Raw genomic sequence first — 54706 nt, forward strand, 5'->3', positions numbered from 1 at the left:
AGTACGCGCCGCCGGCCGCCGGGAAGGTGCACTCCCGGTGAGCCCCGCGCGGCGGTCGATCGAGCTGCGGCTCAAGCGGCTCATCGACATCACGGTGGCGCTCGTCGTGCTCGTGGTGACCGCGCCGGTGGTGGCGGTCGCCGCGCTGCTCGTCCTGGCCCAGTTCGGCAGCCCGGTCTTCTTCCGCCAGGAACGCACCGGCCGGTACGAGCGCCGCATCCGGGTTCTCAAGCTCAGGACGATGTCCGACGACCGCGACGCGGAGGGCCGGCTGCTGCCCGACGGGGTCCGCTGCCGGGGCATCGGCCGGACCCTGCGGCGGTTGAGCATCGACGAGCTGCCGCAGATGGTCAACGTGCTCCGCGGCGACCTCAGCCTGGTCGGTCCCCGACCGCTGCTGCTGCGCTACGACCCGTGGTACACCGACCGGGAGCGCAAGCGTTTCGAGGTGCGGCCGGGCATCACCGGGCTCGCGCAGGTCAACGGCCGCAACGACCTGGCCTGGACCGACCGCTTGGAACTCGACGTCCGCTACGTTCTCGGCTGGTCTCTCTGGCTCGACCTGCGCATCCTCGCGCGGACCGCGGGCAAGGTCCTGCGCGCCTCCGGCGTGGCGGTAGACCCGTCGGCGCAGATGCTCGACCTCGACCAGGAACGACGCCTCACCGGCGTCCGCTGAGGCACCGCATCGACCCTCAGCCCTTCGCACGGCGGCACGGTCCACGTACCGGATCCCTTCTCTCGGCCGCGGCGGACGACGAGCACACGATCGATCCCCGCGCCGTGAGGGCACGGGGATCGATCGGTGGCGGGGTGGGCTCAGCGAGACCGCGGGCGGCGCGTGTGGTGCGCCCTCCCGGCGGCGTCGCGGAGGATGTCCAGGTAAGAGCCGAGCTGGTCCTCGCGGAACAGGCCGTCCATCGCGGCGGCCGGCACCGCCGGCAGTCGTCCGGTCCGCTCCTTCACGGCGAGCCACTCCCGCAGCCGTGCCGCGATCGCAGCGGGGTCGTTGCACACCACCCCGGCACCCCTGTCCCGCAGGAGTTTCGCCGCCACCCCGCCCTCGTACCCGAGGAGGAGGATGGGGCGCCGGGCCTGGAGGTAGTCGAATATCTTGCCGGTCACCGTGCCGGCGTCCCGCGGGTCGTTCCACATGAGCAGGACGAGCGCATCAGCGTCAGCCTGGATCCGCCATGACTTCTCCGGCGGGACGTAACCGAGGTTGGTGACCGACTCACGCACGCCGGCCCGTCCGGCCGCGACATCGACGATCCCGTGGTCCTCGCCGGCAAACGTCACGTGCACCCGGCTGGCGTCGTCGCCCAGCAGCGCGATCGCCTCCAGCAGAGGGCCAGGATCCCGACGTCCTGGGTAGACGTATCCGGTGTGTGCCAGTGTGAGAGTCGCCCGGCCGCCGCCGACAGGAGCGGCGTCGACCGATCCGGCAGGCGGGGGCCGCCGGTCGATGCCGTTCATGACCACATGCGTGTCCACCCCGAACGTACGGCGGACCGTCTCCGCCAACGGCTCCGACACTGTCACACAGGCCGTCACCGACCGCAGGAGGCGGCGCTCCAGCTTCTCGTCCACCGCCCGTCGCGGTGCCGAACGCACCCAGTACTCGTTACCCACGGACCAGAGGTCGCGGTAGTCCGCGACCCATGGCACCCGGAGCCGGTTGGCGATCGCGGCCGCCACCAGGAAACCGGAGAACGGCGGTGCCGACACCAGGACGACATCGGGACGCCAGTCTCCGGCCGATCGGCGGAACGCACGGATGGCCGGCCGGACCCAGTTGAGCTGTGGGTCGGGGACGAGCAACTCCAGGCCGGCACGGACGAGCGAACGGTTGGCCTTCGCCCTCAGCCTGGTCAGTCGCGGCACCGGCCGGGCGACTTCGCCGTCGGCCGGCACGGCCTCGATCCGCCTGACCCGGGGAAGCTGGGGCGACGGCTCGGCGCGGATCACGCGGTCCTCGGGCACCAGGGTGGGCTCGTCCCCCTGCCCGGCGGCGACGGTGGTCAGCACACGGACGTCCCAGCCCTGCTGGAGCGCGAAGGCGGCGAGGGCACCAGGCCGGCGGGCACCGACCGACTCCGCCGGCGGAAAGTAGTAGGAGACGATCAGCAAGCGCAACGCTGACTCCGATTTCCGTTCTCGATCGGTCATGGCCGGCACCCCGGCCGCCCGTGGTACGAGCCCTGCATCTGGGCACACTCCTTTTCCTGACCTGACACATGCATCAACGACGCCGCACAGAGTCGAGATGCGCAAAAGGTTCAAATAGGGCCGTCCCGCCCTCCATCAGCTCTGTGGAACGAGTCGGGGGGACGAGGCGGCACGTCTCGCGGCTCGGCTCGCCACCGTCACCACACGCAACGACATGAGCCAGCCGACGCCGTACGTGACAGCTCCGGAGAGACCGAACGCCCAGACGGCGATCAGCGCGGATCCGTCGGCCAGCGCCACGGCGGAGACAGCGCCCGCGATCACCAGGACACGGCCCGCGTCCCAGGCGAGTTGGAGACCTTGACGTTCGAACACGACCAGCGTCTGGGAGAGCGGTGACGCGACGAACTGAGCCGCCATGAAGACGGCCAGCGCCTGTGCGTAGTCGGCGCTGCTGTGCCACTGGGGCCCGAAGATCAGGGAGAACGCCGACGGCGCGGCGAGCACGACGGCAACCGCACCGGGCACAGCGATCAGTGCCAGTCTCCGCGTCGCGCCGATGAAGATCCGCCGCCCGTCCGCGGCACGCTCCCGGGCGGCCCTCGCGATCTCGGCCAGGTAGACCTGGGCGACGGCGGAGGACACCAGCGCGATCGGCATCGCGATCACCCGCTGGGTCAGGCCCAGCCAGCCGGCAACCGTGCTGCCGTACCAGGAGGCGATGAGCAGAACCGGCAGTTGAGTACCCAGGATGTTGAGAAGTCCGGACGGCGCCATGAGAAAGGGGAACCGGCGGTATCTCCGGGCCACGGCCGCAAGGCCCCGGAACCGCGCGCCGCCCGGCGCCGCGCCGCGCCGGCGCGCGCCCCGGAGCAGGACCCCGGCGGCAACCACCTGCCCGAACCCGAACCCGAGCGCCAAGCCGCCGGACGCCAGACCCGCCACGCCGGCCACGAGCTGCATGGCTACGACGCCCACGGCCTGGAACAGGTTGCGCCGACCAATCATGCCGTATCGGCGGTGTCGCACGGCGAACTGGTTGAGTACCAGAACCGTGCCCATCGCCGCGGCGGTGGGCGGAACCACCCACAGCCAGGGCGCAAGATCGGGCTGGTCGAACCACCGAGCCACCTCGTCACGCAGGAGCAGCACCAGCAGCGCCCCGACGGCGCCCGTCCCGCAGGCCGCAGCGAGGCCCAGGGTCACCAACGCACGGGCGTCACTCTCCCGCTCGGGAATCGGGATCGCCATCTCCCACCGGAGCGCGGCCACCGTGCCGATGGTCACCGCCAACGCGGAGACCACGGCGAAGAGACCGAAATCGGCCGGACGGTAGATCCTGGCCAGAAGCGGAGCGGCCGCCAGCGCCAGCACCTGGCCGCCCGCCGACCCGGCGGCGATGCTGAGCACGCCGCGCCGGGCCCCCGACATGGCGGGCAACCGGGAACGGCGCCAGGTCAACCGAGAGCCCGCGCCCGGCCGGCGTGTTCCCAGAGCCCGCGCCCGCTCGGGGGGCGGGACGGGGATGTCGGCCCCCATGCCTCGGCACGGGCCTGCCGCCGGGCACCGACCATGCCCGGCCGCCCCCCGGCGGCCCGTGCTCGCGCTCCGGCGAGCAGGAGCACGCCGAGAGCCAGCACGACGAAGAGCGGTCGATCCCCGTTGATGTCGCCGGAGGTCGACACCGCCACCGCGTAGAACGCGAGCAGGCCGAGGACGAGCCCTGCTGCGGGCTCACGTCGGCTGACGACCCAGAGTCCGAACGCCACGGCGAGGACGGCCAGGACGAAGACGCCTCCCACCAGCCACCCCGCCTCGGCCGGTAGTTCGAGCCAGAGGTTGTGCGGATACCTGTAGACGGCCATGCCGGAGTAGTCACCCCAGTTGCCGTAGCCGATTCCGCCCGGGTTCTCGGCGATGATCGGCGTGGTGGCCTCGCGCATGCCTGCGCGCGCGCTACCGAACAGCTCCTCGCTCGGGTCGACCACGAGTGCGTACACCCGAGGCGGCAGCAGTGAGGGCAAGGCGGCGACGACCAGCACCAGGGCACCCATCAGGGTCAGGCCGACCCACTCACGGCGAACCTGCCGGATCTTCAGCCGCAGTCCGGCCAGGACGAGGAAGAACATGGCTACGACGGTGGCCAGCAGCGGCCCCCGGGAGCCGGTCGCGATCAGACCGAGGAGGAGTATCACGGCCAGGAGAGCCGTCGGCCAGGCCGACAGACGCCTGCGCAGGTAGAGCCAGGTGAGGGCCACGAGCGCGGCCCCGACAGCTCGGGCCAGCCAGATCGGATTGGAGCCGAACCCACTCGCCCGCCCGCCCTCCGAGTCCCCCGTCAGGGCCGCGACCGCGAGCACCAGGCCCGACACGACGAACACTACGGCGAACATCTCGACGTCCCGCGGTCCGCGCAGCACCGCGACCGCCAGGGCGGCGGCCATCGTCAGGGTCACCAGCAGGAAGAACTTCTGCTGGCCGTACTCAGATTCCGGTGAGCGGGTGATCCCCGGCAACGCGAGCACTCCGAAGAGCACCAGAACCCAGAACACCACGACGCGGGCCCGGGAGGCCGGACGAAGGACCTCGTGGAGGATCAACGGCACCGCCAGCAGCACCGCGGTCACCACGAACCCGCGGGCGATCAGGCGCGGGAACTGGTCGAAGTTGAGCAACGCCACGACGATCGTGGCACGCACCACGGAGGATCCGACACCTGAGCCGGACCGCACCCGCGGGCCCGCTTCGAACGGCAGTCCGGGGCGGTTCATCACGCCGGCGGCCGACCGGCTCGTGCCGTGCGCCACCGTCACCTCCGGCTCCCCACCGCGCACCTCGGCGTCCGTCCGCGCAGGCTGCGCACCTCAAGGTCCGGCCGATGCCGCAGTCGGGCACCCGCCATGATCATGACTTGCATCGACGCTCCACTCGTCCCCGTTCCACCTCGCGTCCAACGAGCCGGAGCCGAGCACGGGTACGGAAGGTCGCCTGTTCGGATACACTTCGCCGCCCACGCGCCTTCCGGTACGCCGGGCGGCCCGCCCACCGGTGTGATGAGCTGTAGGGGTGGCGGGCTATGTGTTCGGGCTGGTGCTGCACCCCACCCGGGACGTCTCCGAGGTGGTGGAGACGATCGCACGGTGGGCGGCGCAGCACCACAAGACCCTGGCCGTCAGGTGCGAGGACCGGCACCGGGTGCCGGCCTCGGTGGAAGCGGTGCCCGTCGGCGACCTGGCCGCACACTGCGACGCGCTGATCAGCATCGGCGGCGACGGCACCATGCTGGGTGCGCTGCGGATGGCCGTCCGCGATCCGAAGCCGGTGCTCGGCGTACACCTGGGGCGGCTGGGCTTCCTGGTCGAGGTGGAACCGCCCGACCTGCCCCGGGCACTGGAACGGCTGGTGGGGCGGGATTTCACGATCGAGTCGCACGCATGCCTGGCCTGCGACGTCTGTGGTGACGACGTGGTGGCGTTCAATGACATCGCCCTGGTCCGGCAGCCCGGAGCGGGCTTCGTCACCGCCACCCTGGCGGTTGACGGTCAGCGCTACGGCTACTACCGGTGCGATGCGTTGGTGGTGAGCACACCCACCGGCTCGACCGCCTACAGCTACGCCGCCGGGGGCCCGTTGGTCTCGCCCTCGACCGAGGCGATGGTGGTGACGCCCTCCGCGCCGATGGCCGGGATCTCCCGTTCGGTTCTGCTCTCCGCCCACGAAAGTGTGCACCTGGAACTACGCCCGGACTCCGCGCCGGTGGCGGTGGAGATGGACGGGTTGCTGATCCGTCAGGCGGCGACGGAGGGCTCGGTGCACGTCCGGTACGTCCGCGACGCCGGTCGCGTCGTCCGCCTCGACCCGCGCCGCTACCAGGAGCGCAACCAGCTCAAACTGAGCCTGCTCGATCTGCCGTTGCTGCCCGACCAGCTACGCGAACTCCTGCCGGAGGGGCTACGGGAGCAATTCAACCGCCGGAAGCTGCCCCCGCCGCGGTGACGGCCGCGCCCTGCGCCCTCTCGTCACCCCCGAACCCGGGCGTCATCACGGTGCGGTGACCGGGAAGGGAGTTCAGAGCTCGGCGGAAGCCGGCGATCAGGGCGGGATAGTCGTCCGGCGCGATGTCCTGGTGCACCGGGAAGTTGATGATGTGCCGCGCGAGGCGCGCCGTCGTCGGGTGGTCACGCAGGTGCTCGATGAGCGTGTGGTAGAGGCTGACCATGCCGAATCCCTCGCGGTTCATTTCCGCGTAGACGTGGTCACGGTTCTCGCGTCCGGCCCCGAGGATCCGCACCGGCAAGGTCTGCGGCACGTCGTCCTCGTCGAGTTCGGGCCACATCAGCTCGAAGGCGTCACCCATCTCCGGCAGGGTGCCGAGCAGACCGGTGAGGGCGCTGAAGTTCTCCCGGCGCTGTCGGGCGATGCCCGGCGTGTCGTGGTCGATCACGTACCGCGCCAGCTCCGGCGCGGTCTCGCGCTGCCCGGTGAGCCGGTCGGGGTTGCGGTAGGTCACCATCCCGCCGCGCGCCCCAGGCATCGGCAGCATCTTGTGCAGGGAGTAGAGCGACACCTCCCCGGTGCGCCCGGCCGGACCACCGCGCGCATGGGTGAACCAGGCGTGCGCGAGGTCCTCCAGCAGCAGCGCACCGTGTCGATCGGTCAGGGTACGGATCCGCCCGATCGCCCGCTCGGTACGGCCGAAGTAGTGGATGACGACGACCACGTCGTACCGGCCCTCGGCGAGCCGGGTCTCCAGCGAGGACAGGTCCACCGCGAGGTCCGGGGTCAGGTCGTAGAAGCCGGGGTCGAGGCCGAGTTCGGTCACCGGATCGAAGACGCCACTGCCCTCGTGCGCCGACCAGCCGATGAACGACGGCAACAGGATGCCACGTTGCTCGCCTCGCCACACCTCGGGCTGCGCGAGCAGGTCCCGCATCCCCTCCCGGGCCGCGCTGTAGAACAGGCTCGGAGTGTGGAATGCACCCGGGTCGGTGGCGGTCTTGGCGATCGTCTTCGTCACGTGAGCTCCAGTCGGGTGCGGATCTCGGGTGTGGACATCCTCAACGAGTGGTTTACGGCGCGCAGGTCACCGAGGGCACAGGGCGGCGGGGCGTCGCCGGACGCCATGACCAGCACGCGATCGATCTCGGGGAACTCGCGCAGCACGGCGGCGACGACGGCCGGCTGCCGCAGGGTCGCGACGTCGAAGCAGCGCAGCACCCGGGTGCTCGGGCGACCGAACCGCACGTCGGAGTCCCCGACGACGGCCGTGAGCTCGCCGAAGCCGTAGGTTTCGAACCAGGCACGAGCGGCATGCAGACCGTCGAACCGCACACCGGCGGACGCAGCGGACCGGTCGGGTGCGACGTCGGTGACCCACCACGTGCTTGTGGACTCGATGGTGAAGCCGAGCCGGTCGTACAGGGCCCGGGCAGGAGCGTTGTCGGCGAAGACGTCCAGCCGCATTCCCCGGACGCCGGGATGGCGATCGAGGTACGCCCGCAACAGCGCACGGGCGACGCCACGGCCGCGCGCGGCTCGTACGACGCAGATGTAGGAGAGGTGGGCGAGTCCCGGGTCGACGAGTGTCAGGTCGGCGAAGCCCAGGCGCTCGCCCTCGTCGGTCTCGGCCACCAGGAAACAGCGGCCGGGGAACGACGCCGGATGCTCCAGCACGACCTCCCAGAACCGGCCGACGCCGGGCTGGGCCGAAGTCAGGTAGTCGTGCAGGTGGCGGACGAACGACGCCTGGCTGACCGAGGCCAGCCAAGCGGCGTCGGCGACCGCTGCCGGACGTACGTGAACGTTCGGCGAAGCAGCCGGGGCATGGCTGTCGGAGGCGGGCGACACGGAATCGGACAGAGGCGCGGGACGCGGGACGACCGACATGGCCACACCATAGGCCGCCGGAACCCCACTAAAGGTGGATTTCGGGCAGAAACCTGCCCGGGTTGAACGACGGACGCTCCGTGAACGGTCAGGCGGTGGCGAGCACGCCGTCGACCAGCGCCTTGGCCTCCTCCTGGATCCGGGCCAGGTGCTCCGGGCCCTGGAACGACTCGGCGTAGATCTTGTAGACGTCCTCGGTGCCGGACGGGCGGGCGGCGAACCAGCCCGACTCCGTGGTCACCTTGAGGCCGCCGATCGCGGCGCCGTTGCCGGGCGCGGTGGTGAGGATCGCGGCGATCGGCTCACCGGCCAGCTCGGTCGCGGTGACCTGCTCCGGCGAGAGCTTCGCCAGGACCGCCTTCTGTGCCCGGTCGGCCGGCGCGTCGATCCGGGCGTACGCGGGCGCCCCGAAGCGGTCGGCCAGCTCGGCCCAGTGCTCGCTCGGCGTACGGCCGGTGGTGGCGATGATCTCGGCGGCGAGCAGGCAGAGCAGGATGCCGTCCTTGTCGGTGGTCCAGGTGCCGCCGTCGCGGCGCAGGAACGACGCCCCGGCGCTCTCCTCGCCGCCGAAGCCGACGGTGCCGTCGAGCAGGCCGGGCACGAACCACTTGAACCCGACCGGCACCTCCAGCAGCGGGCGGCCGAGGTCGGCCGCGACCCGGTCGATCATCGAGGAGGAGACGAGCGTCTTGCCCACCGCCGCGGCCGGACCCCACTGCTCCCGGGTACGGAACAGGTGGCCGATCGCCACGGCCAGATAGTGGTTGGGGTTCATCAGGCCGCCGTCGGGCGTGACGATGCCGTGCCGGTCGGCGTCGGCGTCGTTGCCGGTGGAGACCGCGTAGTCGTCCCGGGCGGCGATCAGGGAGGCCATCGCGTTCGGCGACGAGCAGTCCATCCGGATCTTGCCGTCGCCGTCGAGCGTCATGAACCGCCAGGTCGGGTCCACGAGCGGGTTGATCACGGTGAGGTCGAGGCGGTGCCGGTCGGCGATCTCGCCCCAGTACGCCACGCTCGCCCCGCCCATCGGGTCCGCGCCGATGCGCACCCCGGCGTCGCGGATCGCGTCGATGTCCAGCGCGACGGGCAGGTCGTCGACGTACCGGGCGAGGAAGTCGTACTCCCCGGTGGTGGCGGCGGCGCGCGCCCGCGCGTACGGGATGCGTTTCACCTCCTTGAGCCCGGCGGCGAGGATCGCGTTCGCGCGGTCCTGGATCCACTTCGTGGCGTCGGTGTCGGCGGGCCCGCCGTGGGTGGGGTTGTACTTGAACCCGCCGTCGGACGGCGGGTTGTGCGACGGGGTGATCACGATGCCGTCGGCGAGGCCGCCGGTGCGCCCCCGGTTGTGGGTGAGGATGGCGTGCGAGACCGCGGGGGTCGGGGTGTAGCCGTCGCGGCTGTCGCGCAGCACTGTGACGTCGTTCGCGGCGAGAACCTCCAGCGCGTCGGCCTCGGCGGGCGCGGACAGCGCGTGGGTGTCCCGGCCGAGGAACAGCGGCCCGTCGAGGCCCTGTTCCCGCCGGTAGTCGCAGAGCGCCTGGGTGACGGCGAGGATGTGGTCGGAGTTGAAGGCGTTGCGCAGGCTGGAACCGCGGTGCCCTGAGGTGCCGAAGGAGACCTGCTGCGCCGGGTCGTCCGGGTCCGGGTGCTCGGCGTAGTAGGCGGTGACCAGCCGGGGCACGTCGACCAGGTCGGCGGGCTGCGCGGGCTGGCCGGCACGGGGGTGGGCCACTGCGGGATCCTCCTCGGGGATGTGGCGGGACTGCTCAGGGCTCGACGCGCTGGCCCTTGCCGATGACGACGATGCCGTTGTCGGACACGGTGTAGCGCTGGCGGTCCTTCTCCAGGTCGACGCCGATCTCGGCGCCCTCCGGGACGTGGACGTTCTTGTCCAGGATCGCGCGCCGGACGACCGCGTGGCGGCCGATCTGGACGCCCTCCATCAGCACGGCGCCGTCGACGTGCGCCCACGAGTGGACCTTCACCTTCGGCGCCACGATCGAGTTCTCCACCAGCGAGCCGGAGATCACCGAGCCGGGCGAGACCATGGAGCTGACCGCGCGGCCCACCCGCTCGCCCCAGGCGTGCACGAACTTGGCCGGCGGGTACGGCGGCTGCTCGGTGTAGATGGGCCACTCGAAGTTGTAGAGGTTGAACACCGGGTGCACGTTGATCAGGTCCATGTGCGCGTCGTAGAACGAGTCGAGCGTTCCCACGTCCCGCCAGTAGCCGCGGTCGCGGTCGGTGCTGCCGGGCACCTCGTTGTCCTTGAAGTCGTAGACGTTCGCCTCGCCGCGCTCGACGAGCATCGGGATGATGCTGCCGCCCATGTCGTGCTTGCTCGTCTTGTCCGCCGCGTCGCGCTCGACCGCCTCGCACAGCGCCCTGGTGGTGAACACGTAGTTGCCCATCGAGGCGTAGATCTCGTCCGGCGCGTCGGGCAGCCCGACCGCGTCGGTGGGCTTCTCGCGGAACGCGCGGATGCGCTTGCCGTCCTCGCCGACCTCGATCACGCCGAACTGGTCGGCCATCGCGAGCGGCTGCCGGATGCCGGCCACCGTGACCCCGGCGCCGGAGGCGATGTGGTCGTCGACCATCTGCCGGGGGTCCATCCGGTAGATGTGGTCGGCGCCGAAGACGATCACGTAGTCGGGCTGCTCGTCGTTGATCAGGTTGAAGCTCTGGTAGATCGCGTCGGCCGAGCCGGCGAACCACCACGGGCCGCGGCGCTGCTGCGCGGGCACCGGCGTGACGTAGTTGCCGAGCAGCGTCGACATCCGCCAGGTCTTGGTGATGTGGCGGTCCAGCGAGTGCGACTTGTACTGGGTCAGCACGACGATCTTGAGGAAGCCGGCGTTCGCCAGGTTGGACAGGACGAAGTCGACCATGCGGTACATCCCGCCGAAGGGGACGGCGGGCTTCGCCCGGTCGGTCGTCAGGGGCATCAGGCGCTTGCCCTCCCCGCCGGCCAGGACGATCGCGAGCACCTTGGCAGCCATGCTCAGACGCTAACCACCTGGAACCGACTTCACCACTCGGACGCCCACACTTGCGCACCGCGTGCGACGTGGCGCTCTGCACTAGGGTGCGGGCATGGCACCGATGCGCGTCGACCTGCTCACCCGCGAGTACCCGCCGGAGGTGTACGGCGGCGCCGGGGTGCACGTGGAATACCTCGCCCGCGAGCTGCGCCGGCTCGCCGACGTGCGGGTGCACTGCTTCGGCGCGCCCCGCGACGAACCGGGTGTCACCGCGTACGCCGAACCGCCCGCGCTCGCCGGCGCGAACGCCGCGCTGCGGGTCATGGGCGCCGACCTGGAGATGGCCGCCGGGACGGCCGGCACCGACGTGGTGCACAGCCACACCTGGTACGCCAACCTGGCCGGCCACACCGCGAAGCTGCTGCACGGGGTGCCGCACGTGGTGACCGCGCACAGCCTGGAACCGCTGCGCCCGTGGAAGGCCGAGCAGCTCGGCGGCGGATACGCGCTCTCCTCGTGGTGCGAGCGGACCGCCTTCGAGTCGGCCGACGCGATCATCGCGGTGAGCGAGGGCATGCGCCGCGACGTGCTCACCGCGTACCCGGCGGTGAACCCCGACCGGGTGCGCGTGGTCTACAACGGCATCGACACCGCGCAGTACGCCCCGGACCCGGGCACCGACGTGCTCGACCGGCTCGGCATCGACCCGGGGAGGCCCAGCGTGGTCTACGTCGGGCGGATCACCCGGCAGAAGGGCCTGCCGTACCTGCTGCGCGCGGCCCGGGAGCTGCCCGCCGACACCCAGCTCGTGCTGCTGGCCGGTGCGCCGGACACCCCGGAGATCGCCGCCGAGGTGGAGGGGCTCGTGGCGGAGCTGCGGGCCACCCGGTCCGGGGTGGTCTGGGTGGCGGCGATGCTGCCCAAGCACGAGGTGATCCAGGTGCTCACCCACGCCACGGTCTTCGCCTGCCCGTCCGTCTACGAGCCGATGGGCATCGTCAACCTGGAGGCGATGGCCTGCGAGACCGCAGTGGTGGCGACCGCCACGGGCGGCATCCCGGAGGTGGTGGCCGACGGCGAGACCGGGCTGCTGGTGCCGATCGAGCAGGCCGGTGACGGCTCCGGCACGCCGCTGGACCCGGAGCGTTTCGTCGCCGACCTGGCCGCGCGGATCAACGAGCTGCTGGCCGACCCGGACCGGATCGCGGCGTTCGGCGTGGCGGGGCGGCGGCGCGCGGTGGAGCACTTCTCGTGGGACGCGATCGCCCGCCAGACGATCGAGGTGTACCGCTCGGTGGGCGTGTAAGGAGGGGCCCCTTCTTAACAGCCCGGTCACGGGGCGCCGCACAGCGTCCGCCCGGCGCGGTGCACGGTGGGTAGGTTCGCGAGGTGCCCGATGCGATATTCGCCCACCCTCGCCTCGCTCCCCTCTACGACGCGTTCGACGGCGACCGGGACGACCTGGACGCGTACCTCGCGATCGCCGACGAGCTGGACGCGCGTGTGGTGCTCGACCTCGGGTGCGGCACCGGGAACCTGGCCCTGCTGCTCGCCCGGCACGGCCGTACCGTCGTGGGCGTCGACCCGGCCGGGTCGTCCCTCGCCGTCGCCCGGTCGAAGGATCCGGAAGGCCGCATCCGCTGGATCCACGGCGACGCCACGACGCTGCCGCCGCTGCGCGCCGACCTGGCCACGATGACCGCGAACGTGGCGCAGGTCTTCCGCACCGACGACGACTGGACCCGGGCGCTGCGGGGCGTGCACGCCGCGCAGCGCCCCGGGGGCCACCTCGTGTTCGAGACCCGCCGCCCGGAGCGCCGCGCGTGGGAGGAGTGGGCGGACACCGCGCCGGTCACCCGCGACGTGCCGGGCGTCGGACGGGTGGAACGGCGCCTCGAGGTCACCGCGGTCGATCTGCCGCTCGTGTCCTTCCGGTACACGTACCGGTTCCGGCGCGACGGCACGGTCCTCACCTCGGACTCCACGCTGCGGTTCAGCGACCGGGACGAGGTCGAGTCGAGCCTGGCCGCCGCCGGTTACCGGGTGGACGACGTGCGGGAGGCGCCCGACCGCCCCGGCCGGGAGTTCGTCTTCGTCGCCCAGCGGTCGACCTGAACGTCGCCGTCGGACGGGCCAGAGCGCCCGGAAGTCCGCCACCCGTTCGGTGGAACGCTATGGGTGCCTCAGCGCCCTTTTGACACCCATAGCGTTCCACTCACCGCAGCCCACGCTCGTCGGTGGAACGGCACGGGTGCCTCACCGGCACGGGCCTCGACGCCCTCGTGAGCGGGTTGAGGGCTGACGCGGAGTCGCCGAGCGCGAAAGGATCTCGCGCAGTAGGTTGAGCGGGTGACTGGACGGTTCCCGATCGAAGACGTCTCCCCCGTCGTCTCCTGCGGTCGCTACCCGGCCAAGGCGGTGGTAGGCGAGGTCGTGCCGGTGTCGGCGCGGGCCTATCGCGAGGGCCACGACGCGCTCGGGTGCAACGTGGTCTGGCTCGGCCCGGACGGCGCGGCCCGCCCGTTCACCCGGATGCGCCCGGGCGAGCCCGGCCAGGACCGCTGGCACGCCACCATCCGCCCGGACGCGGTGGGCCTGTGGCGCTTCGCCGTGGAGGCGTTCCAGGATCCGTACCTCACCTGGCAGAACGCGGTCACCAAGAAGATCGCCGCCGGCCAGGGCCCGGCCGAGCTGGCGAACGACCTGGCCGAGGGCGCCCGCGTGCTCACCGCCGCGCTCGACCTGGTGCCGAGAGCCGACCGTGATCGCGTACGCGAAGCCGTGCGGGCGCTGGCCGACGACGACCTGGACCTGCCGCGGCGGGTGAGCGCGGCGCTGGATCTGGCCGACCTGCTCTGGGAGCACCCGGTGCGCGAGCTGGTCACCACCGGCGAGGAGCGCACGCTGTGGGTGGACCGGCCGCGGGCGCTCTTCTCCGCCTGGTACGAGTTCTTCCCCCGCTCCGAGGGCGCGATCCCGGCCACCGTCGACGCGCCGGCCCGTTCCGGCACGTTCGCCACCGCGATCCAGCGGCTGCCGGGTGTCGCGGCGATGGGTTTCGACGTGCTCTACCTGCCGCCGATCCACCCGATCGGCCGGGTCGGCCGCAAGGGCCGCAACAACGCGCTCACCGCCGGGCCGGACGACGTGGGCTCGCCGTGGGCGATCGGCGCGGCCGAGGGCGGCCACGACGCCATCCACCCCGACCTGGGTACGCCGGAGGACTTCCGCGACTTCGTCGCCGCCGCCGCCGAGCAGGGGCTGGAGGTGGCGATGGACCTGGCGTTGCAGTGCGCGCCGGATCACCCGTGGGTCACCGAGCACCCGGAGTGGTTCACCACCCGGGCCGACGGCAGCATCGCGTACGCGGAGAACCCACCCAAGAAATACCAGGACATCTATCCGCTGAACTTCGACAACGACCCCGGGGGCATCCGGGCCGAGATGCTGCGGGTGGTGCTGCACTGGGTCGGCGAGGGCATCCGGATCTTCCGGGTCGACAACCCGCACACCAAGCCGTTCGACTTCTGGCACTGGCTGATCGCCGAGGTCAAGAAGGTCGACCCGGACGTGCTGTTCCTGGCCGAGGCGTTCACCCGGCCGGCGATCATGCACGGCCTCGGCAAGGTCGGCTTCACCCAGTCGTACACCTATTTCACCTGGCGCACGACGGCGGCCGAGATGCGGGAGTACTGCGAGGAACTGGTCGCCTCGGCCGACTGGATGCGGCCGAACTTCTGGCCCAACACGCCTGACATCCTGCACTCGTCGTTGCAGCACGGCGGCCCGCCGATGTTCAAGATCCGGGCGGTGCTGGCGGCGCTGCTGTCCCCCTCGTGGGGCATGTACGCGGGGTTCGAGCTGTTCGAGCACGTGGCCCGCCCCGGCGCGGAGGAGTACCTCGACAACGAGAAGTACGAGCTGCGGCCCCGGGACTGGGACGCCGCGCTGGCGCAGGGCCGGTCGCTGGCGCCGTTCATCACCACGCTGAACCGGGTACGCCGGGACAACCCCGCCCTGCACCAGCTGCGCAACCTGCGGTTCCACGACATCGACAACCCGGCGCTGCTGTGCTGGTCGAAGCACGACCCGGCGACCGGCAACACGGTGATCGTGGTCTGCTCGTTCGACTCCCGCGAGGTGCAGTGGGGCAACACCACACTCGACATGCCGGCGCTCGGCCTGGACTGGCACGAGCGGTTCACCGTGCGCGACGAGCTGACCGGCGCCGAGTACGACTGGGGGCAGCGCAACGCGGTACGCCTCGACCCGTACCTGCAACCGGCGCACGTGCTCACCGTCCGCCGCCCGGCCGCACCGGCCCTCGCCGAGCCGGAGCACCCGGCCGCGCCCGACCTCACAGTGGAAGACGTACCCGCCGACCTCTCCGGCGGCACCGCCCCGACCGCACCGGCCGACAAGGACGACGCCCGATGGACCAGCTGATCACCGGCGAGGTACACGACCCGCACGCCGTGCTCGGCGCACATCCGGCCGACGGGAGCACCACGATCCGGACGCTGCGCCGGGGCGCGGGCGAGGTGACGGTGCTCGCCGACGGCGAACGGCACCCGATGAAGCGGGTCCACGACGCCGGTGTCTTCGAGGCGGTGCTCCCCGGCGAGGTGCTCGACTACCGGGTCGAGGTGGACGGCACGACGCACGACGACCCGTACCGTTATCCGCCCACGCTCGGCGACCTCGACCTGCACCTGATCGGCGAGGGCCGGCACGAGCGGCTCTGGGCGGCCCTCGGCGCCCGCGTGTTCGACGAGGGCGTCGCGTTCACCGTCTGGGCGCCGAACGCCCGCGCCGTGCGGCTGATCGGCGACGTGACCGGCTGGGCGCCGGACGACGGGTGGCCGATGCGGTCGCTCGGCTCCAGCGGCGTGTGGGAGATCTTCGTGCCCGGTCTGCCGGTGGGCAGCCGCTACAAGTACCGCGTCCTCGGCGCCGACGGCCGGTGGCGGGACAAGGCCGACCCGATGGCCGCGCGCACCGAGGTGCCGCCGGCCACCGCGTCGGTGGTGCACGAGTCACGGTACGAGTGGGGCGACGCGGACTGGCTCGCGCGCCGGTCCCGGCAGGCGCCGCACCAGGAGCCGATGAGCGTGTACGAGGTGCACCTGGGCTCCTGGCGGCCCGGCCTCGGCTATCGGGAGCTGGCCGAGCAGCTCACCGCGTACGTGGTCGAGATGGGCTTCACCCACGTGGAGTTCCTGCCGGTGATGGAGCACCCGTTCGGCGGCTCGTGGGGCTACCAGGTCACCGGCTACTACGCGCCCACCGCCCGGTTCGGCGACCCGGACGACTTCCGCCACCTGGTGGACCGGCTGCACGCGGCGGGCATCGGCGTGCTCCTGGACTGGGTGCCGGCGCACTTCCCCAAGGACGAGTGGGCGCTTGCGCGTTTCGACGGCACCCCGCTGTACGAGCACCCCGATCCGCGTCGCGGCGAGCACCCCGACTGGGGCACGTACGTCTTCGACTTCGGCCGCAACGAGGTGCGCAACTTCCTGGTCGCCAACGCGCTGTACTGGCTGGACGAGTTCCACATCGACGGGCTGCGCGTGGACGCGGTCGCCTCGATGCTCTACCTGGACTACTCCCGGTCCGAGGGGCAGTGGGCGCCGAACGTGCACGGCGGCCGGGAGAACCTGGAGGCGATCGCGTTCCTCCAGGAGGTCAACGCCACCGTCTACCGGCACCACCCCGGCGTGCTGATGATCGCCGAGGAGTCGACCGCCTGGCCCGGCGTCACCAAGCCGACCTCCGACGGCGGGCTCGGGTTCGGGTTCAAGTGGAACATGGGCTGGATGCACGACACCCTGCTCTACACCTCGAAGGACCCGATCTACCGGCAGCACCACCACCATCAGCTCACGTTCTCCCTGGCGTACGCGTGGAGCGAGAACTACGTGCTGCCGATCAGCCACGACGAGGTGGTGCACGGCAAGGGCTCGCTCGCGGGCAAGATGCCCGGCGACACCTGGCAGCGGCTGGCCACCACACGGGCGCTGCTGGCGTACATGTGGGCGCACCCGGGCAAGCAGCTGCTCTTCATGGGCTGCGAGCTGGCCGACGACCGGGAGTGGAGCGAGGAGCGCGGCCTCGACTGGTACCTCACCCACGATCCGGCCCGCGCCGGTGTGCAACGGATGGTCGCGGACCTGAACCGGGTCTACCGGGAGACCCCGGCGCTCTGGGCGCAGGACACCGACCCGGCCGGCTTCCGCTGGATCGCCGGGGACGACGTCGCCAACAACACGGTGTCGTTCATCCGGATCGCCCCGGACGGGCAGACGCTGGTGTGCGTGGCGAACTTCTCCGCGGCCCCGCTGGAGGACTACCGGATCGGCCTGCCGGCGGCCGGTACGTGGGCCGAGGCGCTGAACACCGACGCCCACCACTACGGCGGTTCCGGCGTGGGCAACCTGGGCGAGGTGCACGCGGAAAACGTGCCGTGGCACGGCCTGCCGGCGTCGGTGTCCCTGCGCATCCCCCCGCTGGGCGTCCTCTGGCTCTCACCCCGTTGATCATGAGGTTGGCGGCACTTCTGGAGATCCACAAGGCCGTCAACTTCATGATCGACGGGGAGAGAAAGAGGGGGACGATCAGACCAGGTCGGCTTCTCGGAGGAGCTTCCAGAGGCCGGCTCCGTCGGGGGCGCTGAGCCACTTCTGGCCTATCGGGCCCGATGACGAACGGCCCGCCGGTGCCGGCAGGCTGCCTGCCAGCACCGACTGGGTCGGCGACAGCTGCCGGATCGCCACCCCGGCGACGTGGTCCGGGTGCGCGGCGGCGAACTCGCGGTAGATCTCCGGGTCGTGCTGCCCGTCGTCGCCGATCAGCAGCCACCGCACCTCGGGGAACTCCCGGGACAGCCGGGCCAGCGTGGCCCGCTTGTGTTCCCGGCCGCTGCGGAACCACCTGTCGGCGGTCGGCCCCCAGTCGGTGAGCAGCAGCGGCCCCGCCGGGTAGAGGTGCCGGGACAGGAACCGGGTGAGCGTCGGCGCGACGTTCCAGGCGCCGGTGGACAGGTAGAAGACCGGCGCGCCCGGGTGGGCGGTGGCCAGCCGCTCGTAGAGCACCGCCATGCCCGGCACGGCAGTACGGGCATGCTCGTCCAGCACGAACGTGTTCCACGCGGCGAGCAGCGGCCGGGGCAGCGCGGTCACCATGACCGTGTCGTCGATGTCGGAGAGGATGCCGAAGCGGACGGCCGGGTCGAGAACGCGTACCAGCGCCTCCACCGGCTCGGCGTCGGCGACGCTGAGGCGTACGCAACCCCAGCCCGGGGTGAAGTCGGCCTCGATCACGGTGTCGACGAAGCCGCTGCGGTCGGCGGTCACCTCCTGGCGCACGCCGTCGACCTCGATGGTCACCTTGACGTGCTTGGCGGGCAGCGTGGCGAAGCTGCGCCAGCCGCGCACCTTGTCCAGCCGGCCCCGCCGCCGCGTGTCCGGGCGGCCCAGCAGCACCCGGCAGAGCACGCGCGCCCATCCCGGGGCGCCGTAGCCCGCGTACGCGATGATGTTGGGCTGCCACCCGGTGCGCCGCAACCGGCGCTCCACCAGGCCGTGCACGGCGTCCTCGAAGCGCGCGGCGCGGTGCAGTTGCGGAACGGCCAGCTGGTCCGGTGGTGTGGGCGGCACACGGCAACAGTGCCACAACCGGAGCGGCCGGGCCACGCGAGTGATCCACGCCGATCCACCCCGGCGCCGGACGCCGCCGTGACAGACTGCGGTCGGGACGACGACGGGGGCGTTGGTCGTGTCGACGACGAAGCGGGACCGGGTACGGCCGCGTCCGGACGCGCCGGCGCTGGTGGCACTGCTGCTCGGTGTCGCGGGGGTCGGCTACCGGCTGGTGCTGACGCTGCTCACGGTGCCCGCGTCGAACAGCGACGAGGCCACGTTCGGCCTGGTCGCGCTGCACATCGCCGAGCGCGGTGAACGGCCGGTCTTCCTGTACGGCCAGCGCTACATGGGTGTGCTGGAGTCGTACCTGGCCGCGCCGCTGGTCGGCTGGGCCGGGCCGAGCTGGCCGATGCTGCGGCTGCCGCTGCTCGCGCTCTTCGCGGCCTTCCTGTGGCTGGCGTACCGGCTGACCCGCAGCCTGTTCTCCCCCTGGCTCGCAGTGGTCGTGGTGGGCCTGCTGGCGCTCGGCTCGGAGCGGGTGGTCCGCGACCAGCTCACGGTGGTCGGCGGCCGTCCGGAGGTCAAGCCGGCGGTGCTGGCGATGCTGCTGATCGCGGTGGCCCTCGGCGACCGGCGGGTCCGGCACCACTGGCTGGCCACCGGCGCGTTCGGGCTGCTCGCCGGGCTGTCGCTGTGGTCGGACTGGCTGATCGCGCCGTACCTGCTGGTGGCCGCCGTGGTGCTCGCGGTGGCGGTGCCCCGGGATCTGATCGGCTGGCCGGGTGTGCTGCTGGTGGTGGGCTTCCTGGCCGGGATCGCCCCGGTGGTCAAGGACAACCTCGTCGCGCCGCCCGGGCAGGACTCGCTGTCGGTGTTCCGGGAGATCAGCACCAAGGAGGGGGTCGCGCCGTCGCTCGCCGAACGGCTGCGCGGCGGACTGCTGGAGGGGGTGCCGCTGGCCTCCGGCATGTGCCCGATGGACGGCTGCGCGCGCTGGGCGCAGTGGTTCGGCGTGCTCTATCCGGTGCTGCTGGTGGCCGCCGCCGGGCTCGGGCTGCTCGCGTACCGCCGGGCCGCCGACCACGCCGCGCGGGTCCGGGCCGTGGCGATCCTCGCGCTCGTCGCGGGCGCGGCGTTGACACTTCTGGCGTACGTGCGCAGCCCGCTCGCCGCGACCGACCCGCTCGGCAACGCCCGCTACCTGTCGGTGCTGCAGATCTCGCTGCCGGCCGTGCTGTGGCCGCTCTGGTTGGCCGCCGCACATGCGCTGCGGGCCACGTCCGGCCGGGCGGCCCGGCTCGGCGGCGCCACGGCGGCGGTGGTGCTGGCCGCGCTGACCGCCGCCACGCTGGCCGGCACCGTGGCGTTCCTGGCCGGAGTGCCGGGCGTACGGAACGAGGAGCGAACCGCCCGCCGGCTGGCGGACGCGGTGCGGGGCGCCGGTCTGCACGAGGTGTACGGGGACTACTGGACGTGCAACCGGCTGATCTTCAACACGGGCGAGACGGTCGCCTGCGGTGTGCTCGACGGCGCGCTGACGCCCGGGCAGAACCGCTACCCGGCGTACTGGCAGCGGGTGGCGCGCGCTGCGCGGCCCGGATACGTGGTGGAGGCCGGCTCCCCGGCCGAGCGCACGCTGCGGCGGCTGCTGGGTGACCGCGCCGACGCGGCGGTGGTGGCCGAGGTGGGCGGCAGTCGCGTGTACCACCCCGAGCGTGCCGTCCGGCCGTGGCGCTGACCCCGGCCCGTACGCTGTGCCGGTGCTCATCCTGCTGCCCCCGTCGGAGGGGAAGGCCGAGGCCGGCACCGGCCGCCGGCTGGACCTGTCCCGGCTGTCCCTGACCGAGCTGAACCCGGCCCGGGAGGCGGTCCTGACCGCGCTGGCCGACCTGTGCGCCGGGCCGGACGAGACGGCGGCCCGGATCGCGCTGGGCCTCACCGAGGGGCAGCGCGGCGAACTGCGGCGCAACGCCCGGCTGCGGGAGGCGGCGACCGCGCCCGCCGGGCGGCTCTACACCGGCGTGCTCTACGAGGCGCTCGGCCTGGACACGCTGCCCCCCGACGCGCAGCGCGCCGCCCGCCGCCAGGTGCTGATCAGCTCCGGCCTATGGGGCGCGGTACGCCTCGCCGACCGGATCCCGCCGTACCGCTGCCCGATCGGGGCGCGGCTGCCGGGGCTCGGGGCGCTGTCGGCGTACTGGCGGGAGGCGCTCGGCCCGGTGCTGGAACCCGCCGCCGGGCGCGGCCCGGTGCTGGACCTGCGCTCCGGCGCGTACGCGGCCACCTGGACGCCGCGCGGGGCGCTCGCCGAACGCACCGTGACCGTGCGGGTGCTGCACGAGCGAATCGTGGACGGCACGCCGACCCGGTCGGTGGTGAGTCACTTCAACAAGGCGACGAAGGGCCGGCTGGTGCGAGACCTGCTGCTCGCCGACGCCCGGCCGCGCACCGCCGACGCGCTGGTGGGGGCGCTGCGGGAGCTGAAGTACACGGTCGAGGAGGCGCCCCGGGCGGCCGGGCGGCCCCGGCAGGTCGACCTGGTGGTCACCGAGCTCTGAGAGGCGGCCTTCCCGCAAATTTTGCTCAAGGCTCGGGCGCAGCGGTTCCGGGCCCGGCGCTCGGCGGCGACGGTAGAGGTACCCCGACTCTGACCGAGGAGCCGCGCCGATGCTCACCACGCTGCTCGACCGCCCGCGCCCGTCGCCGCCACTGGACTGGCTGACCCTGACCGACGCCTTCGAGATCGCCTGCATGGTGCGCTGCACGCCGCCTCCGGCCGCCGACGTACGCCGGCTCGACTCCGGACCGCACCGGGGCGGGATCGCCGAGTTCAACCGCGAGGACGCGGCGCAGCGGATGCGGCAGCTGCTGGGACGTCTCGACGTGCCGGTGGAGCACGAGCTGACCACCGGTGGCCTGCGGCGCCGCTACGAGCTGCACCGGCTGTCCGTGCCGCCGCAGCACCGGGCGGCGTACGCGAATCTGCTGGCCGCGGGCTGGCGGCAGGGCCGCCGGGAGCTGCTCGGCGGGCCGTTCCCCGGCACCTCGGCGCCGCGCCGGCTGTGGCGGCCCCGGCTGGCGGCGGCGGCCTGGCGGGCGGCGCTGCTCGCCGGCGGCCGGCACGTCCGCCGGCACTGCCTCGGCATCCGGCTCGCCGACCGGGACCTGGCGGCGGTGCTGGTACGCGGCGCGGCGCTGCTGGACGTGCCGGCGGCGCTGCGGCCGGGCTCGGGCTGTTTCCTGGTGGTGGTGCCCAACGGCGAGTACCGGAACCGGATCACCGAGAGCGCGGAGCTGGCCCCGGCGAGCTGACCGGCCCGGCGCGGGCTTGCGCCGCGGCGGGTGCACGGCGCAGAGTGCAGCCCGTGAGCCGACACTGGCCTGTGCGCGCCGCCGCCCCGCTCGTGCTGGTGCTCCTGGTCGTCGCCGGGCTGGCCGGCTGCCGGGACGAGCCGTCCGAGCCGACCCGCATCCGCATCGCCACCGGCAGCCCGACCGCGGTCTACCACGCCTTCGGCCAGTCGCTCGCCGCCCTGCTCAACCGAGAGGTGCCCGGCGTCCGGGCCGAGGTGGTGGTCACCGCCGCCTCGGCGCAGAACGTCCGGCTGGTCGGCGCCGGGGAGGCGGAGCTGGGCTTCACCCAGGCCGACGTGCTGCCGCCGCGCGAGCCCGAGCATCCGTCGGTGCTCGCGGTGGCCCGGGTCTACGACGACCTGCTGCACCTGGTCACCCGCGCGGGCGGGCCGATCCGCACGCTCGGTGACCTGCGCGGCCGGCGGGTGTCGGTGGGTGCCGACGGCTCCGGCACGGAGATCACCGTCACCCGTCTGCTGACGGTGGCCCAGCTCGGCGGCGACCGGGTACGCCAGGAGCACCTCGGGCTGGACGACTCGGTGGCGGCCCTGCGGGAGGGGCGGATCGACGCGTTCTTCTTCTCCGGCGGACTGCCCGTGCGCGGCGTCGCCGAACTGGCCCAGCGGACCTCGCTGCGGATCGTGGACCTGGGCGACTGGACCGAGCCGCTGCGCCGGGCGTACGGGCAGGTCTACGTGACCCGGGACGTGCCGCGCTCGGTGTACCGGGCCGACCCGGTGAGCACTGTGGCGAACCCGAACTACCTGATCGTCCGCGCCGGCCTGCCCGCCGCGCTGGTGCGGGAGGTGACCCGGCTGCTGATGGACCGCCGGGAGGAACTGGCCGCCGCGCATCCGGCGGCGGGACGGATGAGTCCCCGGTCGGCGATCGTCACCACCCCGCTGCCGCTGCACCCCGGCGCGGCGCAGTGGTATCGCGCCGCGAAGCCCTGACGCCGGGTCAGCGCCGGACCGGCTCGTCGTCGTGCGGCCGGGCTGCCGGCAGCGTCCCGGCATCCGGCTCGTCGTTCCCGCCCGGATCGCCGGTCTCGCTCCGGCCACCGACACCGGTCAGGCCGTCGATGCCGCCCGGTACGTCGGCGGGCGCCGGGAACCACAGTTCGGCGACCAGGCCCCGGGGCTCGCCCTGGCGCATGGTGAGCCGGCCGTCGGAGGCGTCCACGAGCACCGCCGCGATGGTCAGCCCGAGGCCCGCGCCGTCCACGTTCTGCGCGTCCGGCGCCCGCCAGAACCGCTCGGTGGCCTGGTCGAGCTGACTCGCCGTCATGCCCGGGCCGGTGTCGCCGACGGTCAGCACCGTCCCGCCGTCGGCGGCGCGTACGGTCACCGTCACCTCTCCCTGCGCGCCGCTGAACTTCACCGCGTTGTCGATCAGGGCGTCGAGCGCCTGGTCGATGGCGGTCGGCACGGTCCAGGCGTACACCGGCGCCTCTCCCGCGTCGAGGCGGAGCGTGACCTCACGGTGCCGGGCCAGCGGCAGCCAGGCCGTCACCCGGGACGCGGCGGTGGCGGTGGCGTCCACGGTGATCCGCTGGTTCTCCTCCCGCTCGGCGCGGGCCAGGGTGAGCAGCGCGTCGAGCACCGTGGCGAGCCGGTCGGTCTCCTCCAGCGCGAGCCGGTGCTCGGCGCGCCCGTCCGGGTCGGTGAGGCTGGGGCCCAGTTCCTCCACCCGCAGCCGCAGCGCGGTGAGCGGGTTGCGGAGCTGGTGGCTGGCGTGCGCGACGAAGGCGCGTTGCCGGTCCATCACGTCGGAGACCGCCTCGGCCATGTCGTTGAAGCTGGTCGCCAGCCGGCGCAGCTCGGGCGGGCCCAGCCCGGCGCGGACCCGCGCGGCGCGACGTCCCTCGGCGATCTCGTGGGTCACCGCGTCCAGCTCGGTGACCGGGCGCAGCACCCAGCCGGCCAGCCCGAACGCGGTCGAGACGCAGGCCAGCACCGCCAGCAGGCCGATGCCGGCGAGCAGCAGCCACCACACGGTGACCGTGCGGCGGACCCCGTCCGCCGGGCTGGTCGTGACCACGGCGCCGAGCACCTCGCCGCCGTCGTTGATCGGCACGGCCGTCACCACCGGCCCGCCGACCCACGGCCAGACCGACTCCGGGCCGCTGAACTGCTGCCCGGACAGCGCGGTGTCGAGCGCCGGGCCGGTGCCCGCGCCCGGCTCCCACCCGGACGAGGCGACGACGGTGCGGCGGTCCCGGTCCACGACCGCCGCGGCGATGCCGTAGAGCGCGTCGTAGGCGGCCAGTTCCCCGTCCAGCGGGCCCGGACTGCCACCCCGCAGCGCCGGCCCGGCCAGCGAGGCGAAGCGGGTGGCGTCGGCGAGGCGGTCGGCGCGTACCCGGTCGGTCTCCCGGGTCGCGAGCGTGGCCGCCAGCGGCGTCTCCAGGGCGAGCAGGACCAGCACCATCAGCAGCAGATAGCTGATCACCAGCCGGCGGCGCACGGGCCCCTCCTCACGCGTCGCGGAGCCGGTAGCCGACCCCGCGCACGGTCTCCACGAGCGTCGGGTCGCCGAGCTTGCCGCGCAGCGAACCGACGTGCACCTCGACGGTGTGGCGGTCGGCCCAGGTGGTGCCCCACACGTCGAGCAGGATCCGCTCGCGCGGCACCGCCACCCCCGGCTGGCGGGCCAGGGACAGCAGGATGTCGAACTCCTTGCGGGTGAGCGTGACGTCCCGGCCGGCCACGTTCACCGTCCGGCCGCCCACGTCGATGCGGACCGCGCCGGCCTCGATCAGGTTGCGCTGCGGCGCGGTGTGCGCGGCCCGGCGCAGCACCGCCTCGATCCGCGCCTGCAACTCCACCATCGAGAACGGTTTCACCACGTAGTCGTCGGCGCCCAGCCGCAGCCCCTGCACCCGGTCGCGTTCCTCGCCGCGCGCGGTCACCGCGATGATGCCGAGCCGGCTGCTGCGCCGCCGCAGCTCGCGGCACAGGTCGGTGCCGTCGCCGTCGGGCAGCCCCAGGTCGAGCAGCACCAGGTCGCAGGGGGCGGCGGAGAGCGCGGCGGCCACGGTCGCGGCGTGTTCCACCTGGTAGCCACGCCGGGTCAGCGCGGACGACAACGCCGCGGCGACCCGGCGGTCGTCCTCGACCAGGAGGATCCGCACCCGTGCCTCCCTCCGCTCGACGTGTTGCCCTGCGAATGGTGGCAGACGCGCCGCGCGGACGCGAGGCCGCTCTAGGCTGCTGCCGTGATCTACAAGATTCTCTCCGACGACGAGTGGGCGCAGGCGCGTGCGGACGGGCGGTTCGCCGGCACCGCGATGGACCGGCAGGACGGCTACGTCCACCTCTCCGCCGCCGACCAGGTGGTGGAGACCGCGCGGCGCTTCTTCGCCGGGGTCACCGGCCTGACGCTGCTCGCGGTGGACGAGTCCCGGCTCGGCGACGCGCTGCGCTGGGAGAGGTCACGCGGCGGCGTGCCGTTCCCGCACCTGTACGCGGCGCTGCCGGTGGACGCCGTGGTGGCCGCCCACGCGCTGCCGGCCGACCGGCCCGCCGCCGACGCGGTGGCCGAACTGCTCGCGTGAGCGCTCGTTATGCTGCGTCGAGCCCGCCCGACGGCGCGACGCGCCCTGGCATGATGCGAGTTGAGATGACTGACAGCAACGACCGGTCCGCCTCCGTCTTCGTCCACCCGACGGCCGACGTGGAGTCCGGCGCCCAGGTCGGCGACGGCACCAAGGTCTGGCACCTGGCGCACATCCGGTCCAGCGCCCAGGTCGGTGCCGGCTGTGTGATCGGCCGCAACGTCTACGTCGACGCGGGCGTCACCGTCGGCGACCTGGTGAAGATCCAGAACAACGTCTCGGTCTACCAGGGCGTGACCATCGAGGACGAGGTGTTCGTGGGCCCGTGCGCGGTGTTCACCAACGACTTCCGCCCGCGCGCCCAGAATCCGGACTGGACGATCACGCCGACGCTCGTCCGCCGGGGCGCGTCGATCGGCGCGAACGCCACGCTCGTGTGCGGCATCGAGGTCGGCGAGTACGCGATGATCGCCGCCGGCTCGGTGGTGACCCGCGACGTGAAGCCGTACCAGCTGGTGGCCGGCAACCCGGCCCGCCCGAAGGGCTGGGTCGACGCCAAGGGCGAGGTCATCTCCCGCGACGTCGACAACCCGCCGCACCAGGGCTGACCGGACGAGAAGGGGCGACGACCGCGCCGGTCGTCGCCCCTTTGCCGGTACGCCTCAGCCGCAGAGCCGGCCGATCTCGTCCCGGAACCGGTCCATCGGGTTCGACCCGGCCGGGCCGAGCAGGTACTCCTTCAACTCCTGCCGTGCCCCGGTCATCGGGTCGTCCCCGGCCCGGGTCACGTCGAGGATCTTCGTCAGCTCGCCGCAGTCCGCCGAGAGCAGGTACGCCGCCCGCGCGGTCGGGAACTGCCGCCGGAACTCGTCCTCGGGCAGGCCGGCCGGGTTGGCCACCACGTACGGCCGCTCGCTCTGCACGAAGTCGGAGACCACGCTGGACACGTCGCTGACCAGCAGGTCGGTGACGTTGAAGCAGTCGAACAGCCCGGGCGTACGGCCGGTGACCAGCAGGTGCGCGGCGCCGTCCAGCGAGGACGGATCGGTCTCGCCGCCGGCGGCCTTGATCCGGGCCACGATCCGCTCGTGCACGGCGCGGGCCTTGGGCGAGCGCGTCCCGGTCAGCGGGTGCGGCTTGTAGATCACCCGCACGTCCGCGGCGGTCAGCAGGCCGGACACGATCCGCTCCCCCATCAGCACGAGCGACGTGTGGTACGGGTCGTCGTCGAGCCAGCCCTCCCAGGTCGGCGCGTACAGCACTGTGAAACGGTGGTCGGCGGCGCCGGAGCCGAACGTGTGCACCCCGGCCAGCTGCGGCCGGCCGACCTCCACGATGTCGCGGTCCAGCACGCCGACGTCGGCCCGGGCGTACCGTTCCCGCCCGGCCGGCCCGGCCACCCAGACCTCGTCGTACACCTTGCTGTACGGGTTCACGCTCGCCTGCTTGTCGCTGTCGCCGTGGCCGACGAAGACGTGCTTCACGCCCGGCTCCCGCAGCAGGTGGATGTTGGCGCCGACGTTCGCGGCGTACAGCGCCACGCGCAGCGAGCCCAGGTCCAGGTTCATGAAGTCGACGCCGGCCGGCACGCAGATCACCGGCAGCCGGGTGTCGGCGAGCTGCTCGAACGCGTCCGCGGCGCGCAGCAGCACGACCGCGCGACGGCCGGTCGCCTCCACCGGCGCGAGCCACATGTTGGCCTGGTAGACGTCCTTGGCCGGGCCGGCGAAGTAGAGCGCCACCTCGGGCCGTTCCCGGGCCATCCAGTCGTGCACGGCGGGCAGCACCCCCGGGGCCTTGCCCCGGCCGCGCAGCGCGGTGAGCGCCAGCACCGCGGCGGTGAGAAGGCCGGCGGCGAGCGTGACCAGGCCGGTGACCACCACCGGGGCGACCCGGTCGAGCGCGGCGGCCACCACTGCGGCCGGCACCAGCAGCACGTTCAGCAGCGGCATGCGCAGCCCGGCCAGCTGCCGTGCCCAGGCCGGCGGCACCGGAACCCGCCGCAGCGCACCGAGGTCGATGTTGCGGGTGTACGCCGGGGGGTCGACCCGGCCGTCGATCACCTTGGTCACCGCGTTGGTGGCGACGGCCACCGTCCACAGCGCGGCGGGCAGCAGCAGGACGGCGACGGTGCCGGCCACCCCGGGTCGCACCGTGGCGACCACGAGCAGGACGACCGACAGGTCCCGCACCAGCCGCCGGAAGATCTCGCCGAGACCGGCCTTGTCGAGCAGCGTGGCGGTCCCGGTGTGCCGCCCGGCCAGGGCCACTTCACCGGCGACGGCGACCACCGCGGCCACCGCGTACGGGACCACCAGGCCGAGGACTCCGGCGAGGACCATGACCGCGTAGCCGAGGAGCGTCGCGCCGACCGCGGCGAGACCCTGCTGGCTGCGTACTCTGCTGAACAACGACACGCTCCCTGTCTGCCCGGCCGATGTCGGTCCGAGTCGATTTCCGACGGCTGCGACCCTAAACGGGTCACATGACACAAGTATTGCCGGGGTGTCCGGCAGGTGAACTCCGCACGGCGTCATCCCGGCGGCGGCACGCGACGGGCCCCGGCCGTTCGAGACGGCCGGGGCCCGTGAAGTCGGTGGGGTCAGCCCCCGATGACCACCCGGCGCACGCCGGTCCAGCGCGCCGGATCGGTGACGCGGCGGCCGTCGACGAGCACCGTCACGCCCGGCAGGTCGGCCGGGGCGAGAGTGCGGTACTCCGCGTGGTCGGCCTGGATCACCGCGGCGCCGACCGGCTCGCCGTCGTAGCCGGGCAGGCCGTGCGCGACCAGCTCCTCGTTGGTGTACATCGGGTCCGAGACGTACGGCACCGCGCCCCGCCGGCGCAGCGCCTCCACGGTCGGGAAGACGCCGGAGAACGCGGTCTCCTTGACGCCACCCCGGTAGGCGGCGCCCAGCACCAGCACGCCCACCCCGGTCAGGTCGCCGTACGCGGCGGCGAGCAGGTCGACCGCGTACTCCGGCATGGCCGCGTTCGCCTCGCGGGCCGAGCGGACCACCGTGGCGGCCGGGTCGTTCCACAGGTACATCCGCGGGTAGATCGGGATGCAGTGGCCGCCGACCGCGATGCCCGGCGAGTGGATGTGGCTGTACGGCTGTGTGTTGCACGCCTCGATGACCTTGGTGACGTCCACGCCGACGGTGTCGGCGAAGCGGGCGAACTGGTTCGCCAGGCCGATGTTCACGTCCCGGTAGGTCGTCTCGGCGAGCTTGGCCAGCTCGGACGCCTCGGCCGACCCGAGGTCCCACACGCCGTTGGGCCGGTCCAGGTCGGGCCGCTCGTCGAAGTCGAGCACCGCCTCGTAGAACCGCACGCCGCGCGCGGCCGACGCCTCGTCGATGCCGCCGACCAGCTTGGGGTAGCGGCGCAGGTCGGCGAAGACCCGGCCGGTGAGCACCCGCTCGGGGCTGAACACCAGGTGGAAGTCGGTGCCGGCGGTCAGGCCGGAACCCTCGGCGAGCATCGACGCCCACCGGTTGCGGGTGGTGCCGACCGGCAGCGTGGTCTCGTAGCTGACCAGCGTGCCCGGCTTCAGCCCACGGGCGATGGCCCGGGTGGCGTCGTCCATCCAGCCGAAGTCCGGCACGCCCTCGGCGTCCACGAACAGCGGCACGACCACGACGACCGCCTCCGACTCGGCGACCGCGGCGGCGGTGTCGGTGGTGGCCGACAGCAGGCCGGCGGCCACCGTCTCCTTGAGCTTGACGTCCAGGTCGGCCTCGCCCGGGAAGGGCACGGCACCGTCGTTGACCAGCTGGACGACCCGCTCGGAGACGTCGGCGCCGATCACCCGGTGCCCCTTGGACGCGAACTGCACGGCCAGCGGCAGACCGATCTTGCCGAGCGCGACGACGCAGATGTTCATGAACTACTTTCCTCCAGAGGGCCAGATTCGGCGCAGGCGGGCAAGGAACCGACCGGGGGTCACCGGCGTGATCGCGACGATCACCTGGCCCTTGTGGTTCGTGGTGGGTGTGACGAGGTGCCAGCGGACACCGCGCCGGGCCACCAGCCGGGGTGCGGCGACGGGGCGGTCGGTGCGCATCGGCGCCGAACCCGTCCCGCCCAGGGCGGAGACCTCGGCGCGTACGATACGACGCTCGCCCGTCCCCCCGACGACCGCCAGCAGCCGGTCCACCGCGAAGTCCGTTCGTACGACGGTACCGGGGCCGGAGGACTCGACCGACGTGACACCCGTCAGATCGCCCACGCTGACCCGCAGCGCCTCCGCGCTCAGCTCGGCCAGCTCGGCCCAGCGGCTGCGCGCGGTGACCACCAGGGCCCGCGCCCCGGCGGCGTCGCGTCCCCATGCCAGCCCGGTCGCGGTCAGCTTGGCCAGTATCGCGGCGGCCCGCGCGGTGACGTCGTACCAGTCGTCGGGGTAGCCGAACGCCGGGTCGCGGAAGCCGACGTGGTCGGCGTACCAGCGGTCACCGTCGACTACCACCTCGGGCAGCGACCGGTCGGACTGCTGGCCGATGAGCGTGCGCAGCGCGTCGAGATCGCCGTCGCGCGCCACCGCCACCCGCAGCCGCTCCTCGGACGCCATCCGGGCGGTCACCCCGTCGGTCAGGTACGCCTCGGCGAGCTTGCGGATCCGGTCGTGGACGTGCCGCTGCACGTCCGGGGTGAGGGCGAGGAACTCCGCGCGGAGCAGCTTCGCCACCTCCCAGGTGAAGTGGCGCACCAGCACCGCGTCCCGCCGCGGGCCGGGCTCGATCAGCCCGGCGACGAAACCGACCAGCTCCTCGGCGCAGCGCAGCCGCTCCTCGAACCTGCTGGCGTACGTGATGTTCTGGGCGTTGTCCCGCTTGACCGCGTAGTAGTACTCGTAGTCGCCGAGGACCGACACCTTCTTCGCCCGGAAGCACGCCTCCAGCGTGAACGGCTGGTCGCTGCCCATCGGCATGTCCGTGCGGAACCGCAGGCCGTACCGCTCGATCAGGTCCCGGCGGAACAGCTTGGTGTTCGACAACGACCAGGGCAGGTCGCTGTCGAACAGGTCGAGCCGCTCCTGGGTGGTGGCGTAGACGGCCTGGTGCACGTAGCGCTTGTTGGTGCCGACCATCCGGCCCAGCACCACGTCGGAGTCCCACCGGTCGGCGGCGTCGACGAGGCGCTCCAGCGCCTCCGGGCCGAGGTGGTCGTCCGAGCCGATGAAGAAGACGTACCGGCCGCGGGCGTGGTCGAGCGCCAGGTTGCTCGGCGCCGCCGGGCCGCCGGAGTTGGCCTGGTGCAGCACCCGGACCGTGTTCGGGTACCGCTCGGCGTAGCGGTCCAGTTCCGCGCCGCTGCCGTCGGTGGAGCCGTCGTCGACGGCGACGACCTCCAGCCGGTCCAGGCCGATGGTCTGCCCGACGAGCGAGTCGAGGCAGGCGGTCAGGTACGGCATGGTGTTGTAGACGGCGACCACCACCGTCACGTCCGGCCCCTTCACGCGCCCACCTCCACCTGTGCCGGCTCCACCGGGGCGTGCGCCGCCGGCGCCGGCCGGGGCGGCGCGTCGGGCAGCAGCCGGGAGTAGACCTCGTCGAGCACCCGCGCCTGCGCCTCCCAGGTCCAGCCGGCCAGCAGGCCCGGCCGGTCGTAGGCGGCGCGGTACCGCTGCGGGTCGGCCAGCACCGCGGTGACCGCGCGGACGAAATCGGCCACGTCCTCGGCGCGGAACACCTCGCCCTGGCCGGTCTCCCGGACAGTCTCCGCCATGGTGCGCACATCGGAGACGACCAGCGGCAGGCGGGCGTGTGAATACTCGAAGAACTTGGTGATCAGCGCGATCTCGTGGTTCGGCCAGTGCTGGATCGGGATGACGCCGACCTGCGCGCCGCTGAGGTACCGGACCACCTGGTGGTGCGGCACGTACGGCAGCACGTGCACCCGGTCCGCCACGCCCAGCTCGCCGGCCCGGGTGACCAGGCCCCGGACGTACGCCGAGTCGGGCTTGTTGACCACGAACGCGACGTGCGCGCCGGGCAGCCGGGGCAGCGCCTCGACCATCACCCCGAGACCGCGCTTGGCGGCGGCCACCCCGCTGTAGACCAGCAGCGGCTCGTCCGGCCCGAGCCCGCAGCGGGCGCGGATGTCCGGCGCCGGCTGCGCCGGATCCGCGGGCAGTTCGTCGACCGCCGGGGCGTTGAGCACGACCGCGGGCCGTTCGACCAGCCCGTGCTCGGCGCGCAGCAGGTCGGCCAGGCCGCCGGAGACGGTCATGGTGGCGTCGGCGTACGGCACGTACTCCCGCTCGTGCGCCACGTTGCCGGGCAGCCAGCGGGCGTTGTCGCGCCACGGCTGCACGCCGGGCAGGTATTCGTGGGCGTCCCAGAGCAGCGCGATCCGCCGCCCCTTCGCGGCGGCCCGGACCTTCGCGCGGGCGCCGACGCCGAGCATCCGGAAGTCGTTGGCGTGGATCAGGTCCGGCGCCAGCTCGTCGACCACCGGGCCGTAGGCCAGCTCGTAGTCCCACAGGCCCGGTTCCAGGCGCCGCCACGCGCCGTCGCCGCGAAGCCTGCGCCAGAACAGCGTGTACGCGCGGTCCCAGGGGCCGTCCAGTTTGCGGCCCTTGCGGGCCCGGGTGAGCTGACGGTTGCGGAAACCGACCCACTTGCGGGTCAGGCCGGACAGCTTCTCCTCGGCGCGCAGCGCGGCCCAGGGCAGCCCGCCCGGCCGGCCCGCGCCGGACTCACGGGCCGCGACGGTCAGCGCCGCGCGGCGCACCGTCAGGTCCGCGCGCCAGGCCTTCACCGCCTGGGTACGCTGCGCCGCGATGCCGCTGGGCGGGTAGGCGAGCGGGTGCCGCAGCCAGGCCCGGCGGAACTCGTGCCGGCGGCGGGCCAGCGGCTCGGGCATCGGCACGAGGCGCACCTCGGCGGCGCCGAGGCGCCAGCTCTGCGGGCTGCCGACCGGCGCCCGGCCGAGCAGCACGACGTCCCAGCCGGCGTCGGCGGCGGAGCGGGCCGCCTTCTGCACCCGGGAGTCCCCGATGACCCCGTTGTCCACCAGCATCACGACCCGTCCCCGGGTGCCCGCCGCTGCGGTCGTGCCGTCAGATCCCATTCCTGCCCGTTTCGTCGTCGCCAGCACCGCGCCCGCGGACCCGAGCGAGTCTACGACAGCGGATCGGGCCCGGACGTCCGCCGCCGCCGGTGCCCCACGACCTGGTGTGACTGTTGCTACCCTCCATCCTGTTCAACGACCGGCGCCCGCTCCGGGTCGTTCGCCGGGTCGCCGGCCGCGCCACGCGGGCCCTCCGGACAATCGCAGCTCAGCGCGAACGGGACCGCACAATGGACGTGGTGACCACCGAGGAACCCAGCCGGCCCGCACCAGCCCCGCAGACCGGGCCGGACACAGCCGGCCGCGCCCGGCCCGGCCCCGTCCGGCGGCTGCGCGACGCCGTCCGGGACGCGGCGCCCGCGCTGGCGTTGTACGCGGTGATCCGGCTGATCGGCGTGGCCGTCGTCTACCTGTGGGCCCGCAGCGTCGACGTGTCGCCCGTCGCGCAGCTCACCCGGGCCGACGGCAACTGGTACCTCGGGATCGTCCAGCACGGCTACGACGGGTACGAGAAAACCCAGAGCAACATGGCGTTCTTCCCGCTCTACCCGGGCCTGACCGCGGCCCTGGAGCGACTCTCCCCGTTCAGTCCGCGCCAGTCGGCGCTGGTCGTGGCGTGGCTGGCCGCGCTGGCCGCCGCCTGGGGCCTGTACGCCATCGGGAAGCACCTGCACGACAGGCGTACCGGCATCCTGCTCGCCGCGCTCTGGGGCGCCGTGCCGCACGCCGTCGTCGAGTCGATGGGCTACAGCGAGAGCCTGTTCACCGCGCTGGCCGCCTGGACGCTGTACGCGCTGCTGCGCCGGCACTGGGTCACCGCCGGTGTGGTGTGCCTGTTCGCCGGCCTGACCCGGCCCACCGCCTCGTCGCTGATCCCGGTGGTGGGGCTGGCCGCGCTGCTGGCGGTCGTCAAGCGGCGCGACGGCTGGCGGCCCTGGGCGGCGCTGCTGCTCGCCCCGGCCGGCTGGCTGGGCTACCTGGCCTGGGTGGGCACCCGGACCGGCCGGCCGGACGGCTGGTTCCACATCCAGTCCGCCGGGTGGGGCACCACGTTCGACTTCGGCGTCTACACCGTCGACCGGGGCCAGCAGGCGCTGGCCCAGGTGGCCGCGTTGCCGCTGCTGGTGGTCACAGTCGTGGCGCTGGTGGCGATCATGTTCTTCGTGTTGAGCGCGATCGACCGGCAGCCGTGGCAACTGCTGCTCTACAGCGGCCTGATGCTCGTCACCACGCTGGGCGCGGCCGGCTACTACCACTCCAAGGCGCGGTTCCTGCTGCCGGCGTTCCCGCTGCTGCTGCCGGCCGCCGTGGGCCTGGCCCGGGCCGGATGGGCCCGGGCCGGCACGGTGCTGGTCACGATCGTCGCGTTCTCCGCCTACTTCGGCGGCTACCTGCTCCTGATCTGGACGAAGTCGCCGTGACCGGTCAGCGGGTGAACGGCCGGACGTCCCACACCCAGACGTCCTCGACCCGCTCCCCCGGGCCGTACAGCGCGTCCAGCACGGTCTTCAGGTCGTCGTGGCGGCGGGCGCCGCGGTCGGGCAGCACCACGGCGTCGGCCTTCCAGTAGCGGACGTCCGCGCGCGCCCGGTCGACGTCGGCCTGGCCGACAGTGGTGTCCCGCTCGCCGAGCGAGACGGCGGTGAGCAGCTTCGCCGTGGGCTGCGGGTCGACGCCCCAGCGGCCGGTGTTGTCGGTGGCGGACACCGGCGCGAGGAAGTAGCCCTCGGGGACGGCGAAGCCGGCCACCGCTGCGGAACTCCAGTACAGCGACGTCATGCCGTTCACCGGCACGGGCACCAGCGTGCGGCCGGGCGCCACGTGGTCACGCCAGGTGCCGGCGGTGACGAAGTCCGGCACCGGGGTGCGGCCCTTCGCGTCCAGCGGCATCGGCAGGATCGGCAGGATCGCGGCGGCCACCGCGACGGCACCGACGCGGGCGGCCAGCCGGCCGGCCGGTTCGGTCCGGCGGGCGGCGAGCCGGTCACCGGCGACCGCCAGCAGCACACCGAGCGCCACCGTGGTGATCAGCGCGAACCGGGACACCACCACGGAGTCGAACACGGGCAGGTTCTGCACCAGGGCGAACGGCGCGGGGACGTCGGTGCGACGGGTGCCGACGGTCCAGGTGGTGCCGATGGAGAACAGCGCCGACACCAGGCCGACGGCCCCGAGCACCCGGACCGTGGTCTCCCGCCGCAGCCACCAGAGCACCCCGGCCGCGAGCACCACCAGGGACCAGCCGTAGAAGCTGGCCTGCTCGGTGGTGTTCGGCGCCCAGCCGATCGCGCTGGTCGGGCCACCGGCGATCGACTTGGTGGCGAACTGGACGAACGAGCCGAGCTTCAGGGCGTAGATGTCCGGCGTGCCGGGGTGGCCGACCCGGTGCTGCGGACCGGCGAACTGCATCCACAGCGGGTACGCCGCCGCTGCCGACACGAGTACGGCGGTGATCGCCAGACCGGACAGCAACGGGCGCAGCCGGCGTACCGCGTCGCGGGGCCGGAAGACGAGGTAGGCCAGGACCAGCATCAGGCAGCCGAGCGCGGTCAGGAAGAGGATCTCCAGGCTGATGAAGAACTGGGCCACCACCAGCCCGCCCAGGATCAGGCCGTCGCGGATCACCCGCTCGCCGCGGGACAGCGCGACCACCCGCCAGACGATGAACGGCACCAGCCACTGCGCGGTGATGTGCGGGTGGCCGTTGCTGTGCGAGATCAGCGCGGGGGCGAAGGCGCAGAACAGCCCGCCGACGAACGCGGCGGCCCGGGAGTCGACCACGTGGCGGGACAGCACGTGGTACCAGGCGTACCCGGTGCCGGCCAGGTTCAGCGTGATGAACAGCAGATAGGAGAAGGACGCGCCGAAGAGCAGGGTGACCGGCGTGAGCACCAGGCCGGGCAGCTGCATCCCGACGTTCGTCATCAGGTTCACGCCGGCCGGGGCGTTCTGGAGCGTGGTGAAGAACGGGTTCTCCAGGTTGGTGACCGCGTGCGCCGCGTACGCCAGCATCCACTCGTTGAAGCCCTGGTCGTTCGGGCGGCTGCCGAGCAACCGGCCGTCGTAGTCGCGCCAGCCGCGGGCGGTGACCCAGAACGCCCCGGCGAGGTAGATCAGCGCCACCAGCGCGTCGGCCCGCCGCCACCGGCCGCCGCGCCGCTTTTCGGCCGCGGTGTCCGGCTCCGGCTGCTCCGGCTGCTCCTGAACCCCGGTCGTCGCCGGGCTCGGGGCGGACGGCCCCGGATCGGACGAGTCGTCGGCCGCGGGCCCGTCTCCGCCGGTGGGGGCGGGCTCACGGTCGCGGGTGTCGGGCGCAGGCGCGGTCATGGCGTAGGAGTCTACGAAAGCGGAGGCCGCGGTCGAGGACCGGCCGAGACGGCGTGTCCGGCGGCCGGGACCTCCGGCGACGGCGCCGTGGTGATCCGGGGCACGGCACACCCGCCGGCCGGCCGGCGGCGGCAGGTCCGGCGCGCGGAACGGCGTTATTGTAGTGTCCGCACGCGCTCCGGCGGTCGTTACGCGGCCACCGGCACAGCAGGTACCGGGTCCGGCCGAGCCGTCCAGGCCGCGACACGGCATCTCCCCACCTCCCCAGGATCGGAATCGATGAACAACGGGCGAACTCTCTGGGACTCGTTGAAACTCCCCCGGCCGCGACGGTCCGGGTCCCGGCCGCACATGGTCTACCTCGCGATCGGCTTCCCACCGGCGGCCAAGAGCTGCGCCTACCGCATGCGGGAGACCGCCAACCAGTTCGCCGCCGCGGGCTGGGACGTGACCGCGGTCACCATTGCCGACGAGGCCTGGGAACGGGAGTACGGGCTCGACCACACCCTCTCCCAGGGGGTGGATCCCAGCGTCCGCGTGGTGAAGCTGCCGCTGTTCCGGGACGACCTCGAGACCGACATCCGCACGTTCACCGAGCAGCGTGCCCTGGCGCACAAGGACTACCTGGCCGACCTGCGCAAGCAGAACCTCAAGGTCTTCCCCGAGCCGGTCTTCGGCGGCTGGCGTCCGGCGCTGGAGAAGGCCCTGCTCCGGATCCACCGGGAGCGGCACGTCGACCTGCTGGTGACCACCTGCGCGCCGTACGTCAACCTGTCCGCGACCTGGAAGCTGTGGGAGACGCACCGGGTGCCGTACGTGGTGGACTTCCGCGACGGCTGGTCGGTCGACGTGATCAACAACGGTGAGGCGTTCACCCGGGAGTCGGTCTCCGGGCAGTGGGAGATCAAGCTCCTCACCAACGCCGTCGCCATCTGGAACGTGAACGAGCCGATCTCCCGCTGGTACCGCGAGCGCTATCCGGAGCTGGCGCACAAGATGCGGGTCGTGCGCAACGGCTACGACGCGGCGAGCATCCCGGCCCAGGTCCGCCCCGCCCCGCCGGACCGGCCGCTGACCTTCGGCTACCTCGGCGCGCTGAACCTCCCCGTACCGCTGCTGAGCGCCGTGCTCGAGGGCTGGCGCACGGCACGCGCCCAGGACCCGGCGCTGGCCGACGCCCGCTTCGAGGTGCGGGGCCACATCGGCGCCGCCTGGGCGCGCGGCGACAACGCGCACGCCGAGCTGCTCAAGGCCGCCGCCGTCGACGGCGTGCTGGTCGGCGGCTCGGTGCCCAAGGCCGAGGTGGTCGACCTCTACTCCCGCTGGGACGCGGTGGTGCTGATGGTGACCGGTGGCCGGTACATGACCTCCGGCAAGGTCTACGAGTACATGGCGACCGGCCTGCCGGTGGTCTCCGCTCACGAGGCCGACCACGACGCCTCCACTGTGCTGTCCACCTATCCCCTCTGGACCGGCGCGGTCGGGCTGGACCCGGCCGAGCTGACCGGCGCCTTCCGGCGGGCCGCCGCGATGGCCCGTACCGCCGACGCGGCCGAGCGGGAGAAGGCCCGCGCCGAGGCACGGCAGTACGCCCGCGAGGAGCAGCTCATCCCCGCCGTCCGGGAGGTGACCGAGCTGGTGCTGGGCGCCGGCGGTCCGGCCGGCACCCCACAGCCCTCCCCCGCCGGCGCGCGCGTCCTGGCCCGAGAAGGTAGGTCATGATCGAGGTCCTGATGGTTATGGGCACCGTCCCCGGGCGGGTGGCGGTCCTGACCGACGCGCTCCAGCAGTTCCACGACCGGGGCGTCACCGTACGGGTGGCCACCACCTTCGATCCGGTGGAGAAGATCCCGGCGGCGACCGAGCTGGCCGAGGTGCACCTGCTGCCCACCGCCACCGAGCTGGGCCCCCGCTTCGGCCGGGCGGTCAAGCGGGCGGCCCCGGCCCGGCGCCCGTGGCTGCGCGCCCAGCGCGACCCGTGGGTACGCCGGCACGCCAAGCGGGCCGACGTCCTGGTCGCGCTCGACGCGCAGGCCCTGCACACCGTCTGGCAGCTCGCGCAGCGCTACCGGCGGGCCGACGCCGTCTACGGCATCGCCCCGGCGCTGCGGGCGGTGGAGAAGCGGTCCGCCGACCCGGCGCGCTACCGCCGGCCCCGGCTGAACACCGTCGGCCCGGCCCCGACCGTGCTGGCGAGCGCCACCCGCAACCAGACCGTCGACCTGGCGAAGCGGGTGTTCGAGATGAGCACCGGCAAGCGGGCCATGAAGCTCGGCCCGGTGCGCTGGTTCTGGCAGGGCGCCGTCACGGCGCCCGGCCTGCCGGAGCGGCACCGCGGCAAGATCGCCCGGCGGGTCACCGGCAACATGCTCAAGACCGGGCACGGCGCCAGCGCGAAGCGGCTGGCGCTGGCGGCGCAGGGCCGGCTGAAGAGCCCGGCGACCAAGGGGCAGCTCCTCGGCCCGATCGTGGACGCGGAGCTGGGCCAGGGCAAGGTGCCCGAGCACCTGATGACAGTGGTGCGGGGTCAGCTCAAGCTGGCCGACGGTTTCCTCAAGAAGCGCAACCCGGGCAAGGCCGCTCCGCACGTGCTGCGCGCGTTCAACCTGATGTTCCACCGGATCGTGCAGTTCGACGGAACCACCTCGCCGCTGGCCGAAGACCCGGAGAAGTTCCTCGCGCCGCTGCACAACAGCGAGGCCGGCCGGGCGATGGCGACGCCGCGCGGGCGGCAGAGCCCGGCGGCGTTCCCGCCCGCCGGCCGGCCGCACCGGATGCTCTTCTTCACCGGGCTGAACGACAACTTCCTCGGGCCGATCCTGGAGCGCTACGAGGCGATGCCCGGGGTGGAGGTCCGCCGGCTGAACCTGATGGAGGAGTCGATCCTCCCGGTGCTCAGCAACGGCCGCACCAACGTGGCGCTCCACATGCTCGCCGGGGCCTCCAAGCGGGCCGGGGAGGTCCAGGAGGCCTGGGGCCCTCACCTGGAGTGGGCGGACACGGTCTTCGTGGACTGGTGCAACCTCGGGGCCGCGATGCTGACGATGATCGACCCGGGCACCACCCGGGTGATCGTCCGCCTGCACAGCTTCGAGGCGTTCAGCTGGTGGCCGCACCTGACCGACTGGTCGCGTGTGGACGACGTGGTCTTCGTCTCCGAGCACCTGCGCGACCTGGCGCTGGCCGCGGTTCCGCGGCTGCGCGCGCCGCAGGGGCCCCGGACCCACATGATCAGCAACGCGATGGACCTGCACCGGTACGTGGCGCCGAAGGTCTCCGCCGACAGCCGGTTCACGCTCGGGCTGGTCGGGTTGAGTTCGCTGGCGAAGGACCCGCGCTGGGCCCTGGCGGTGCTGCGGGAGCTGCGCCGGCACGACGAGAGGTACCGCCTCAAGCTGGTCGGCGACGACCTCAACCCGGAGCTCAGCCCGGCCGTCGCGGCCTACGTCCGGGAACTCGACGCCGAGCTGGCCGAGCTGGAGCCGTCCGGCGCGGTGGTGCGGACCGGCCGTACCGACGACGTGCCCGGTGCGCTCACCGACGTCGGGGTCATCCTCAGCACCTCGCTGCGGGAGAGCTTCCACTGTGCGCTCGTCGAGGGTGCGGCCAGCGGCGCGGTGCCCGTCGTGCGCGACTGGCCGTTCTTCGCCGGCCGCCCGCACAGCGCCCGGAGCCTGTTCCCGAGCGACTGGGTGGTGGGTACGCCGCAGGAGGCCGCCGAGCGGATCCTGGCCCTCACCGCCGCCGAGGAGGTCTGGCGTGAGGCGGGCCGGGCCGCGGCATCGCACGTGCTGAGCACCTGGGACTGGTCGGTGACGCAGAAGGACTTCGACCGGCTGCTGCTGGAGCCGCCGGCCACGTCCGCCTGACCGCCGTACACGTGATCGGCCGGCTCCCCCGCACGGGGAGCCGGCCGAACCGTTTCGTGCCGGCGGTCAGCGCGAGGTGGCCGCGTACTCCCGCTCGTCGCCGGGGCGCCGGGACGCCGGCGGACGCGCCCCGCTCGCGGCGGAAGTGCCCAGCAGCGAGCCGTACAACTCGTCGAGGATCCGGGCCTGGGCCTCCCAGGTCCAGCCCTCCAGCAGGCCGGGCTTGTCGTAGGCGGCCCGGTAGCGCTCCGGGTCGGCGAGCACGGCCCGGACGGCCCGGACGTAGTCGGCCAGATCCTCGGCGGTGAACACCTCGCCCTGCCCGGTGGCCCGCGCGGTCTGCGCCATGGTCTTCACGTCGCTGACCACGATGGGCAGCCGGGCGTGCGAGTACTCCAGGAACTTCGTGATCAGCGCCAGCTCGTGGTTGGGCTTGTGGTGGATCGGGATGACCCCGGCGTCCGCGCCGGACAGGAACGGCACCACCTGCCAGTGCGCCACGTACGGCAGCAGGTGCACGCGGTCCGCGACGCCGAGTTCGGCGGCGCGCTCCCGCAGCGCCTCGGAGAACTGGTTGTCGCCGTTCGGGTTCATGGTCACGAACGCGACGTGCACCTCGGGCAGCTCCGGCAGCGCCTCCACCATGATCTGGCAGCCGCGGCTCGGGTTCACCGCGCCGGAGTAGACGAGCACCGGCGTACCGTCGTCCACGCCGCACAGCGCCCGCAGGTCCGGCACGTCGCCGTCGGCCTCGGCCGGCGGCGCCATCGGCGCGTTGAGCACCACGGCCGGCCGGTCGGGCAGGCCGTGGGTCTCCTGGAGCAGGTCGGCGAGCGTGTCGGAGACGGTCACCACGGCGTCCGGGTAGGCGGCGTACTCGGCCGTGTAGGCGATCTGGGCCGGCAGCCAGCGCGGGTTGTCGGCCCGGCCGGTGATGCCGCCGACGAACTCGTGGGCGTCCCAGACCAGCTTGGTCCGACGGCCGGCGGCCCGGGCCCGCAGCGTCGCCCGCGCCCCGATGCCGAGCATCCGGAAGTCGTTGGCGTGGATGATGTCCGGCTTGAGTTCGTCGAGCGTCCTGCGGAAGGCCAGTTCGAAGTCCCACAGGCCCGGGTCCAGCCGGCGCCAGGCGCGGTCGCCCAGCAGCCCTTGCCAGAACCGCACGGGCAGGCGGCTGAACAGCGCCTCCGGGTCGGTCTGCGCCTTGCGCAGGCGGCGGGTCTCGCCGCTGCGGAAGCGCACCCAGCGGGCGAGCGCGGTGGCGGCGGCGCGGGACGGCAGCTGGGCCGCCCGTCCCACGGCGGCCGGAAGCCCTCCGCCCAGCGCCTGGGCGCGGACGCGGCGCTCGTACAGATCGGCCTGCCACGCCTTGATCTCCTGGACCCGGTAGGCGGCCTTGGTGGTCGAGGCGTACGCCAGCGGCCGGCGCAGCGACCGGCTGTACTCCCGGGGCAGCCGGTGCAGCGGCTTGGGCACCCGCAGCAGCCGCACCTCGGCGCCGCCGATGCGCCAGGTGTCGACGTCGGAGCGGGCGTTGCGGATGCCGAGGAGGAAGACCTCCCAGCCGGCGTCGGCGGCCGAACGCGCTGCCTTCTGCACCCGGGAGTCGCCGTGGACGCCGTTGTCGACCAGCATCACCACCCGGCCCCGGGTCGGTCGGGCATCGCTGTTAGCGCCAGCTTGCATCGGGTGTTTCTCCTCGTTGACGGTGCGGCGTGGGTGGTGGGTGGGCTGGTCACCGGAGGAAGGCGTCGAAGACCTCGGCGGTGCGTCGCCCGTCGTGGTGGTCACGGACGTAACGGGTGCCCTCCGCGGCCAGTGCGACAGCGGCGGGCCTGTCGTCGAGCAGCGACTCGATGGTCTTGACGAGCGTGCCGGGGGTGGCGTTGGCGATCGGCGGCTGGACCCCGGCGGCCCGGTGCGGCCCCTCGGTGAGGTATGCCACAACGACCCGGCCGGCGGCCATCCCCTCGCAGGAGAAGGTGCCGTAGCTGCCCATCACCAGCTGGTCGACCACGATGTCGCACTCCTGCACCTGGCGCCGCATCTCGTGGTGCGGCAGCCCTTCCACCAGGCGCAGTTCGATGATCCGTCGATCGTGCAGCTCCTGCAACCGGGGCAGGAGCCGGTCGGTGCCCTTGGTCCACCGCTTCGACGGCGCGTGCAGCACCACCGGCCGGGCGCGTTCCAGCACCGGGCGGTCGCACGCCCAGGCGTCCACGTCGACGATCAGCGGCGCCCAGGTGGCGGACGGCACGTCGTCCAGCAGGTCGGGCGTGGTCACGAAGAACGGCAGGCCGCTCTCCTCGGCGGTGCGCCGGTTCCGCTCGGCCACGGTGGTGAGCTGCCCGATCAGGTCCTCCGGGGCGTCCCGGAACGCGGACTCGGCGTGCCGCTCCAGGTGCGCGCCCGGGTGGCGGATCTCGCTGCCGTGCGCCAGCAGCGCGACCTTGAGCCGGGCCCGGCGCAGCGCGGGCAGGTCCGCGGCGATGTCGTCGCCGTTGGCCCGGCCGAGCACCGGGCGGAACGCGTCCACGATCAGGTGGGTGTACCAGCCGAGTACCCGCTCGGCCCGCGCGATCTGCACGTCGAGCCGGTGTTCGCCGGGGTAGTTCAGGTAGCGGTCGGCCGGGTAGCGGTAGGTGGCCGGTGGCTTGGCCATCACCAACTCCACGCCGACGTCGGCGCGGGCGGCGGTGATCGCCACCGCCAGGGCGGAGAGCTGCCCGGCGTAGTTCGCCGTGCCCAGCCCCAGCCGGATCGGCCCGGCGCCGAGCGGACGCCAGGGGCCGGGTGTGCCGGCCTCGATCGGCGCGACCGGCGGCTCCTGCGTCGGCGGCGTCTCGTCGCCGCCGCGCTGCCGGGCCCGCTCCACCGCCCTGGTGAACGAGGGCAGCGAGCCGGGCGCGAAGAGGTCGCCGCCGCCGTGCCGGGCCAGGTGCTCGCGCGCCGCCCGGCTGTCGGCGGCGACCACCCGCAGCCCGGCGGCGAGGAAGGTGTCCAGCAGGTCGAGGCCGGCGTCCGGGTCGAACCCGAACACCGCCACGTCCGCCGGGGCGACGAACGCGGCCGTCACGGTACGCGGGCGCGGCACCACGTGGACCCGGCGGCGCGCCTTGCCGGCGCGGCGGACCAGGTCCTGGGCGGCCGCCTGCTCCGCCGCGTCGCAGACCAGCGCCAGGTGGAACTCGGGCAGCCGGGCCAGCGCGCGCAGCACGCCGTCCAGCGCCCGGTCGCCGGTGATCCCGCCGGCGTGCACCAGCAGCGGCGTGCCGGCGGGGAGTTCACACAGTTCGCGTACCGAAGGGGTCTGCCAGGGCCGCGCGCCGGCGGCGGCCCGGCGGAGCGCGATGCGCCACCGCCGGGGAATCCGCCGCCGTACCGCGGAGACCGTCCGCCGTACCGGCGCCGGGCTCATCGCAGTGCCGGCTCCGCGTCGCTGCCGCTGGCCGCGACGGACACGACCTTGCCGTCGGCGGACGACTCCAGCAGGGCGGCCGCGACCTGCACGGTACGCAGACCCTGCCGCAGCGTGACGATGTCGCTCTGCTTGCCCTCCACCGCGTCCCGGAAGCGCTCGTGCTCGACCAGCAGCGGCTCCCGCTTCGGGATGGCGTAGCGAACCATGTCGCCCTCGGCCACGCCGCGGAACGCGCGCAGCGCCTCCCACTCGGTGTCGATGGCGGCGTTGGCGTAGAACGTCAGGTCGGCGGTGAGCGTGTCGGCCACGAAGCAGCCCTTGTCACCGGTGACCACGGTCGACCGCTCCTTGAGCGGGCTGAGCCAGTTCACCAGGTGGTTGACCATGGTGCCGTCGGCGAGCTGGCCGACCACGGCGACCATGTCCTCGTGCAGCCGGCCGCTGCGCGAGACGGTGCGGGCAGCGACCGAGCTGTACTGCTGGCCGGTCACCCAGGCGGTCAGGTCGATGTCGTGGGTGGCCAGGTCCATCACCACGCCGACGTCGGCGATCCGGTGCGGGAACGGGCCCTGGCGCCGGGTCACGACCTGGAACACCTCGCCCAGCTCGCCCGCCTCCAGGCGGGTACGCAGGCTCTGCAGCGCCGGGTTGTAGCGCTCGATGTGACCGACGCCGGCGACCAGGCCGGCGTTCTCGAACGCCTCGACCAGACGGGTGGCCGCGTCGACGGACTGGGCGAGCGGCTTCTCGATGAGCGCGCAGACGCCGTTGGCGGCCAGCTCCATGCCGATCGGCTCGTGCAGCGCCGTCGGGCAGGCCACCACCGCGTAGTCGACGCCGAGGGCGAGCAGGTCGCTCAGCTCGGGTACGACGGGCGCGCGCAGCGTGCCGGTAACGTCGCCGGCCGGGTCGACCACGCCGACCAGCTCGACGCCGTCCAGGTTGGACAGCACGCGGGCGTGGTTACGGCCCATCGCGCCGAGGCCGATCAGGCCGGCCCGCAGCTTCCGTCCGCCGTCGCTCACTGAGCTCTCCTTCGTTCGCGACTGCGGGGCTCGCAGACCCGGCTCACTCCTCGCGCTCACCGAGCACCGCCGGCCAGGTTCGCGCCCTCGGCGATCCGCTCCAGCTCGGCCTGGCTCAGCGACGGGTGCACCGGCAGCGAGACCACCTCGGCGGCGGCCCGCTCGGTCTCCGGCAGGTCCCAGGGGCCGGGCTTGCCGTCGGCGGTGAGGTACGGCTTGAGCCGGTGGATCGGGGTCGGGTAGTAGACCGCGTTGCCGATGCCCAGCTCGGTGAGGCGGGCCTGGGCGGCGTCGCGGTCGCCCCGCACCCGCACTGTGTACTGGTGGTAGACGTGCTTGGCGCCGTCGGCGACCGGCGGGGTCACCATGCCGGTGATCGCCGAGTCGAGGAACTTGGCGTTGGCGCGGCGCTGCTCGGTCCACTCGGCGAGCTGGGTGAGCTGCACCCGGCCGATCGCGGCGGCCACGTCGGTCATGCGCATGTTGGCGCCGACGATCTCGTTGGCGTACCGCTGCTCCATGCCCTGGTTGCGCAGCAGCCGCAGGGTGCGGGCGAGGTCCGCGTCGGCGGTGCTGATCATGCCGCCCTCGAGGGAGTGCATGTTCTTCGTGGGGTAGAAGCTGAAGCAACCGGCGGTGCCGAACGCGCCGACCGGGGTGCCGTTGCGCTCGGCGCCGTGCGCCTGCGCGGCGTCCTCGACCACGGCGAGGCCGTGCTGCTGCGCGATCTCCATGATCCGGTCCATCGCGGCCGGGTGGCCGTAGAGGTGCACCGGCATGATCGCGACGGTCTTCGGCGTGATGGCGGCGGCGACCGCCTCCGGGTCGACGCAGAAGCTGCCCGGCTCGATGTCCACGAAGACCGGCTCGGCGCCGACCAGCCGGACCGCGTTGCCGCTGGCGGCGAACGAGAACGACGGGACGATGACCTCGTCGCCCGGGCCGAAGCCGAGCGCCATCAGCGTCAGCTGGAGCGCGGAGGTGCCGGAGTTGACAGCGACGCAGTGCCGGCCGCCGACGACGTCGCCGAACTCCTCCTCGAACGCGGCGACCTCGGGGCCCTGCACGACCCGGCCGCTCCGCAGCACCCGGACGGCCGCCTCGATCTCGGCTTCGCCGATGATCGGCCGTGCGGGGGGAATGAACTCTGGATGCGGCCCGGCCATGGGGCTTCCTCCTGTCGACGCGTGGTTCATGAGAGACATTTCGGGGGATGGTACCGGTCTGTCGGGAAAACCAGCCGGTTGCACTGATTGTCCGACCGGATGTGACCTTCTGTTCATGATCGACGACGGCCCTCCGGGGGCGGCCCGGGGTTCAGACTTCCACCTCGTCGCGTACAGGCCCCACGCATGCTACCCGCAGCGCGGCGACGATCGCGGCCGCCATCCGGGGCACCTCGGTGGACTCCAGCGGGGCCCGGGAGATCGCCATCCGCCAGTAGACCGGACCGACGATGAGATCGACGGCGGCGCGCCGGTCGGTGTCCGGGGACAGCTCACCGCGCTCGACTGCCCGGCCGATCAGGATCCGCCCGATGGCCTGCTGGTAGTCGTCCAGGGCGGCCTGCAACTTCTCCGCGATCTGCGGGTTGCGGGCGGCCTCGGCCAGCAGGTCCGGGATGATCTGCGCGGCCAGCCGGTGACGCAACGCGCGCGCCATCACGTGCAGCAGGATCTCCAGGTCACCGAGGAGGCTGCCGGTGTCCAGCAGCGGGATGTTCCGGCCCGCCACCGCCGAGACCATGTCCAGCACCAGGTCGAGCTTGGAACGCCAACGGCGGTAGATGGCGGTCTTGCTCACACCGGCCCGGCGGGCCACCGCCTCGATGGAGAGGCGACCGTAGCCCACCTCGGCCAATTCCTGCATCACGGCGGCGCGGATGGCACTGGTGATCTCCCCGCGCAGCACCGCCGCGCCGGCCGGGGCACGCCTCTTCTCGGTCGTCACGTGGAACAATGTAGCGCAACGACGGTACGGTTGCGTCCCGACGTTCGGTGGACTACCTTCCATGCAGCAGCGAGGCGGCTCCTCCCCGCCCGGCCACGCTGGATCTCTTTCACCGCACTGCTCCCCATCAGCACGAAAGATCGGAGCGCCTGAACATGGCCAACACCGCGGTGGCCGACCCCGAATCCGGACTGACCCGGGCCCAGCTGGCCCAGCGGTACGGGCTACGGGTGGCCGGGGAACGACCCGCCCTGGGTGAGTACGCCCGCAGGTTGTGGGCGTACCGGCACTTCATGACCGCGTACTCGCGGGCGAAGGTCGCCTCCTCGCTGAGCAACACCCAGCTCGGTCAGCTCTGGCAGGTGCTGACACCGCTCACCAACGCGGCGGTCTACTTCCTGATCTTCGGCGTGATCCTGGCCCAGCACCGGAACGTGCCGAACTTCATCGCGTACCTGTGCACCGGCATCTTCATCTTCATCTTCACCCAGACCGCGGCGTCCAACGGCACCAGCGCGATCACCGGAAACCTGGGCCTGATCCGGGCGCTCCAGTTCCCGCGGGCCGCGCTGCCGATCACCGTGACGCTGGTCCAGCTCCAGCAGCTGCTCATGTCGATGGTCGTGCTCGCCGCGATCGTGCTGCTGACCGGCGAGCCGATCACCTTCCGCTGGGTGCTGATCGTCCCCATGCTGCTTCTCCAGACGATCTTCAACGTCGGGCTGAGCATGGTGATGGCCCGCCTCGGCTCCAAGGCCACCGACCTCAAGCAGGTCATGCCGTTCGTGATGCGCACCTGGCTGTACGCCTCGGGCGTGCTCTACCCGGTGGCGCTCATCCGCGAGCACCTGCCGAACTGGGCGGCGAACATCCTGGAGTGGAACCCCCCGCTGGTCTTCATCGAGCTGGCCCGCTACGCGCTGCTCGACTCGCACCAGCCCAACCTGATCAGCTCCCCGCTGAAGCTGTGGGCGATGGGCCTGTTCTGGGCGGTCGTGATGGGCATCGGCGGGTTCGTCTACTTCTGGCGCGGAGAGAAGGAGTACGGCCGTGGCTGAGCAGACCCTGCCGCTGAACGCCGGCCCGGTGACCGACTCGGGTCGCGTCCCCACAGTGGTGGTGGACGACGTGCACGTGATCTACCGGATCCACAAGGGCGCGAGCGGCGGCACCACCCCGGTCTCCGCGCTCAAGCGGATCGTCTCCCGCACCAAGGCGCCGAACATCCGCGAGGTGCACGCGGTCAAGGGCGTGAGCTTCACCGCGTACGAGGGTGAGGCGATCGGCCTGATCGGCAGCAACGGCTCCGGCAAGTCCACACTGCTGCGCGCCATCGCCGGGCTGCTCCCGCCGGCCCGCGGCGCCGTCTACACCCAGGGCCAGCCGTCGCTGCTCGGCGTGAACGCCGCGCTGCTCAACGACCTGTCCGGCGAGCGCAACGTGGTGCTCGGCTGCCTGGCCATGGGCATGCACCCGGACGAGGTCAAGAAGATCGCCCCGGAGATCATCGAGTTCTCCGGGATCAACGAGCGCGGTGACTTCGCCTCGCTGCCGATGCGCACCTACTCCTCCGGCATGGGCGCGCGGCTGCGCTTCGCGATCTCCTCGGCGAAGAAGCACGACGTGCTGCTCATCGACGAGGCGCTGGCCACCGGCGACCGCAAGTTCCGGGTCCGCAGCGAGCAGCGGGTCCGGGAACTGCGCGACAGTGCCGGCACGGTCTTCCTGGTCAGCCACTCGATCGGCTCGATCCGGGACACCTGCGAGCGGACCATCTGGCTGGAGAGCGGCGTCCTGAAGATGGACGGCCCCACCAAGGAGGTCTGCGACGCGTACGAGAACCAGAAGTAGCGCTTCTGGAGCGCACCGCACCGGGTTCCGCCCGGAGCGGTGCGCTCCCGCGTACGCGTTAAGGTTTTCGGATCCATCCCCTTTCACCCAGAGTGAGGTACGGCAATGACGCAGGACCACACCACCGCACCGGACGCCGCGCCGGCGAGCCCGGCACCCTGGCGCCCCGCGCGTACGGTGGCCGTGATCCTCGCCGGGGGGACCGGCACGCGCCTCGGGCTGGGCATCCCGAAGCAGCTCCTCAAGATCGCCGGTAAGCCGATCATCGAGCACACCCTCGCCGTCTTCGAGGCCGCGCCGGAGATCGACGAGATCATCGTGCTGATGGCCACCGGTCACGTCGACGACGCGCGGCGCATCGTCGCCGGCGCCGGCTTCCGCAAGGTCACCAAGGTGATCGAGGGTGGCGAGACCCGCAACGACACCACCCGGATCGCGCTCGACGCGGTCGGCGAGGGCGACGTCAACATCCTCTTCCACGACGCGGTCCGCCCGCTGGTCAGCGCCCGGATCGTGCGCGAGTGCGTGAACGCGCTCTGGACGTACTCGGCCGTGGACGTGGCCATCCCGTCCGCCGACACGATCGTCCAGGTGGACGCGGACGACTGCATCACCGACATCCCGGTCCGCTCCCGGCTGCGCCGCGGCCAGACCCCGCAGGCGTTCCGCTCCGGCACCATCCGCGAGGCGTACCGCCGCGCCGAGGGCGATCCCGACTTCGCCGCCACCGACGACTGCGGCGTGGTGCTGCGCTACCTGCCCGGCACGCCGATCAAGGTGATCGACGGCTCGGACGAGAACATCAAGGTCACTCACCCGGTCGACGTGCACCTGGCCGACAAGCTTTTCCAGCTCGCCGCCGCCCAGGCGCCCCGCCTGACCGACCACCGCAGCTACGCCGAGGAGCTGACCGGCCGGACCATCGTGGTCTTCGGCGGCAGCTACGGCATCGGCCACGACCTGGCCGAGCTGGCCCGCGGCTACGGCGCCCAGGTCTTCCCGTTCAGCCGCTCCACCACCGGCACGCACGTCGAGCGCGCCGAGGACGTGACCGCCGCGCTGAAGACCGCGTTCGAGGCGACCGGCCGAATCGACCACGTGGTGGTCACCGCCGGCATCCTGGAGAAGGGCGCGCTCGCCGAGATGGACTCGGAGACGATGGACCGTCTCCTGCACGTCAACTTCGTCGGCCCGGTCACCATCGCGCGCCAGTCCCTGCCGTACCTGCAGCAGACCAAGGGCCAGCTGCTGCTCTACACGTCCAGCTCGTACACCCGGGGCCGGGCCCGCTACGCGCTCTACTCGGCCACCAAGGCCGCGCTGGTCAACCTGACCCAGGCGCTCGCCGACGAGTGGGCCGAGTTCGGCGTACGGGTCAACTGCGTCAACCCGGAACGCACCGCCACCCCCATGCGGACGCGGGCGTTCGGCGAGGAGCCGGAGCACACGCTGCTCTCCTCCGAGGCGGTCGCGCAGGCGTCCCTAGACGTGCTGATCTCCGAACTGACCGGTCAGGTGGTCGACGTGCGCCGGTCCCCCGGCGAGCAGGTGGCCGCCGTACCGGCCCAGCCGGGCCCGCACCGGTCCGAGCTGTCCGCCGACGCCTGAACCCGACGGGACGTACCAGATGCGTGGTGACCTGGTCCGCAAGCTGCTCGCCCGGGTGCTGACCACCGGGCTGGCGGTGCTGGCCTTCCTCGTCGTGGCGCTCACCGGGGCGACCGGCTGGGGCCTGGCCCTGGCCGTCGCGGCGCTCGCCGCGACCGCCTGGGAGCGCCGGGTCCGGCCGTCCGCCGACGGTCTCGCCGAGACGGTGCTCGTCGCCGCCGGCATCCTCGTCGGCTACGCGCGGCGGCTCGACGACGGCTTCGACCCGGCGCTGGCCGCCACCGCGCTGGTCCTGCTCGGGCTGGTGCTGCTGGTCGGGCCGCTGCGGCAGGCCGGCGCGCTGGAGATCCGGGCGGCGAACCTTCCGGTCCGCACGTGGACACCGGTCGTCGCCGCCCGGCTCGGCGACGCGCTGCTGGTGCTGCTCGCCGTGGTGGCGCTCGCCGCCGCCCTGGCGCTGCCCGCCTGGACGGCGCTCGTCGCCGCGCTGCTCGTCGGCGCCGGCTGCGGGGCGGTCGCGCTGGACCTCGCCCGGCGCCGGTTCCGCCCGCCCGCCGGAGGTGGCCCGGTCGGCCGCGCGCTGCGCCGTCACCAGCCCGAGTTCGTGCTGCACTTCTCCGCCCCGCCCGGCTCCGAGTACCAGGTCACCATGTGGCTGCCGTACCTGGAGCGGATCGGCCGCCCGTTCGTGGTGGTGCTGCGCGAACCGGAGCTCCTGCCCGCGGTGGCCGCCGCCACCCGCGCCCCGGTCGTCCTCTGCCCCACGCTGAAGGCGCTCGACGAGGCGCTGGTGCCGAGCCTGCGGGTGGCGTTCTACGTCAACCACGGCGCGAAGAACGCCCACGTGATCCGGTTCAACCAGCTCACCCACGTGCAGCTGCACCACGGCGACAGCGACAAGGCCCCGAGCGCCAACCCGGTCTCGGCCATCTTCGACAAGATCTTCGTGGCCGGGCAGGCCGCGATCGACAGGTACGCCCGCGCCGGCGTGGAGATCCCCGCCGACAAGTTCGTCGTGGTCGGCCGCCCCCAGGTCGAGGCCATCGAGGTACGCCGGGAGCCGGTCACCGCACCGGCGCACCCCACGGTCCTCTACACCCCGACCTGGACCGGGCACCACGCCGACGCCAACTACTGCTCGCTGCCGGTGGCCGAGACGCTGATCCGCCGGCTGATCGACCGGGGCGCCGCGGTGGTCCTGCGCGCCCACCCGTACACCGGCAAGAACCCGGCCTCGGCCCGCCAGCTCGCCCGGCTCACCGAACTGCTCGCCGCCGACCGGGCGAAGACCGGCCGGCCGCACCTGTGGGGCGCCGCCGCGAGCCGCGAGCTGACGCTCACCGAGTGCGTCAACCGCGCCGACGCGCTGGTCTCCGACGTCTCCGGGGTCATCTCCGACTGGCTCTACTCCGGCAAGCCGTACGCGGTCACCGACACCGGCGCCGACGGCGAGCACTTCGTGGAGCGGTTCCCGCTCGCCGCGTCCGGCTACGTGCTGCGGCGCGACATGTCCAACGTGGACGTAGTGCTCACCGACCTGCTCGACGCCGACCCGAAGGCGGCACAGCGCTGGGCGGCGCGTACCCGTTACCTGGGCGACTTCCCGGCCGACGCCTACGCCGAGGCGTTCCTCACCGCCGCCCGCCGCGAACTGGAACCCGACTGGGCGGTCCCGGCGCCGCGCGCCGAGGTGTAGGCCCGCTCAGAGGTACGGGTCGAGCAGGGCGAGCACCGCCTCCGGATCCTCGACGTGCGCGTTGTGGCCCAGCCCCGGCAGCGTGGCCACCGGCACGCCCAGTTCCTTGAGCTGCGCGTCGGTCACCATCGGGTCCGTCTCGCCCCGGGCCAGCAGCACGGGCACATCGGTGGCGGCCAGCAGGGACGGCAGCCGGGGTTCCCCGACGGCGAACGCGGCCGGGTCCATCGCGAGCCGCCAGCGACCGTCCACCCGGCGCAACCCCGCCTCCACCACCGGGTGGTCCGGTGCGAACAGCCCGGCGAGCCCGGACACGCGCAGGTAGCGGCGGGCCGCCTCGTCGCGGGTGGCGAACCAGGTGACCGGCCGGGCGGCCAGCTCCTCCGACTTGGCCAGTTCGGCCGGGGACCAGACCGCCTTGATGCCGAGCCCGACCACCCCGTCAACCGGAAGCCCTCGCCGCCGGGCGGCCAGCGCCAGCGCCACCACCCCGCCGAGCGAGTGCCCGAGCAGCACCAGCCGGTCGTCGGGGCCGAGCCGGACCGGGCCGAGTCCGTCCACCACGCGCTGCGCCACGGCCTCGAACGAGTAGCCGTCGAGCGGCGGCGACCAGCCGTGTCCCGCCAGGTCGGGGGCGAGCCAGCGGCCGGGCCAGCGGCGTTCCAGCAGCGGCGCCCAGGGCAGCCACACCTCGCCGGTGGCACCCATGCCGTGCAGGAGAATCAGATGCCGCTTCCCCGTCGCGTCGCCCATTGGCGCAGTCTGCCACCGCCCGCACACGACACGCGAGACCGAACCCACCGAGCCGGCGCCCCACCAGCCCGTCGATCTTGCAGTTACGGCCCGCGGGATGCCCGGATTGCCCGTTGCAACGGGGCCACAACTACAAGATCAGCGGGGCGGGCGGGCGGGACTCAGGCGGAGTAGCCGCGCGTGGAGACCCAGTGTGCCAGGTCGATCGTGGTGACCCAGTACGAGGGCAGCGACGGGTCGGCCGAGTCGGCGATGCGTACGGCCCGGCCGTCGTTCTTGTAGCCGACCACCGCGACGTAGTGGCCGCCCGGGAACGAGTGCCAGCCGCCGTTGGTGTCGGTGGCGGTACCGGCGACGTTCGCGACGACCCCACGGCCGTTGTTGATCGCCTCGACCACGTCGGCCTGGAGCCGGTCCATCTGGGCCGGGGTGGCAGTGCCGGGAATCATGCGGGTCCGGTACGGGTTGCCCTTGACCTGCTGGTTGAGCACCCGGGTGGTGTCCTCGGCCGAGTTGGTGCCCATCTCGGTGGTGCCGAGAGGGCCGGCGAGCGCGTCCTGGCTGCGCTCGATGCCGGCGGCGCTGAGCGCGTTGCGCACGGCAGCCGGACCGCAGTAGAAGTAGTTGATCTGCGCCTGGTAGTCGTAGTCGAGCGACTTGCTCGACGGCGGCTTCGGCTTGGCCTTCGCCGTGGTGTCCGGGTCGGCCGCCTTCTTCGACGGGGAGGCGCTCGGCGACGCGCTGGGCGCGGCGGAGGCGCTGGGCGACGCCTGCGGCACGGCGATACGGGCCTCGCCGCGGCTGGCGGGCTGCTCGCCGAGGCGGGCGGCGCCGAGATCGGCGACCGCCGCGGTGTTCTCCTGGACCGGGGCGTCGTCACCGGCGGCGGCGACGGTGCCGGCACCGGCGGCCAGCACGAGCGCGGCGGCCGATCCGGCGATGATCTGGTACGGGCGTTCGGTGACGATCCGTCGCAGCTGACGCTTCAGGTGGTGCTTCACGAAATCCTCCACGGGGCGTGAGCGGCACACGCCGGCCCGGCACGCGGAGGAGCTCACACGTGCTGGCGGGGCCGGATGGCCGGGGGATCGGGAACGCCCGTGATGCCGGGCGCCCAGGGGGCGGTTGCCGGTCGCGCGTCAGGCGAGCGCGGGCACCGCGGTGCCGTGGAGGCGGGGGGACGATCGAGGGGTGGGCAAGAGGGGTAACTCCTTCCGTGGCCGCCGACCGGGTTAGCTGACGGATTCGGGCGGGAAGTACGCCCTACCGCGGGCCGTAGGCTCGCGGATTCACCCCGATGTTGCTCATGGGTCCCCGGTTCGTGGAACTCGATTAGGCGGGTCGGTGCGGCGTCGCCGTCGGCGATCGATTACCGCATCGGACGCGCCGACACTACCGGTGGGTATGTCCCATGCCAAGCGCTCCCACCTGCGTAAACGTGATCCGCGGTAACAGATTTCGGAACACCCGGTTACTGACTTCACTCAATGGGACAAGCAGTTTCGACGGCGCCCGACGGCGGAAACAGGACAGACGGCGAGCAGCCGACCGGCAATTGCGCGACTCGATGACCCGTTCTGTGCCCCGCGCCCGATTCGGTGACCCGGGTGACCGGGCTCACCATATTCCGGGTAACGATTCGGTCGAGACGAGGCGTGTCAGCCGACCCGGGCCGGGCGCCACCGCGCGTTCCGGACCGCAGCGGGCACCGGCAGGGCGCTCGTCGTCGCACTCCGGTACGGCAGAGCGGGCCGCAGGGCCATGGTTGCCGCGTACGCCTCGGCGGCGAGCGTCCGGGCGGCCTCGGCGGCCAGTTCCGCGTCCCGCCAGGCCGTCCGTTCCCGCGCGGCGGCGCGCTCCCATCCGGCCCGGCGCCCGTCCCTGACCGTGCGGGCCAGCACGATCTCCTGCTCGGCCGGGTGCCGGCGCGGATCCCACCCGTTGCGGTGCGCCAGCACGTCGGCGAGCTGACGGGCGGTCAGGTCGCCCCGCCAGTGCGCCGACATGGCGGCGTGGTGCAGCCAGCGCTCCCGGGCCGCGTACTCGCCCGGGGTGCGCGGGGTGCGCGGGGCGCCCAGCGCGGCGGCGCCGGCCAGGCGGCGGGCGGCGCTGTCCGCCTCGTCGTACGCGGTCCAGGCCCGGTCCGCCTCGTCCTGCGCGGCAATCCACTGCTCCCGGCGGCGACGGGCCGTCTGGGCGGCCCCGGCGGCGGCCACCGCCACCTCCTCGGCGTAGCGGACCAGATCGTCGCGGCGGACGGCGTCGGCGTCGGCCGGTTCGGGGGCGGCCTCCGGCTCGGGGTCGCGTTCCGGCCGGGCGACGAGCGCGGCGAGCAGGCCCAGGGCGAGCAGCAGCAGGAAGGACCAGATGGCGGCGGCCTCGGGCACCGCGGTGAGGAAGTGGTACAGAGCGGTCTGCGACATGGTCGGCACCTCACGGGAAGAACCTGCGGGAGGACCCGCACGACCTCGCCGGGGCGGGCCGGTGGAACGGGCCGCCGGGGCGGGTGCGGGGATGACGTTCGGTGGGTGCGGTGAACGGGCGCG

The 54706-nt window shown here is 73.0% G+C and carries 43 protein-coding genes and 1 riboswitch (1 of these 44 only partly in view); of the genes, 20 read left to right on the forward strand and 23 right to left on the reverse strand.

The window, feature by feature from the left end; all coding sequences use genetic code 11:
- Together F8279_RS02150 and F8279_RS02155 are read left to right on the forward strand one after the other, a co-directional pair.
- Positions 1 to 41 carry the 3' end of a glycosyltransferase gene (locus F8279_RS02150; RefSeq protein WP_151498930.1) on the forward strand. It extends 1249 nt beyond the left edge of the window, so 41 of the gene's 1290 nt are visible here — the last part of the coding sequence; its start codon lies off the left edge, out of view; it ends in the stop codon at positions 39 to 41.
- Entirely contained in the window at positions 38 to 679 is a 642-nt protein-coding gene (locus F8279_RS02155; RefSeq protein ID WP_151498931.1) for a sugar transferase, read from the forward strand. The genes F8279_RS02150 and F8279_RS02155 overlap by 4 nt, the downstream gene beginning before the upstream one ends.
- 140 nt (positions 680 to 819) lie before the next feature.
- Here the strand turns inward: F8279_RS02155 and F8279_RS02160 are convergent, their stop codons facing one another.
- From F8279_RS02160 to F8279_RS02170, 3 genes are all read right to left on the reverse strand, one after another.
- Complete coding sequence (locus F8279_RS02160; protein WP_158614782.1) at positions 820 to 2136, reverse strand: glycosyltransferase; 1317 nt, start codon at positions 2134 to 2136, stop codon at positions 820 to 822.
- A gap of 168 nt (positions 2137 to 2304) precedes the next feature.
- Positions 2305 to 3579 (reverse strand): lipopolysaccharide biosynthesis protein, encoded by a 1275-nt coding sequence (locus tag F8279_RS02165; RefSeq protein WP_192580600.1) that lies wholly within the window; start codon positions 3577 to 3579, stop codon positions 2305 to 2307.
- 47 nt (positions 3580 to 3626) lie between these two features.
- Complete coding sequence (locus tag F8279_RS02170) at positions 3627 to 4868, reverse strand: O-antigen ligase (protein WP_151498933.1); 1242 nt, start codon at positions 4866 to 4868, stop codon at positions 3627 to 3629.
- Positions 4869 to 5235: 367 nt separating this feature from the next.
- Between F8279_RS02170 and F8279_RS02175 the strand changes: the two genes are divergently transcribed.
- Entirely contained in the window at positions 5236 to 6165 is a 930-nt protein-coding gene (locus tag F8279_RS02175) for an NAD(+)/NADH kinase (RefSeq protein WP_151498934.1), read from the forward strand.
- On the opposite strand, the gene F8279_RS02180 is transcribed toward F8279_RS02175, so the two are convergent.
- From F8279_RS02180 to glgC, 4 genes are all read right to left on the reverse strand, one after another.
- Positions 6134 to 7186 (reverse strand): DegT/DnrJ/EryC1/StrS family aminotransferase, encoded by a 1053-nt coding sequence (locus F8279_RS02180; protein ID WP_151498935.1) that lies wholly within the window; start codon positions 7184 to 7186, stop codon positions 6134 to 6136. The genes F8279_RS02175 and F8279_RS02180 overlap by 32 nt on opposite strands.
- Positions 7183 to 8055, reverse strand: coding sequence for an N-acetyltransferase (locus F8279_RS02185; protein WP_151498936.1), 873 nt, complete (start codon positions 8053 to 8055; stop codon positions 7183 to 7185). The genes F8279_RS02180 and F8279_RS02185 overlap by 4 nt, the downstream gene beginning before the upstream one ends.
- 88 nt (positions 8056 to 8143) lie before the next feature.
- The gene (pgm, locus tag F8279_RS02190; RefSeq protein ID WP_151498937.1) at positions 8144 to 9787 is read right to left on the reverse strand and encodes a phosphoglucomutase (alpha-D-glucose-1,6-bisphosphate-dependent); all 1644 of its coding nucleotides are present in this window, start codon (positions 9785 to 9787) and stop codon (positions 8144 to 8146) included.
- A gap of 34 nt (positions 9788 to 9821) precedes the next feature.
- Positions 9822 to 11054, reverse strand: coding sequence for a glucose-1-phosphate adenylyltransferase (gene glgC, locus F8279_RS02195; protein WP_151498938.1), 1233 nt, complete (start codon positions 11052 to 11054; stop codon positions 9822 to 9824).
- A 94-nt stretch (positions 11055 to 11148) separates the two neighbouring features.
- Here glgC and glgA point away from each other — a divergent pair, with 94 nt between their 5' ends.
- The 4 genes from glgA (at position 11149) to glgB (ending at position 17572) form a co-directional block, all read left to right on the forward strand.
- Positions 11149 to 12342: a glycogen synthase gene (gene glgA, locus F8279_RS02200; protein WP_151498939.1), complete on the forward strand. Its 1194-nt coding sequence runs from the start codon at positions 11149 to 11151 to the stop codon at positions 12340 to 12342.
- Between the two features lie 83 nt (positions 12343 to 12425).
- Positions 12426 to 13151, forward strand: coding sequence for a class I SAM-dependent methyltransferase (locus tag F8279_RS02205; RefSeq protein ID WP_151498940.1), 726 nt, complete (start codon positions 12426 to 12428; stop codon positions 13149 to 13151).
- A gap of 234 nt (positions 13152 to 13385) precedes the next feature.
- Positions 13386 to 15482: an alpha-1,4-glucan--maltose-1-phosphate maltosyltransferase gene (locus F8279_RS02210; RefSeq protein ID WP_151498941.1), complete on the forward strand. Its 2097-nt coding sequence runs from the start codon at positions 13386 to 13388 to the stop codon at positions 15480 to 15482.
- Positions 15470 to 17572, forward strand: coding sequence for a 1,4-alpha-glucan branching protein GlgB (gene glgB / locus F8279_RS02215; RefSeq protein WP_151498942.1), 2103 nt, complete (start codon positions 15470 to 15472; stop codon positions 17570 to 17572). Before F8279_RS02210 ends, glgB begins: the two co-directional genes overlap by 13 nt.
- 78 nt (positions 17573 to 17650) lie before the next feature.
- Here the strand turns inward: glgB and F8279_RS02220 are convergent, their stop codons facing one another.
- Positions 17651 to 18691 carry an App1 family protein gene (locus F8279_RS02220; protein ID WP_225853081.1) on the reverse strand — a complete coding sequence of 347 codons (1041 nt, stop codon included), beginning with the start codon at positions 18689 to 18691 and terminating at the stop codon, positions 17651 to 17653.
- A gap of 118 nt (positions 18692 to 18809) precedes the next feature.
- On the opposite strand from F8279_RS02220, the gene F8279_RS02225 reads away from it, so the two are divergent.
- The 4 genes from F8279_RS02225 (at position 18810) to F8279_RS02240 (ending at position 22983) form a co-directional block, all read left to right on the forward strand.
- Positions 18810 to 20414 carry a hypothetical protein gene (locus F8279_RS02225; protein ID WP_151498943.1) on the forward strand — a complete coding sequence of 535 codons (1605 nt, stop codon included), beginning with the start codon at positions 18810 to 18812 and terminating at the stop codon, positions 20412 to 20414.
- A 16-nt stretch (positions 20415 to 20430) separates the two neighbouring features.
- A complete protein-coding gene (gene yaaA, locus F8279_RS02230) occupies positions 20431 to 21234 on the forward strand; it encodes a peroxide stress protein YaaA (protein ID WP_151498956.1) in 804 nt (267 codons plus the stop codon).
- Between the two features lie 109 nt (positions 21235 to 21343).
- A complete protein-coding gene (locus tag F8279_RS02235; protein ID WP_151498944.1) occupies positions 21344 to 21988 on the forward strand; it encodes a hypothetical protein in 645 nt (214 codons plus the stop codon).
- A 53-nt stretch (positions 21989 to 22041) separates the two neighbouring features.
- Entirely contained in the window at positions 22042 to 22983 is a 942-nt protein-coding gene (locus F8279_RS02240; RefSeq protein ID WP_091424517.1) for a TAXI family TRAP transporter solute-binding subunit, read from the forward strand.
- Between the two features lie 7 nt (positions 22984 to 22990).
- Here the strand turns inward: F8279_RS02240 and F8279_RS02245 are convergent, their stop codons facing one another.
- Positions 22991 to 24496: a HAMP domain-containing sensor histidine kinase gene (locus F8279_RS02245; RefSeq protein ID WP_225853082.1), complete on the reverse strand. Its 1506-nt coding sequence runs from the start codon at positions 24494 to 24496 to the stop codon at positions 22991 to 22993.
- Between the two features lie 10 nt (positions 24497 to 24506).
- Positions 24507 to 25163: a response regulator transcription factor gene (locus F8279_RS02250; protein WP_091423634.1), complete on the reverse strand. Its 657-nt coding sequence runs from the start codon at positions 25161 to 25163 to the stop codon at positions 24507 to 24509.
- Between the two features lie 84 nt (positions 25164 to 25247).
- On the opposite strand from F8279_RS02250, the gene F8279_RS02255 reads away from it, so the two are divergent.
- Positions 25248 to 25586 (forward strand): DUF952 domain-containing protein, encoded by a 339-nt coding sequence (locus F8279_RS02255; protein WP_091423632.1) that lies wholly within the window; start codon positions 25248 to 25250, stop codon positions 25584 to 25586.
- A gap of 65 nt (positions 25587 to 25651) precedes the next feature.
- Positions 25652 to 26194 (forward strand): acyltransferase, encoded by a 543-nt coding sequence (locus F8279_RS02260; protein WP_013285274.1) that lies wholly within the window; start codon positions 25652 to 25654, stop codon positions 26192 to 26194.
- A 54-nt stretch (positions 26195 to 26248) separates the two neighbouring features.
- Here F8279_RS02260 and F8279_RS02265 read toward each other — a convergent pair whose 3' ends face one another.
- The 4 genes from F8279_RS02265 to F8279_RS02280 form a co-directional block, all read right to left on the reverse strand.
- Positions 26249 to 27997, reverse strand: a complete 1749-nt coding sequence (locus F8279_RS02265) for a CDP-glycerol glycerophosphotransferase family protein (protein ID WP_091424514.1) — start codon at positions 27995 to 27997, stop codon at positions 26249 to 26251.
- Positions 27998 to 28188: 191 nt separating this feature from the next.
- Positions 28189 to 29472, reverse strand: coding sequence for a nucleotide sugar dehydrogenase (locus tag F8279_RS02270; protein WP_151498945.1), 1284 nt, complete (start codon positions 29470 to 29472; stop codon positions 28189 to 28191).
- A gap of 3 nt (positions 29473 to 29475) precedes the next feature.
- Positions 29476 to 31044, reverse strand: coding sequence for a glycosyltransferase (locus F8279_RS02275; protein WP_151498946.1), 1569 nt, complete (start codon positions 31042 to 31044; stop codon positions 29476 to 29478).
- Positions 31041 to 32609, reverse strand: a complete 1569-nt coding sequence (locus F8279_RS02280; protein WP_151498957.1) for a glycosyltransferase family 4 protein — start codon at positions 32607 to 32609, stop codon at positions 31041 to 31043. The genes F8279_RS02275 and F8279_RS02280 overlap by 4 nt, the downstream gene beginning before the upstream one ends.
- A gap of 281 nt (positions 32610 to 32890) precedes the next feature.
- Here F8279_RS02280 and F8279_RS02285 point away from each other — a divergent pair, with 281 nt between their 5' ends.
- Positions 32891 to 34081, forward strand: a complete 1191-nt coding sequence (locus F8279_RS02285; protein WP_151498947.1) for a glycosyltransferase family 39 protein — start codon at positions 32891 to 32893, stop codon at positions 34079 to 34081.
- 4 nt (positions 34082 to 34085) lie between these two features.
- On the opposite strand, the gene F8279_RS02290 is transcribed toward F8279_RS02285, so the two are convergent.
- Positions 34086 to 35987, reverse strand: coding sequence for a hypothetical protein (locus F8279_RS02290; protein ID WP_151498948.1), 1902 nt, complete (start codon positions 35985 to 35987; stop codon positions 34086 to 34088).
- A gap of 279 nt (positions 35988 to 36266) precedes the next feature.
- On the opposite strand from F8279_RS02290, the gene F8279_RS02295 reads away from it, so the two are divergent.
- On the forward strand, positions 36267 to 37709 hold the full coding sequence (locus F8279_RS02295) for a glycosyltransferase (protein ID WP_151498949.1): 1443 nt from the start codon (positions 36267 to 36269) through the stop codon (positions 37707 to 37709).
- Complete coding sequence (locus tag F8279_RS02300) at positions 37706 to 39856, forward strand: glycosyltransferase family 1 protein (RefSeq protein WP_225853083.1); 2151 nt, start codon at positions 37706 to 37708, stop codon at positions 39854 to 39856. The genes F8279_RS02295 and F8279_RS02300 overlap by 4 nt, the downstream gene beginning before the upstream one ends.
- A gap of 66 nt (positions 39857 to 39922) precedes the next feature.
- On the opposite strand, the gene F8279_RS02305 is transcribed toward F8279_RS02300, so the two are convergent.
- From F8279_RS02305 to F8279_RS02325, 5 genes are all read right to left on the reverse strand, one after another.
- On the reverse strand, positions 39923 to 41542 hold the full coding sequence (locus F8279_RS02305) for a glycosyltransferase family 4 protein (RefSeq protein WP_151498950.1): 1620 nt from the start codon (positions 41540 to 41542) through the stop codon (positions 39923 to 39925).
- A 49-nt stretch (positions 41543 to 41591) separates the two neighbouring features.
- Positions 41592 to 43274 carry a glycosyltransferase family 4 protein gene (locus tag F8279_RS02310; RefSeq protein WP_151498951.1) on the reverse strand — a complete coding sequence of 561 codons (1683 nt, stop codon included), beginning with the start codon at positions 43272 to 43274 and terminating at the stop codon, positions 41592 to 41594.
- Positions 43271 to 44302: a Gfo/Idh/MocA family protein gene (locus tag F8279_RS02315; protein WP_091423607.1), complete on the reverse strand. Its 1032-nt coding sequence runs from the start codon at positions 44300 to 44302 to the stop codon at positions 43271 to 43273. The genes F8279_RS02310 and F8279_RS02315 overlap by 4 nt, the downstream gene beginning before the upstream one ends.
- A 56-nt stretch (positions 44303 to 44358) precedes the next feature.
- Positions 44359 to 45468 (reverse strand): DegT/DnrJ/EryC1/StrS aminotransferase family protein, encoded by a 1110-nt coding sequence (locus F8279_RS02320; protein ID WP_091423604.1) that lies wholly within the window; start codon positions 45466 to 45468, stop codon positions 44359 to 44361.
- A gap of 151 nt (positions 45469 to 45619) precedes the next feature.
- Positions 45620 to 46252 (reverse strand): TetR/AcrR family transcriptional regulator, encoded by a 633-nt coding sequence (locus tag F8279_RS02325; RefSeq protein WP_151498952.1) that lies wholly within the window; start codon positions 46250 to 46252, stop codon positions 45620 to 45622.
- 155 nt (positions 46253 to 46407) lie between these two features.
- On the opposite strand from F8279_RS02325, the gene F8279_RS02330 reads away from it, so the two are divergent.
- The 4 genes from F8279_RS02330 (at position 46408) to F8279_RS02345 (ending at position 51407) form a co-directional block, all read left to right on the forward strand.
- A complete protein-coding gene (locus tag F8279_RS02330) occupies positions 46408 to 47310 on the forward strand; it encodes an ABC transporter permease (RefSeq protein WP_013285260.1) in 903 nt (300 codons plus the stop codon).
- Positions 47303 to 48103, forward strand: a complete 801-nt coding sequence (locus F8279_RS02335) for an ABC transporter ATP-binding protein (protein ID WP_091423599.1) — start codon at positions 47303 to 47305, stop codon at positions 48101 to 48103. The genes F8279_RS02330 and F8279_RS02335 overlap by 8 nt, the downstream gene beginning before the upstream one ends.
- Before the next feature lie 105 nt (positions 48104 to 48208).
- Positions 48209 to 49711, forward strand: coding sequence for a bifunctional cytidylyltransferase/SDR family oxidoreductase (locus tag F8279_RS02340; protein WP_091423596.1), 1503 nt, complete (start codon positions 48209 to 48211; stop codon positions 49709 to 49711).
- A 19-nt stretch (positions 49712 to 49730) separates the two neighbouring features.
- Complete coding sequence (locus F8279_RS02345; protein WP_151498953.1) at positions 49731 to 51407, forward strand: CDP-glycerol glycerophosphotransferase family protein; 1677 nt, start codon at positions 49731 to 49733, stop codon at positions 51405 to 51407.
- A gap of 6 nt (positions 51408 to 51413) precedes the next feature.
- On the opposite strand, the gene F8279_RS02350 is transcribed toward F8279_RS02345, so the two are convergent.
- From F8279_RS02350 to F8279_RS02360, 3 genes are all read right to left on the reverse strand, one after another.
- Positions 51414 to 52160 carry an alpha/beta fold hydrolase gene (locus F8279_RS02350; protein ID WP_091423591.1) on the reverse strand — a complete coding sequence of 249 codons (747 nt, stop codon included), beginning with the start codon at positions 52158 to 52160 and terminating at the stop codon, positions 51414 to 51416.
- Between the two features lie 161 nt (positions 52161 to 52321).
- The gene (locus F8279_RS02355) at positions 52322 to 53173 is read right to left on the reverse strand and encodes a C39 family peptidase (protein ID WP_192580602.1); all 852 of its coding nucleotides are present in this window, start codon (positions 53171 to 53173) and stop codon (positions 52322 to 52324) included.
- A 193-nt stretch (positions 53174 to 53366) separates the two neighbouring features.
- A riboswitch (cyclic di-AMP (ydaO/yuaA leader) is annotated at positions 53367 to 53509 on the reverse strand.
- 309 nt (positions 53510 to 53818) lie between these two features.
- Positions 53819 to 54583, reverse strand: coding sequence for a hypothetical protein (locus tag F8279_RS02360; RefSeq protein WP_151498955.1), 765 nt, complete (start codon positions 54581 to 54583; stop codon positions 53819 to 53821).
- Positions 54584 to 54706: the final 123 nt, after the last annotated feature.

Source organism: Micromonospora sp. AMSO1212t, from assembly GCF_008868145.1.
In the GTDB taxonomy this organism is placed as follows: domain Bacteria; phylum Actinomycetota; class Actinomycetes; order Mycobacteriales; family Micromonosporaceae; genus Micromonospora; species Micromonospora tulbaghiae.

Coding starts and splice junctions, on each gene's coding strand:
- F8279_RS02185 (WP_151498936.1), bottom strand. CDS start 8,055: ATGTCGGTCGTCCCGCGTCCCGCGCCTCTGTCCGATTCCGTGTCGCCC.
- glgB (WP_151498942.1), top strand. CDS start 15,470: ATGGACCAGCTGATCACCGGCGAGGTACACGACCCGCACGCCGTGCTC.
- F8279_RS02345 (WP_151498953.1), top strand. CDS start 49,731: ATGCGTGGTGACCTGGTCCGCAAGCTGCTCGCCCGGGTGCTGACCACC.
- glgC (WP_151498938.1), bottom strand. CDS start 11,054: ATGGCTGCCAAGGTGCTCGCGATCGTCCTGGCCGGCGGGGAGGGCAAG.
- F8279_RS02350 (WP_091423591.1), bottom strand. CDS start 52,160: ATGGGCGACGCGACGGGGAAGCGGCATCTGATTCTCCTGCACGGCATG.
- F8279_RS02280 (WP_151498957.1), bottom strand. CDS start 32,609: ATGCTGGTGGACAACGGGGTCATCGGGGACTCCCGGGTGCAGAAGGCG.
- F8279_RS02310 (WP_151498951.1), bottom strand. CDS start 43,274: ATGAGCCCGGCGCCGGTACGGCGGACGGTCTCCGCGGTACGGCGGCGG.
- F8279_RS02320 (WP_091423604.1), bottom strand. CDS start 45,468: ATGGCCGGGCCGCATCCAGAGTTCATTCCCCCCGCACGGCCGATCATC.
- glgA (WP_151498939.1), top strand. CDS start 11,149: ATGGCACCGATGCGCGTCGACCTGCTCACCCGCGAGTACCCGCCGGAG.
- F8279_RS02360 (WP_151498955.1), bottom strand. CDS start 54,583: ATGTCGCAGACCGCTCTGTACCACTTCCTCACCGCGGTGCCCGAGGCC.
- F8279_RS02295 (WP_151498949.1), top strand. CDS start 36,267: ATGAACAACGGGCGAACTCTCTGGGACTCGTTGAAACTCCCCCGGCCG.
- F8279_RS02330 (WP_013285260.1), top strand. CDS start 46,408: ATGGCCAACACCGCGGTGGCCGACCCCGAATCCGGACTGACCCGGGCC.
- F8279_RS02340 (WP_091423596.1), top strand. CDS start 48,209: ATGACGCAGGACCACACCACCGCACCGGACGCCGCGCCGGCGAGCCCG.
- F8279_RS02305 (WP_151498950.1), bottom strand. CDS start 41,542: ATGCAAGCTGGCGCTAACAGCGATGCCCGACCGACCCGGGGCCGGGTG.
- F8279_RS02235 (WP_151498944.1), top strand. CDS start 21,344: ATGCTCACCACGCTGCTCGACCGCCCGCGCCCGTCGCCGCCACTGGAC.
- F8279_RS02260 (WP_013285274.1), top strand. CDS start 25,652: ATGACTGACAGCAACGACCGGTCCGCCTCCGTCTTCGTCCACCCGACG.
- F8279_RS02290 (WP_151498948.1), bottom strand. CDS start 35,987: ATGACCGCGCCTGCGCCCGACACCCGCGACCGTGAGCCCGCCCCCACC.
- F8279_RS02285 (WP_151498947.1), top strand. CDS start 32,891: ATGGACGTGGTGACCACCGAGGAACCCAGCCGGCCCGCACCAGCCCCG.
- F8279_RS02300 (WP_225853083.1), top strand. CDS start 37,706: ATGATCGAGGTCCTGATGGTTATGGGCACCGTCCCCGGGCGGGTGGCG.
- F8279_RS02270 (WP_151498945.1), bottom strand. CDS start 29,472: ATGAACATCTGCGTCGTCGCGCTCGGCAAGATCGGTCTGCCGCTGGCC.